Origin of the sequence: Vibrio alfacsensis (assembly GCF_019670485.1) — a bacterium.
GTDB lineage: Bacteria > Pseudomonadota > Gammaproteobacteria > Enterobacterales > Vibrionaceae > Vibrio > Vibrio alfacsensis.
The window spans coordinates 2,133,848-2,191,518 of sequence record NZ_AP024165.1 but is presented as its reverse complement, the minus strand read 5'-3'; the positions used below and the strand labels follow the sequence as shown (position 1 = coordinate 2,191,518).

Here is a 57,671-nt window from a genome sequence, read left to right as displayed (position 1 = left end):
GTGCAGAGCGCGACCACCGCACAAGCGGTCGCGATCATGAAAGCGCATGAAGCTAAGTTGGCTCAAGCCAAAACGAAGCCACTACAACCTAAACCAAAAGCGGAACAACCGAAGCCAGTTGTCTCGCCTCCTAAGCCGGTTGTTTCAGCTCCTAAGCCTGAAACTCCAACTCAGACTGTCGTTAAACCGCAAGCGAAACCTGAAGCGAAATCTCTAGATAGCTTAAGTGCACCTGCTGAGACAGTTAAGCCGATTCCGGTGGCTAATACCTCTCCAGAGGGGCAAAAACAGGTCTCGGCTCTTAAAGACAAACTCGAAGTATCACAAAGTGAAATGGAGTCTTTAGAAGAAAAGAATCACCGTTTACGTTTGATGCTGTCTGAAGTTCAGAATGAAGTTGAGAGTCTAAAGAACGAACTGAATGATGAAGAGCGCATTCGTACCGAAGTCGAGAAACTGCTTGAGGAAGAAAGGCAGCGCATCGCAGAGCAACAGCGCTTGCAGCCAAGCACCATGGACAAAATCTTGTCAAATGGATGGCTTGTCGGTCTTGCGGCCCTGATTCCAGGCGCGTTGTTCGCCTTGCTCATTGTCATGTTGATGGGCCGTCGTAATAGCGCGAAAGAAGAAGAGGCGCAAGCGCAAGCTGAACAAGCATCGCAAAGCCTAGACCCTATGGCGGCGCCAATAGGTTTAGCGGCTGCGGAAGAGCTAGAAGAAGAGCTTAGCCTAGATGACGACTTATTCGGTGATGATGAGACAGAGAACCTGTTCGACCAAGAAGAGGAACAAAAACAAGACGATGTCTTTGGCAATCTTGATGATGAAGATCTTGATTTCAACCTTGAAGGGGATGATGGCGATGACCCATTCGCAAGTATTGATGATGACGGCGATTTAGACGTTGGTTTTGATGAGTTTGATTCATCAAGCAATGGTATAAAAGTTAATGGTGATGAAAAAGCACTCGGTCTCGAAGAGATGGAACGTGCGCTTGATGAAGCGTCACCAGAACTAGACATTGAACTTGGCGGCGAAGATTCAGACTTTGATTTGTCTGACGAAGACGAAGACGATGACCCATTTGCCGATTTGTTATCGGGTGATGATGCGAAAGAATCACTTGAAAACGACACGGTTGATCAAGCCATGCTTGATGATTTGTTTGCTGAGTATGCGACGGAAGACCTCGATCTGGATGTTGAGGGTCAATCTTCCTCAACAGAATCATTTGAGCAAACCGCTTCTTTGGATGACGCTTCAGATGACGACATCGATAAATTGCTGGCTGAATACCAACCATCAGAAAGCTCAGAATCTGATGATGATGTGTTTGAAGAGTTGGCATCGCTATCAGGCCTATCGGATACGGACTCAAGCGAAGAAGATGAGTCTGCTCTACTGGATGAGTTGCTCGGTGAAGACGATGGCGCGTCTCTAGATGGATTGGATCCGTTAGAAGAGCTAGAAGATATTTCAGGCTTGAATGAAGAACCGTCCATTGATGAAGACAGCACAGAGTTACTTGATGAGTTGATCGGCTTTGATGATGAAGATTCATCAGACGACGACTTTGATCCACTGAATGAATTAGAGAAGCTGTCTGGTTTTGAAAGTGACGATGAACTGGAAGACATCGACGAAGACAGTGTTGACTTATTAGACGAACTTCTGAGCAACGATTCTTCCGAAGAAACGCAAAGCGAAACCGACGGAGGCGTCGATCCTTTTGATGACTTGATTCGTGAAGATGATGAGCCTAAGCAATCAGAACAATTAGAACAGTCAGAACAACCTGAACAAACAGTAAATTCACTAAGCGATGATGAACTCCTTGCATCACTCGGTTTTGACAACCCAGAGTCAACAACGGAAGTAGAAGAAGCGCAAAAATCACCACCTCAATCTCCAGGAGGGGCTGAAACTTCGGCGGATCTTGAAGATGAAAAAGCGGCGCTTGGTCTAGATTCAGGTTTGGATATTGATGCGCTGTTAAGCGACAACCAACCGGTGATAGATGAGCAATCTGAGATTGATGAGCAAGCGCAGGAAGAGCTGCCAAGAGCAGGCACTGAGCAACCAGACCCGGACGCTAGTGATTCTGAGCGAGAACTTGAATCTGATTTTGAACCAGAGTTTGAACCAGAGCCTGATGCGTCTTTAGCGCCAAGCGAAGACGACCTTGTCGAAAACGTTGATGTATCGGATGCTCAGCCAGAAGAGGTTACTGAATCACCTCAAGTTGAAGATGAAGCGGAGACAAAACCTGAGGTTGCACAAGAGCCTGTATTTACTCCGACGCCAAATACGGTTGAAAATGAATTTGGTATCCCTCAAGAAGAAGATTGGTTAATCGATGAGATTGAGCCTGAGAGTAAAATCGAACAAGAGCCAATTGCGGCAAGCTCGAACGAATCGAAGCCGACTGAGGATGAAGCGTTTGATTTCGATGAGCTGAATTTACCAGAGTTCACCGAAGACGATGCTCGCGCATCAATGTCTGAAGAACCTGCGCTTGCGACGTCTGAAATAGCAGAGCCTCAAGCACCAGTTGAAAGCGCAGCAGACGAAGATGAGTTCGATCTTGAAAGCTTGGATTTACCAGAGTTCACCGAAGATGATGCACGCGCATCAATGTCTGAAGAACCTGCGCTTGCGGCGTCTGAAATAGCAGAGCCTCAAGTTCCAGTTGAAAGCGCAGTAGACGAAGATGAGTTCGATCTTGAAAGCTTAGATTTACCAGAGTTCACCGAAGATGATGCTCGCGCATCAATGGCGGATGAGCCTGCGCTTGCGGCGTCTGAAATGGCAGAGCCTCTAGCACCGGTTGAAAGCGCAGCAGACGAAGACGAGTTCGATCTTGAAGACTGGGATCTACCAGAGTTCAGTGAAGAAGATGCGCTTGCTTCAATGGCGGAAGAGCCAGCGCTAGCCGCTTCAGAAAGGGCTGAACCTCAAGCGCAAGTTGACAGCGCAGCAGACGAAGACGAGTTCGATCTTGAAGATTGGGATCTACCAGAGTTCAATGAAGAGGATGCGTTAGCCTCCCTCACTGACCAAGATGTAAAGGCAGAAGCAGAAGAACCTTTGACTGCGGCAGAGCCACTCATGAGCTCTCAACCTGTTATTCAAGCTGATAACGATCATGACGCGTTGTTTGACATGTTTGCTCAACATGAAGCGTTTAGTGCAGAGGTTGATTCTAAACTAACGAATGACGACGCAGACGCAACCTTGAGTGACTTCGAAGAGTCGGCAATGGCAAATCTTTTATCAGAGGATGCTGAGTCGGAAGTTTTCGAAGGTAAGCTAGACAGCGATACGATCGCCAGTGCGGGTATGGATTTTGAAGCTATGCTCGATGTTGGTGATGACTGGGATGGCTTCAAATTACCGTCCAGTAATGCAGTATCGGCAGAAGAGATTCCGGAAGATCAGCGAGATGTGTGGGGCTCTGCCGAAGCGTTAGCACAACCACAGATCGCGCAAGAAAACTGGGCAGAACAAGATGATCTTACCGACTTTGATCCAAAGAAAAATCAGTTCATGACCATTGATGAGCTAATGGCTCAAGTGGATCAAGATAGTGGGGATTTTGAAGAGCAAGATCTTAAACTTGATGTTGGTCTAAATGAATTTCCTGATGTGATTGGGGATATCGGTGACTTTGATGTTGATAACAATGCTGAAGCCGCAGGTAAGCTGGACTTAGCAAAGATCTACCTTGAAATGAATGATCCGCAAGGTGCGATTAAGTTGTTAGAAGAGGCCATTGTCTACGGTGAAGATGATATTCGACGAGAAGCTAAGCGCCTCATCGATTCCATCCACGGTCGATAAATAAAAAATGGGCAGCAAATGTTGCCCATTTTTGTATCTGTCATGTCAGTCATATGGGCTGAAACTAGCAACGAGAGGTGACTTAGGTATATACTTCCCGCCCCATTTTAGAGTCCGAAGGTTAAAATGAGAATCGCATTAGGTATCGAGTATAACGGTACAAACTACTTTGGCTGGCAGCGCCAACGAGAAGTGAAAAGCGTCCAAGAAGAGCTCGAGAAAGCCCTCTCTATCGTAGCGAATCATCCAGTAGAAGTTCAGTGCGCAGGTCGTACAGATGCTGGAGTGCATGGCACAGGTCAGGTTGTCCACTTTGACACAAACGTGAGTCGAAAAATGGTGGCTTGGACCATGGGCGCTAATGCCAATATGCCGAGTGACATTGCAGTGCGTTGGGCCGCAGAAGTTTCGGATGATTTCCATGCTCGATTCTCAGCGACAGCGCGCCGTTACCGCTACATCATTTTCAATCACGCATTACGTCCTGGCATCTTAAATTCAGGTGTCAGCCACTATCATGGTGAGTTGGATGAGAAAAAAATGCATGAAGCAGGGCAGTACCTGCTCGGTGAAAATGACTTCAGCTCGTTCCGTGCGGCACATTGCCAATCATTGAGTCCATTTCGCAATATGATGCATTTAAACGTGACTCGACATGGTGATTATGTGGTGATTGATATCAAGGCGAATGCTTTTGTTCACCATATGGTACGTAACATTACGGGTAGCTTGATTAAAGTGGGGCGTGGTGAAGAAAAACCTGAGTGGATTAAGCAACTGCTTGATGCGAAAAATCGTACGTTAGCAGGCGCAACCGCAAAAGCCGAGGGCTTGTATTTGGTTGATGTCGACTACCCAGAAGAATTTGGATTACCACAAGTGCCGATCGGTCCGCTATTTTTACCAGATAATTTGAACTAAGTTTGCGACTTTGTTTCAAAATATCGGTACGTTAGGCGTAATTAATAGAAAAACAATGCGTTGTGAGTGGTAGCAAAAATAGGTACAACCAGTTTTTTATCTACAGTCGCAGCAAGATATGTTTTAATCCATCTGTAATATTCCGAATTTATCTCTTTCGCAATGAAGCGGAAGAATTGAAAGAAAAGGTCTTCCATGAGTTGGCTTGAAAAGATTTTAGAAAAAAGCAACCTTGTTAGTTCACGCAAAGCTTCTATTCCTGAAGGCGTGTGGACGAAATGTACCTCTTGTGAGCAGGTTCTATACCATGCAGAACTAGAGCGTAACCTAGAAGTTTGTCCGAAGTGTAATCATCACATGCGCATGAAAGCGCGTCGTCGTCTGGAAACATTCTTAGACGAGGGTGATCGTGTTGAGCTTGGTACAGAGTTTGAACCGCAAGATAAACTTAAATTCAAAGATTCAAAGCGTTACAAAGAGCGTATTTCTGCTGCACAAAAGAGCAGTGGAGAGAAAGATGCCTTAGTGGTCATGCAAGGTGAATTGCTTGGTATGCCGCTAGTCGCGTGTGCGTTTGAATTCTCATTTATGGGCGGTTCAATGGGTTCAGTTGTCGGTGCTCGCTTTGTTAAAGCGGTTGAAGCGGCAATTGAAAACAACTGCGCGCTTGTTTGTTTTTCAGCAAGTGGTGGCGCTCGTATGCAAGAGGCTTTGATGTCTCTAATGCAAATGGCGAAAACCAGTGCAGCACTTGAACGATTATCAGAAAAAGGCCTGCCATTTATTTCTGTACTGACTGACCCAACTATGGGTGGTGTATCAGCGAGTTTGGCGATGTTGGGTGACATCAATATTGGTGAACCTAAAGCGCTGATCGGCTTTGCTGGTCGCCGTGTTATCGAGCAGACAGTACGTGAAGATCTTCCGGAAGGCTTCCAACGCAGTGAGTTTCTGCTAGAGCACGGTGCGATTGATATGATTGTTGACCGTCGTGAAATGCGTCAACGTGTCGGTGGTTTAGTGGCTAAACTAACTAACCACAAGTCTCCAATGGTGGTCTCGGTTAACGAATCTCCAAATGAAGAACCATATTCTGTACCAGAAGCGGACGAAAAAGGGTAAAGTAGCAACTAACATAAAACCAAAGAAATTAATGGTTAAAGTTAGATGACCCAAAACTCTATTCCTCAAGCCACATCCTCTCTAGCGATGTGGCTTGATTATTTAACAAATCTCCACACTTCAGCAATCGACCTTGGCTTAGACCGCGTTCAAGCGGTAGCACAAAAGGCGAACCTCACCAAACCAGCTCCTACTGTGATTACTGTTGCCGGCACCAATGGTAAGGGCTCAACATGTGCGTTAATGGAAGCGATTCTACTCGATGCAGGCTACTCAGTCGGTGTTTACAGTTCTCCACACCTAATTCGATACAACGAGCGTGTTCGCATTAACGGTGTAGACGCTGAAGACAAGAAACACTGTGAAGCATTCGACTATGTTGAGCAGCAACGCGGCGAAATCAGTCTTAGCTTGTTTGAATTCGGCACACTTGCTGCACTTCGTATTTTCCAAGTTGAGAACGTCGATGTAGTTCTGTTAGAAGTTGGCCTAGGGGGGCGTTTAGATGCGACCAACGTGGTGGATCACGATGTCTCAGTGATTACGAGCTTGGCTATCGACCATGTTGACTGGCTAGGTGACGACATCAATGTCATTGGTTTTGAAAAAGCCGGTATTTACCGTGCAGGCAAGCCAGCTATATGTGGTCAGCCAATGCCGCCAGCAACCGTTGCTGCGCATGCAGATGACATCAAAGCGGAATTCTTCCAAGTCGGCATTCAGTTCGATTACCAATTGACAGAGAAAGGTTGGAAGTGGAGCAGTGGTGCATTTGATTTAGCGGATCTGCCGGTTCCGGCTCTTCCATTGCCTAACGCTGCAACCGCATTGATGGCATTAGGGGCGTCAGAATTGCAAATCACTGACATTAACATTGTTAATGGCTTGAATAATGCTCGCCTAGCTGGCCGAATGCAGGTATTGCAAACGGGGCCAGAAATTGTGCTTGATGTGGCACATAACCCACACTCAGCAGAGTATCTTGTTGAGAGAGTGAAACATCAATACAAGGATAAGAATATCCATGTCGTGGTGGCGATGTTGCACGACAAAGACATTAAGGCGACGATTGAAGCACTAACCCCAATCGCAACGCAATGGTACCCTGCATCGCTTACAGGCCCGCGTGCCGCAACAGCCGATGAGTTGTGCCAGCATTTACCTCAGGGACAAATTCAGTTCCAAACACCAGTAGACGCATTTGAGGCGGCGACAAATAACGCAGCGAAAGATGATGTCATTTTAGTGGTTGGTTCTTTCCATACTGTCGGTGAGGTATTGGAGCATTGGCAATCAAATAATGAGTAATCAAAGGTAATTTGATGGCAAGTAAATTCCAAAGTCGTTTAGTCGGCACCATCATCTTGGTCGCAGTGGGGGTCATTGTGCTCCCCGATGTTCTAGATGGTAAGAAACTGCACTATAAAGAAGAATTTGCCAGCATTCCTATCAAACCTGAGCTTGATAGTGATGTGGAAAATTTTGAAATACTAGAACCGGTGGAGGACGATATCACTCTGCCAGAGTCTCCGGTCTCTGCGACAGTAGATGAATCAGAAGATTCGACTATTGCTGTTTCTGACTCAAAGCCGGAAGTATCCACTCAGCCAAAAGAAGCAAGCCAACCTGAACAAGTGGAAGTGGCTGTTCGTCCGGTTGAAGAAAAAAATCAATATGAAGATTCGGCCTGGATCATTCAGTTGATGGCATTGAAAAACCATGAGAATGCAGTTGCATTAGTAGAGGATTTACAGAAGCGTGGCTATCAAGCTCATGTGAAAAAAGAAAATACTTTTACTCGAGTAATTGTTGGTCCTGATGTGTCAAAAAGTAAACTTGAACGACAGGTCAAGGAATTACAAAAAATTACAGGCTCAAAAGGTCAATTGCTTAAATTTAAGCCATTAAATCCATAAGAAAACGTTTGCGTCAGCATTTTTTCTGTTAAAATGCGCGCCAACTTAAGATGAAGAAAACATGAATTGGTTAGATTTTGTCATTTTAGGTGTGATCGGATTTTCAGCTCTGATCAGTTTAGTTCGCGGTTTTGCTAAAGAAGCTTTGTCTTTGGTGATTTGGTTCGGAGCATTTTTTATCTCCAGTAATTACTACGCCAAATTGGCGGTGTATTTTACCAACATCGAAGATGACATGTTTCGAAACGGAGCCGCAATTGCGGCGTTATTCGTCGCAACCTTAGTGGTTGGTGCAGTGGTGAATTACGTCATTGGTCAACTGGTACAAAAAACAGGGCTATCTGGTACTGACCGAATTCTCGGTGTTGTGTTTGGTGGTTTACGCGGAGTACTGATTGTTTCTGCGTTGCTGTTTTTTATGGATGCGTTTACTGCATTCCCAAGCTCGGATTGGTGGAAAGAATCACAGTTGGTCCCTGAGTTCAGCCGTATCATTGCCCCATTCTTCGAGCACTTACAAGCAACATCAAGTTTTTTGTCTGGCACTATTAAGTAGTGCCAGCTACTGTCGAAAATCGAGGATCAGGACATGTGTGGTATTGTTGGAATCGTGGGCACAACGCCTGTAAACCAGTCTATTTATGACGCGTTAACGGTGTTACAGCATCGTGGCCAAGATGCCGCTGGTATTTGTACCATAGAAAGCAATCGTTTCCGTCTGCGTAAGGCGAACGGTTTGGTGAAAGATGTGTTCGAAGCAAGACACATGCAACGCTTACAGGGTGAGGTTGGCATTGGTCATGTTCGTTACCCAACTGCAGGCAGTTCAAGTGCCTCTGAAGCTCAACCTTTCTACGTAAACTCTCCTTTCGGTATTACTTTAGCTCATAACGGCAACCTGACTAACGCGAATGAAGTTCGTCAGAAACTGTTTGAAAAAGATCGTCGTCATATCAACACCACCTCAGACTCTGAAGTGCTTTTAAACGTACTTGCACATGAGATCGATACGGTAAAGGGCAATGTGACGGCTGATGACGTTTTCCGCGCTGTCACGAACGTACACCGTACAATCCGCGGCGCTTATGCAGTAGCGGCAATGATCATTGGCCATGGCATGATTGCTTTCCGCGACCCACACGGTATTCGTCCTTTATGCTTAGGTAAGCGTGAAGTAAACGGTAAAACAGAATATATGGTCGCGTCAGAATCAGTCGCATTGGATGCGGTTGGCTTCGACTTTGTTCGCGATGTTGCGCCAGGTGAAGCGATTTACGCAACGTTCGATGGCAAGTTATTTACGAAACAGTGTGGTGACAATCCAAAACTGAACCCATGTATTTTCGAATTCGTTTATTTTGCCCGTCCAGATTCGTTTATCGATAAGATTTCCGTTTACAGCGCACGTGTAGAGATGGGTAAAAAGCTTGGTGAACGTATTCGTGAAGATTATGCAGATTTAGATATCGACGTGGTTATTCCTATTCCAGAAACGTCGTGCGACATTGCGCTGCAAATTGCTCAAGCTATTGATAAACCATACCGCCAAGGTTTCGTGAAAAACCGTTATGTAGGCCGTACCTTTATCATGCCGGGTCAGCAACAGCGTAAGAAATCAGTTCGTCGTAAACTGAATGCCATTCGCTCTGAATTTAAAGGCAAGAATGTACTGCTTGTTGATGATTCAATTGTGCGCGGAACAACATCTGAACAGATCATCGAGATGGCTCGCGATTCAGGTGCAAACAAAGTGTTCATGGTTTCAGCTGCACCAGAAGTTCGCTTCCCGAACGTTTATGGTATTGATATGCCAAGCGCCACTGAACTTATTGCTCATGGCCGTGATAACGACAGCATTTGTAAACAAATTGGCGCAGATGCGCTGATTTATCAACGTCTTGATGATCTTGTTGAAGCTGTTGGCCTTGGTAACCAAGACATCAGTCAATTCGATACCTCAGTATTTAATGGTGAATATGTTACGGGGGATATTGACCAGCAATACCTCGATTTCCTTGACGGTCTGCGTAATGATGACGCGAAGACGCAAGCTGAAATTCAGCAAGATCTTGCTAATTTAGAGCTGCACAACGAAGGCGCTTAAATAGCCCTTTATCCAAGGCATTAAAAAACCAGAGCTTCAAAGGCTCTGGTTTTTTGTTTCTATTCGTTTATGTTTTTCAGCTTAGTGAATGTTGTAAGCGATCACGAAATCAATAAATAGACGCACTTTTTCTGGTAAGTGATCTTTGTGGTTGTAAAGCATGTAGATGTCGCGCGGGTTTGCACTCCAATCTGGAAGAATACGCACTAAATCACCACTTTCAATGAACTCCTTGATCATTACATCCGGCATTAACGTGATGCCTAAACCCTCAGAACATGAACTGCGAACCACATTCAGAGCGTTTGCTTGGAAACGGCCTCGCTCTACATTCACGACAGATTCCCCCTTGCTATTGATGAGTGTCCACTTAATGAGAGGGTATCCTTTAAGTAAAGAGTGATTGGACAACTCTTCTGCATGATTTGGTGCAGGGTTAGTGGCTAAGTAATCAGGGCTCGCGACCAAAATATCTTTCACTTCACCAATCTTACGTGCAATCAGACTTGAATCACGCTGTGGACCAACTCGGAAAATAACATCCCATTCCGTTGGGTCTAACTGGTCTGCATTACTTTCTGTTGTTAGCTCGATGTTGATGTCCGGGTATTGCTGCATAAAGCTATTAAACATCGGCATCATCATGCGCTTGGTAAGATTGTATGGTGCGGAAATTTTGATTTTTCCTGATGCGCCGCGGCAATCATCGGTAATTTCTTCGGCAGCAGAAGTCAATCTTTGCAAAAGTGGGGAGCACTCATGATAAAAACGTTCGCCAGCTTCTGTAAGAGAAAGTTTACGCGCATGGCGGTTCAGCAGCCTTAAGTTTACTGAGTCTTCAAGCGCTTGAATGCGTCGAGTGATCGTCGCCACAGGAATCATGGTTTTACGCGAAGTTGCGGTATAGCTCCCATTTTCGACGACTAATCGAAATAGGTTTAAATCATCTAATTTCATATTTCCAGACACACTCAGTTACCGTTTTGGCTAATTTATAACTAACTTTGCAATCAAAGGTTGCGTTAAGTCAACATGTTGCATTATTTGAACACACTACCCCTTAGTGAGTAAACACTGTTTAATAATCGAATATTTGTATATATGCTAATAACAAGCTACTTTTTAAGGCAAGGTGAAAGGGCCTGATGTCTTGCTGCATAGCGATCTGTAAGATGTGAATAAAATAAGAATAAGAACTTCAATTTTGTTTTTTGACTGAGCTTTGTGAGGTAAAAGGTATGCTTAAAACTCACAGTCAAACGGCAATGGTCTCGGCGCAGGAAGTGGTTCATCACAAACTGATAATGTTAGTTGACGATGATCCAGTATTTCGTGGAGTGACTGGTGCCTATCTGGGCAGCCAAGGATATAGCCTTGTAGAAGCTGAGAATGGTTTGGAGGCGCTTAAGTTATTAAGAGAGTACCAACCAGACTTAGTGATATGTGACTTGTCCATGCCTGTCTTAGACGGAATAGAGTTTGTTGAGGAAGTGAGCCTCGAATATCCATCTATGCCATTAATTGTTGTGTCCGGAACGGATGAAATGTCTGACGTTGCAAAAGCGCTACGGTTTGGCATTAAAGATTTTTTGGCAAAACCTATTATAAACTACGACCACTTGTCTAAAGCGATAGACAATACGCTTGAAGACAGTGATTGCCATTTTTCAGAACAACGTGATTTTGCCAGTCAATGGTTCCGTGTTGATGATGGTGGAGAAATGCCTGATGAGCAAGAACTCTACTGGCATTTAGAGTACTTACAGCAAAACCCTAATGCAGCTAGAGATTTACTGCATGCGTTGTTGCCTGAGAAAGACACATCTCAAGGCGACTGGAAGTGCTCTTATCGCCTATTACAATCGACAGATGTGATGCCACTTGTCTTTGATTACCGCTGGTTAATGAACGGACAGTTTGTTTTTTATTTAGTAGATTCAGCTTCACTAGAACATGAGGGTGTGGCGTCGACATTGTTGGTGCGAGCTTTATTTGATGATTACCTCAGAAATCTTAGTAACTTTAGTGCGGACCTCAAAGATTTAGCGGGAATTGTAGAGAAAGGTATTCAGTGCTCGAATGGAACGGGGGCTGTCAACGCGCTGTTTGGTGTCGCCGATTTAGCTTCCTCATCGGTATCAATCTTACCTGCTGGGCTAGATAGCCAGTGGTCAGATGGGCATGATAACCAGCACATTGCAGCTGGGAATCGACTAGGAAATGGCAGTATGAAGAACTTTATTACCCGAGATTTGCCGATTGATGTCACAGGACAACTGACGATAGGGTGCTTAGGTTCATCGAGTTTTAGCTTGAATATTGTTCGTAAAAGTCGGCTAGCGTAATATTTACTCACAAATTAAAAAAAGCAGCGCGTTTTCGCTGCTTTTTTGTATGAAAATAATGCTACCGGGATCGCTTTAGAATAATAACCTTACTTTGAGTTGGTGTTTAGAACACATAGTTTACTGTACACTCGATTTTCAACAATAAAGACTCATTTTTGCAACTATACATTAACTCTGAATGGGTTGATGTTGGGGCAGTGAGGGAAGTACAGTCAACAAGTGAGAAGAAGCATCATGGCAGACAAAGATTTTAAAGAGCCTTATAATATTTTTTACTTTTTGGGTTTCATTGCAGTTCTTTTAATTCCAACTTTACCTGCAACGTTAACCTGGTTTCGCGTAATGAACAGTTACGCAGGTTTTTAATCGCGTGTTTGTTTCTTGGAGTCCACCATTCGTATTAAGCGTTATTTCTTCAATGTTGCTGGTGGACTTTGTTTAATTCTTGGCGTTTTGGGTATCGCCCTTCCACTCCTACCAACCACTCCTTTTATTCTTTTAGCTAGTGCATGCTTTATGCGAGGCAGCCCTGCATTTCACAGTTGGCTTCATGAGCACAAAACATTTGGTCCAATACTAAAAAATTGGCATAACAATCGTGCCGTCACCCGTAAAGTAAAACAGCGTGGTGCCGTATTCATCGTGCTTAGTTTCTGCCTTTCTATTGTTGTTGTGCCTCTTCTTTGGGTGAAAATTGCACTTTTAGTGATGCTAATCGTTTTACTAAGTTGGTTTATACGCTTACCTGTGATTGAGTTGGTTGCTGACCGAGAAGAAAATCACTAAGATTGTAGAGAATAGTGTGCCCACTCTTCGAGTGGGCGTTTGTATTTTCAGCGCTTGTGACATTTATGAAAGTAAATCCATAGCGGTGAAAACCTATTGTTTGTTGCCCTCGTGATGTTGCGATAAGAATAGAGGGTGATAGACCAATCTAAGTAAATCGGTATTATGACTACAGAAACAATCTCACTGATCAAATCTAGCATCCAAAGCATTCAAGATTACCCAAAACCGGGCATTCTATTTCGTGATGTAACGAGCCTTTTAGAAGACGCAAAAGCGTATCAAGCAACGATTAACCTATTGGTTGAGCGTTACAAAGACATGGGCTTTACAAAAGTGGTTGGTACAGAAGCTCGTGGTTTCTTATTTGGTGCTCCGTTAGCGCTTGAACTCGGTGTAGGCTTTGTTCCTGTGCGTAAACCAGGCAAGTTACCACGTCCTACTATCGCGCAGTCTTACGAGCTTGAGTATGGCGTTGATACACTAGAAATTCATACTGATGCTATCGTTGAAGGTGATAAAGTGCTTGTTGTTGATGATTTGCTAGCGACAGGTGGCACAATCGAAGCGACAACAAAACTGATCCGTCAACTTGGCGGTGAAGTAGAGCATGCGGCGTTCGTGATTAACCTACCAGAAATTGGTGGTGACAAGCGTTTAGAAGCGCTAGGCCTGAACGTATACAGCATTTGCGAGTTTGAAGGACACTAATACATTCAATGAGTTATTTAGCTTTAGCGCGAAAATGGCGTCCTAACAAATTTGAACAAGTCGTAGGCCAGCGTCATGTCCTTACTGCTTTAGAAAATGCGTTAGCGCAAAATCGCTTACACCATGCGTACCTATTTAGCGGTACTAGAGGCGTTGGTAAAACGTCGATTGGCCGCTTATTTGCAAAAGGTCTGAACTGTGAAACGGGGATAACAGCTAGCCCATGTGGTGAGTGTGATACTTGCCGTGAGATTGATGAGGGTCGCTTTGTCGACTTGTTAGAGATCGATGCTGCATCTCGTACTAAAGTTGAAGATACTCGTGAACTATTAGATAACGTTCAGTACAAACCCGCTCGCGGGCGCTTTAAAGTGTACCTCATTGATGAGGTGCACATGCTGTCGCGTCATTCTTTCAATGCGTTGTTAAAAACCTTGGAAGAGCCGCCGGAGTATGTGAAGTTCTTGTTGGCAACAACGGATCCACAAAAGCTGCCAGTGACAATTTTGTCTCGCTGTCTGCAATTCCATCTAAAACCAATCAGTGTTGATGATATTCATCAGCAACTTGATCATATTTTGGAAAAAGAGCAAGTCTCTGCGGATGCGAGAGCGCTCGGCATGATTTCTCATGCAGCCGATGGCAGTATGCGTGATGCTTTGAGCTTAACCGATCAAGCGATTGCTTTGGGTAACGGGTCGATTCAAACCGACATTGTTAGTCACATGCTCGGGACGATTGATACAGACCAAGCTATTCATTTGCTTGAATCGATCAGCAGTAAGCAACCTCAACAAGCAATGGATAAGATCCAACAACTTGCTTCGAATGGTGTTGAGTGGGATGGTTTGCTTCAGCAAATCGCTACCCAATTACATCGCGTGGCAATGTATCAGGCACTGCCATCGACGTTGGATCAAGCTCAACCTGACGCAGAAAAAATTGAATTATTGAGTAGAGCGCTGACACCTCAAGATGTGCAGCTTTACTATCAAATTGCTCTAAAAGGCCGTGAAGACTTAACCTTGTCGCCAAATGGCCGTGTCGGCATGGAAATGATCGTATTGCGTATGATGGCATTCCGTCCCGCGACGAACACTCATGCGAATATTATTTCGACGGCTTCACCGTCTCAATCCGTTCCGGCTCATGGGGCAAATCAAGTAAGAGAAGTGTCGCAGCCAACGCCACAAGCATCATCTTCGCATGCCCAAATGCAACCTTTACAGGATTCGCAACGAGCGAGGGGCGATGCTTCTAACATGGCAGCATCATCACTTCCTCCCGCTGCGAACCCACAAGTTCCCCCGATGCCTGATGCCTCGCACTATTCGTCGGAATACCAGCCTGGACATGATGTGGCACCGGCACAGTATGATATTGCGCCTCCAGTGGGTGGAAGCTCTACGTCCGTAGAACATGCGCCTCAGCAGCCTCAGGCAGCGTCTGAAGCACCTGTACGCACTGGCTTAGGCGGACTTCGTCATCAGCTTCGCTCCCAACGGCAGGGACAGCTACAAGCGACAAACCAAAGTGGTGGCCCAAAAAAGTCTAGAACGACATCTGCAAGTAAAGACTCGGTTATTGACCGTGTAGCGCAACTTCATGGCAATTCTGCGCAGGTGTCGTCTAAAGCTATCCCTCAAGCTGAAAAGCAAAAAATTGAGGATGAAGCATACCGTTGGCGCCCTAGTAAGCCAGTAGAAAAAAAAGCCAAAACAGAACTGACACCGACACAGCTCAAGCAAGCTTTAGAGCATGAAAAAACGCCAGAGATGGCGCAAAAATTGGTTGATGAATCTCTCGAGAAGAGCGAATGGGCGAAGTTGATTAGCCAAATGGAGACACCAAAATTGGTGGAACAATTGGCTCTAAACTCGCACTTTGACAAAACAGGCTCGAGTGTTTCGCTACAATTAAGAAGTAGCCAAGCACATTTAAATACTGACAGAGCGCAAAGTGAATTGCTGAGTGCGCTGAATACAGTGTTAGGTGAAGATTGCCACCTAAGTGTCGATATAAGTGAAAATGGTGAAACGCCTTTAGAGCTTAGAGATAGGCTCTATCAAGAGAAATTACAACAAGCTCTCAACAGTTTAGAAAACGATCCACATGTTCAATTTATTGAACGTCGATTCGCCGCAGAGCTTGATAAAGATAGTGTACGTCCTATCTAAAAATTGAACGGAGTGGGGTTGAAAATGTCTATTGATAGCCCCATTTACAGATGCAACACCTAATGAAACCAGAGAGATAAACATGTTTGGTAAAGGCGGTATGGGCAACCTAATGAAGCAAGCCCAGCAAATGCAAGAACGCATGCAAAAGCTTCAAGAAGAAATCGCGAATATGGAAGTAACCGGCGAGTCTGGTGCTGGTCTAGTTAAAGTAACGATCACTGGTAGCCACAGCGTGCGTCGTGTTGACATCGATGAAAGTCTGATGGAAGACGACAAAGAGATGCTAGAAGATCTGATCGCTGCTGCGTTCAATGATGCTGCTCGTCGCGTTGAAGAGACACAAAAAGAGAAAATGGCTTCTGTTACTGGCGGTATGCAATTACCACCAGGCATGAAAATGCCATTCTAATCTGCTGAACTCTAATTAAGCGGATTTTAAATGCGTACCAGCCATATGCTGGAACAATTGATGGAGGCCTTACGTTGTCTACCTGGGGTTGGCCCCAAGTCGGCACAGCGTATGGCCTTTCATTTGTTACAGCGTGATAGAAAAGGCGGTCTGCAACTTGCAGATGTGCTGAGCCAAGCCATGACGGAAATCGGTCATTGTAACGAATGCCGAACTTTCACTGAGGAAGACGTCTGCCACATTTGTGCCAACCCAAAACGCCAAGAAAACGGCCAGATTTGTGTGGTAGAAAGCCCGGCGGACATTGCGGCAGTAGAAGCTACTGGACAATATTCTGGTCGATACTTTGCGCTTATGGGGCATTTGTCGCCGCTAGATGGCATCGGTCCAAGTGATATTGGGCTTGATGTATTGGATTATCGTCTTCGTCGTGGTGATGTTACGGAAGTGATTCTTGCCACCAATCCAACGGTTGAGGGTGAAGCAACGGCACACTATATCGCTGAACTGTGCAGAGAACATCAAGTTGAGGCGAGTCGCATTGCCCATGGTGTTCCTGTTGGTGGTGAGTTGGAGCTTGTTGATGGGACGACGTTGTCTCATTCACTACTGGGTCGACATAAGATTTAATAAAAGCCGCTTTTGTAAAGCGGCTTTTTTATGCGAGAACGTTAGTCGTTTGATTCGCCTGCGAGAAGATTTTTGTAAATCAGCGCGCCGAGAATACCACCCACGATTGGTGCAACCCAGAATAACCAAAGTTGAGAGACCGCCCAATCACCAACAAATACAGCAACACCCGTACTACGTGCAGGGTTAACTGATGTATTGGTTACAGGGATGCTGATTAAGTGGATGAGAGTTAAACATAAGCCAATCGCGATAGGTGCAAACCCTTGAGGTGCGCGTTTATCTGTCGCCCCCATAATGACGATTAGAAACATCATCGTCATGATAATTTCTGCTACGAGTGCTGCTGTTAAAGAGTATTGACCAGGAGAGTGCTCACCATAACCATTCGCAGCGAAACCTGAGCCAACCACATCAAAACCAGCTTGCCCGGTCGCGATGACGTAAAGAATACCACCTGCGATGATGCCTCCGATCACTTGTGCGATGATGTAAGGCACGACATCTTTGGTATCAAAACGACCACCGGCCCATAAGCCGACAGTAACAGCAGGGTTCAAGTGGCACCCAGAAATATGACCGATTGCGAATGCCATCGTTAAGACGGTTAAACCAAAAGCAAGAGAGACACCGAGTAGACCGATACCTAAATCTGGAAAACCTGCTGCCAAAACCGCACTACCACAGCCACCAAGCACCAACCAAAACGTGCCAAATAACTCTGCCATATACTTATTCATATTGTTTCCTATATTCGGGATGAGATTACCCGCTGAACATAGTTGAGAATTGTCAGCTGCGTGTGAGTGGAGATAGGAAAGTTGGATGAAAACAGTGATATTGAATTGGTTGTTTCATAATTGAGACGTATTTAAAGGTATATAGAACGCAGATAAGCGGTCTACTATCTCATCAACTTAACTGAAGAATTAGGTCATTTGTTCTAGTTCGGTAATATTCGTCAGTGCTTCTTGATTGCTTTTGCCACATACGACAGAGCATGGCTTAAAGTCATGACACACTTTTGGGCGCTCTGGATTACCAAAGAGTTTGCATAGATTATCGTCATTCAATTGAATACAACGTTCACCTGCAGGTTTGCCATTTGGCATCCCAGGAATAGGAGAGGAAATACTCGGTGCGATACAGCACGCCCCACAACCCAATCGACAATCCATCATAAAACCCTCGCAAAAAATAAGGGGGCATTATGGCGATTTCTGACTGGATTGGAAGCGTTATCTATCTAAGTCTTGTCAGCTCAGTCAAGCTTAGACCTATGCAGATATTCAGCAAAACTTGAACTTTTTCTGCCAGAGGGGTATAAAACGCACCCAATCCCACATCGTAATAAGTAGTAAACGTAATGAGTACTCCATTTTGGCAAAGTAAATCGTTGGAACACATGACAGAAGAGGAATGGGAATCTCTCTGCGATGGTTGCGGTAAATGTTGTCTACATAAACTGATGGATGAAGATACGGATGAGATTTATTACACCAATGTGGCTTGCAGTTGGCTAAATAGTAAAACGTGTTCATGCAAAGATTACCCGAACCGTTTCACATCGGGTGAAGAGTGCACCAAGTTAACTCGAGAAGATATTGAAGACTTTACGTGGCTACCTCATACCTGTGCGTATCGTTTACTGGCAGAAAAGCAGCCTCTGCCAGAATGGCATCCTTTGATCACCGGTTCGAAGTCAGCAATGCATGCTGCGGGTGAAAGTGTGCGAAACAAAGTGGTGTATGAGATTGATGTGGTGAACTGGGAAGACCACATTTTGAATCACCCAAATCGTCAGTAGCTAAAAACGAGAACGTTAAAACGGAAATGTTAAAACAGTGATTCAAACAATAAGCCTTTCAACGGTACCTAAGGTCATTTACAGGTCGCGATGTGAAAGGCTTATTTGTATTGATTTCTTTAGCGCCGTCGGCTAACCCCGAATAAATCGGTTATAAACAAACAGAAGAACGAAAGCACCTAATGTCGCAGTGACGATACTGCCGATATTCACGCCATCAGCACCGCCTAGACCAACAAAACTGCCCAAAAATCCACCGACAAACGCTCCTAAAATTCCGAGCACCATCGTAGCTATCCATCCGCCACCATCGTTACCAGGCATGAGCCATTTTGCTAATGCGCCGGCAATCAGTCCCAAAATAATCCAAGATAAAAACCCCATAAATACTCCTTTTCAATGATTCTTACGCTATCAATCATAGTTCATATCTAACTATTTATTTGAAACAATAATTAACTGATAACCAATAATTAACTGATAACCATAGCAATATAGCCAAGGATAAGAACCAGTACCGATGTTAATGCATAGGGCACAGGGTAGCCAATGGCAGGCATATCACTATGGCTTGCATCTTGGGCTCCTTTCATTGCTGGTGTGCTATTTCTTCCTCCAGCACAAGCGCCCGCAAGAATTGCTGGGTTCATTTTCCTAAAATACAAGCCATAGAGCCAAGCAAGAAGAGGTGGCACCAGTGCTGCTGTGACCCCTAATATTGCAATTTTAATGACGATGATGCCTTGAAAAGAGGCCAGAATTTTTGGTCCTACGGTCGCGGCTAATACAGCAACAAATAGGTTTAGCCCAATGTCTTGTAAAAAACTTCGCGCGCCCTCGCTCATAGGGCCCCCAAGCGTTGGATTACGAGTTCTAAGGAAAGAGAAAATAATACCAGTGAGCATACAACCCGCAGAGGTACCTAACGCAAAAGGAATGCCGGCTATGGTTACGCTAAGATGGCCAAATAGATACCCTATTAGCAGTGAGAACGCTAAATAAAATGTCTCTGTGATGGTGCTCTCGACGATGGGAACGCTATTTAAATTGGACGCGGTTTGTTCGACACACCATTGAGAACCAGCGACACGGATAACGTCACCAACTTCTACTTTTGTTTGTGGCATCAAAGGTTGTTGGTGTCCTTGTCGAAAAAGGGCTTTAAAATAAACGCCAAATCCCACTTCTGCATGCAACTCGGCGATGGTTTTTCCTGCATATTTAGACTTGCCAATATGGATGTCGGCGACTTCAATGTCGACGTTGCGTGCTCTTGGCTCATCGACTTCGTTGCCAATATCGGATTCTCCTTCAGAAATGAGTACATGATATTCACCACGCACACCGATGATGTCATTTAGAGCAAGAGTTGGGTTGTCTGATGCATTAATAACTTCATCACCTCTCACCACTTTGAGTACTGCCGCGTCTGGGAACTGTTGGTAAAGTTCTTGTACTGAACGTCCTACCAATTCTTGGTGGGTTACTTGATAGGCGCGAACATCGATGGGTAGAACGCCTACGTCCGAGAATCCAAACGTACTGGGCAATTTTTCATTGTCGTCGCCCGCTGAATATTCTGCTTCTGCCTCTTTTCCTGCCTTGATTGGGTCAATGCCAAAAAGTGAGGGAAGATATTTAATAAATAGAATAATGAGGACGGTAGATAATACATAACTGATCGCGTAGCCTGCTGCGATATTTGCGCTTACATGGTCGACGCTCATGCCCTCTGGTGGGGTGAATGCACCTGAATTGATTGCGGATTGAGCCACGCCCATTACTGCCGTCACAGTATAGCTACCTGAAATGATTCCAGCCGCATACCCGGGTTCAAGCCCCATTAGCTTGGCACCGATGACGACAATAGCAAAATTGCTGAATACGACAATTAAACCGATAACAACAAAGTCAAATCCGCCTCGAGCGAGACCAGAAAAGAATTGTGGGCCAACTTTCATGCCTATCGCATACATGAACATCATAAGGAAAATGTCTGAAACTAAGCCTGGCTCTTCAATCTTCAAACCGTAAACGGAGAAGGAAGTGAGTGCCAATGCGACCCCGACGACGAGTGTTCCTGCTGTTGTCCCTAAACTCACGCCTTTAACGCTAAGGCGACCTAAAGGATACCCAATCGCAAGTGAAAGGAAGAGAAAGACAAAGGGATTTTCTGACAAGTAACTAAAAATAAAAGACATACGGTTACCCTGTTGCTCTGAGGGAGAAAGAGCAAGGTACTTCCTCATCCTTTGCTCTCTAAATAGCATCAATCAGTATTATTTATCCATACAGTCAATATGAGCTTGGAGTTATACAAAACTAGATCTATGTATACCTAGATCTATGCAAACCTAGATGCACATGGACTTAGATAAATACAAACTGGTATGACGCTGGATTACCCATGATTAAAGTTAGAGGACTCATCTTCATTACTACCGTTAACGACAGGATGCTTGTCGAAGAAATCCACACAGTGTTTTAAATCAGAAATCAATAAATCGGCCATGTCGCGACTGAATCCGTGACGAACTAGGATACGCATTATGACGAGATCTTCCCTTTCTGCAGGCATTGCATAGGCGGCGATTTGCCAACCACGAGAGCGAATACGATCTGATAGATCGTAGAGATTGAAGCCAGGTTTTGTGTCATCCTTTAAGGACCAGCTTAGGGCAGGTATGCCTCCATGGCCGTTGTAGATGATTTTAAACATACCCATTTTTTCTATCTCTTCTGCGAGGTAATGAGCAGTTTCATAGCAAGCTTGATGAACTTTTCGATATCCCTCTTTGCCCAAACGAAGGAAGTTATAATACTGAGCAACGATTTGCCCCCCAGGGCGAGAGAAGTTAAGAGCGAAAGTTGGCATGTTACCGCCCAAGTAGTTCACGTTAAATATCAGGTCTTTATGTAATGCATCGGCATCACGCCATACCACCCAACCTACTCCGAGAGGGGCAAGCCCGAACTTATGACCGGAGGCATTGATCGATTTAACACGTGGTAATCGGAAATCCCACTCTAAATCGGGGTCACAAAAAGGAGCCAAGAAAGCACCGCTAGCTCCGTCAACGTGAATTGGGATATCTAAGCCAGTTTGTTCTTCCAGTTTGTCTAGCGCTTCATGCACCGCTTTTACAGGCTCATACTGACAAGTAAAAGTTACGCCTAAGGTAGGCACGACGCCAATAGTGTTCTCATCACATCGTTTTATGACTTCTTCCGGCGTCATGATTAAACGGTCGCCTTGCATCGGTATTTCGCGAAGTTCAATATCCCAATATCGTGCAAATTTGTGCCAGCATACTTGAACCGGTCCACATATTAGGTTTGGTCGATCAGTGGGTTTGCCGAGCTGTTTCATTTTTTCTCGCCATGCCCATTTTAAGGCCATTCCTCCTAGCATTGCTGCTTCACTTGATCCTGTTGTTGAGCATCCCATTGGGTTTTCGGCCTCAGGGGCATGCCAAAGGTCAGCGAGCATATGAACACATCTAGACTCTAGCTCAGCAGTTTGTGGGTACTCATCTTTATCGATCATATTTTTATCGATGCATTCATTCATGAGTTGATGAACCTCATCTTCTACCCAAGTTTGGCAAAATGTAGCTAGGTTTTGTCGTGAGTTTCCATCAAGCATTAACTCATCATGGACGACCTGATAAGCGTGATTCGGGGAGTGCTCATTTTCGGGAATGCGATACTTAGGCATGACGACAGATAAATCTTTTGAAGAGTAAACATCATCGATGATTGAGCCGCGTATGGCTGATTTTTTGTGCAGAGGCATATGCATTTCCTTCGCGTTTGGTATTTTGTGATTGAGTGCCTAGCAAGAATAAATTGCTCAATATTCCCAAATGAGCTCAAATATTGTGACCTCATATTTTTAAGTCATAAGGGTCCATTTACTGTAGTAAAGTTTATTAATTACTGCTGTGTTGGTTCATATATTAAGTACGTCTATTTCGAGAGTGGGATACAAAGGCCTAGGTAAATAGAGGTGTTGGCGCAAGTTTGACAGTTTAATTACGAATTACCGCCCAGCGTGCTTATTGATGTAGTAAACTCTAGGCATATGTTTTCACTGCCTAATAGGCGAGTTTTAACTCGGTGACCGTCTCTTGTGAGGTAAATATGACCTATCGACATTCTTTTACACCGCGTTCTTGTGCGGCCGCATTTTTCAGTTTTTTGCTTGCTTGTGTTCTGAGTTTTGGGCCTATTACGATTCATGCAACAGAGGCGAATAGTGAACAACAAACCTCTCTTGCAGAGCGGACGATTGATAATATTAATCAAGATATTTTGGATTTGTCTGCCACGCTTAAACAAGCCACTGGAGATGAGCGAGACGCTTTGCAATTGCAGCTTTTTCAGAAAAATGAAGAACTGAGAAATCGCCTTTCAGCGGCAATAAACAACAAATCCATTCCCAACGAAAAGCTCATTGCACTCGTTAGAACGCAGCAAAAATATTCAGATGGTTCATTTGCTTATTTAGATGATCGTGTCAAAGTGCTAAATGAAAAAATCAACACAGCTAAAGAACAAGATAAGCTCTCTCTAGTGAATGTTTACCGCGAGCTTCAACAGTACTTAGATGTTAGTTTCGAAGCCGGTTCACAGAACTTAATTTGGCTGAAAGAACTGGGTGTTCAAGACAATGAAGCTGAGGAAGTATTTAAAGATAGCGTTGATAAGCGCATGCGTTTGCTGTCGGCTTCTATTGAGTATCTAAACCAGCAAAAAGAGTTTATTGGCGCACAAATATCGTCAAGCCCTGAGTCAGAAAAAACGGCGTTGCAGTTGAATGAACTGATCCTCAAGCAAAGGTTGGATATTGCGACGAACAGTTTACGTTCTTTGATTTCGATAGGGGATGGGTTAGGGCTAGAGACCTCAGAATACAAACGCCAGATCTTTGAAGTAACGGGTAGTATCACGCATGATTTGCTCAATGCCAAAGTGGTGCTGTCTATTCTCACTCACTGGTCTAGTTCCGCAGGGGATTGGTTTGCAGAGAATGCCGCACAACATGTATTCCAGCTCTTTGTTTTTGCCTTAATTCTTTTGATCGCACGAGCGCTCTCGAAACTGACACGAAAAGTGGTGAGTAAAGCCGTCGCATCTAAGAATTTAAAACTGTCCCATCTAATGCAAGATTTCTTTATTTCGATGTCTGGCAAGGCAGTATGGGTGATTGGTATCATGGTCGGCCTGTCTCAGATAGGCTTGAACCTCGCGCCTATCCTGACCGGTTTCGGTATTGCTGGTGTGATCATTGGTTTTGCATTGCAAGACACGCTATCAAACTTTGCGGCAGGCATGATGTTGTTGATTTATCGCCCGTTTGATGTTGGCGATTTCGTTTACGCGGGTGGCGTAGATGGTAAAGTAAGCCACATGAGTTTGGTGAACACCACAATTCGAACTTTCGACAACCAGATCATTATGGTGCCAAACAGTAAGATTTGGGGCGATGTGATTAAGAACGTCACACATGAGCGTATTCGTCGAGTCGATATGGTTTTTGGTATTGGCTATGCTGACGATCTGTTGAAAGCTGAATCTGTGCTAAATGACATCATCACTTCCCATCCTGCGGTTCTTCGTTCTCCTGAGCCAATGATCAAAGTACATACATTGAATACATCGTCGGTCGATTTTATTGTCCGACCTTGGGTAAAAACGGATGATTATTGGGATGTTTACTGGGACGTGACCAAAGAAGTGAAATTGCGCTTTGATCGTGAGGGGATCTCGATACCTTTCCCTCAACAAGATGTTCACTTGCACATGGTGAGCAATGATAAGCAAGATGCATAGTGCTGCTTAACTGATGGGGCTCCCATCGGTTAACTTTATTCAATGAGTCAGTCCGCTTTGGAATACCAAAGCGGACTTTTTGCATGGGGGCTTGGGAAAGTGTTTAAAACCGTTTACCTAAGCTCACTTGTAAGCCATCATAACGGTCGTAGAAGTCGTCAAACCCCATCTCTGCAACGTTGTAGATGTATTCAGCTCGTAGCCAAATGTCTTTGCTCATATCCCAATGTATGCCTGCACCAAGGTTAAACAGCGCTCCAGAGTCATCCGTTACTTTTTGAACATCAGGTACGTACATTTCAGCTTGAGTACCCAATGCAGTGACTCGGCCAAATAGGGACAGAGGCGTATCACCTAGATTATCGCTGGTCATCACTGCCGACATACCCGCTTGATAATAATGCAAGTCCAGGTCAAGGTTTGCTGGGCCATTTTTCAGCTCACTCTGTGAATAGCGTAATACCCCTTCAAAAGCGAGGTACTGGTTTACGTGATAACCCCAGCCAACGGTGAGATGAGGTGTTGACCAATCGCTATCTCGATCCGTGCCAAAGTCTGGCGTATCAAACCCAACATTACCTGTGCCCAAATAGAAATAAGATTGATGAGTTTGCTCTTGTGCTGCGAATACTGGCATGGCCACTGACAATGCGGACAATAATAGGATGGCGTTTTTCATAACTTAGCGGTAACCTTTAAGAAAGACTATTTTTAGAATTAGTATTAAATTAATCAATAAGATAACTGGCTATCATAATATCAGTCTTTTGGGTGAGTGCGTGATTTAAGGGGGGAATTTGCTCTGTTTGCACAAATTTTCTGTTTCATTCTGTTGTGCGTAGTCCGCTGCTCTAAGCACTGAGGTGCATGGTTAGTTCAATAAAAGGAAAGTAAAGTGGCTGAATTTAAATACAAAAATCTAACGCAAGAAGAGCAAGATAAGCTAGACGCTGCAACATTTCGTCGTCTACTGGCACACTTAGATGCTAACAAAGACGTGCAAAATATCGACCTAATGATTCTTGCTGGATTCTGTCGCAACTGTTTTAGTAAATGGTATAAAGCAGAAGCAGAAGATCGTGGTATGGACATTGGCATTGATGACGCTCGTGAGCGCGTATACGGTATGACTTATGATGAATGGAAGCAGAACCATCAGCCTGAAGCTACACCAGAGCAGCTTGCCGCATTTGAAGCGCGTCAAAAGAAGTAATACCAATAATAGTGAATAGTGAATAGTGAATAGTGAATAGTGAATAGTGAATAGTGAATAGTGAATCACTAGTCGTAAATAACGGGTCATCCTAGTTTGTCATCATGCTTGATAACGTCGTTTTAACGCCGGTTAGTATCATTCTGCATCAAATACAAAACAGCCCGCTTGCTTGCGGGCTGTTGCTTCTCTAGCGTGTACGTTTTACTCAGTAACCGGGCCGCAGCATGCTGGCTCGACACAGCCTTTTGCTTGAATGATTTCAAGTTGAGTCAAGTACGGCTGAATATCACCAATGTTTGTTTTTACCCATTCAGCGTCGTAATACGTATCTAGGTAACGCTCACCTGAGTCACATAGTAGAGTCACGATAGAGCCATTTTCGCCGCGTTGTTTCATTTCGCATGCAAGTTGAAGAACGCCGTAAAGGTTAGTACCCGTAGATGCGCCAACCTTGCGACCAATGAGTCCCGACACCCAATGCGCTGTTGCGACACTTGCTGCATCCGGGATTTTGCGCATTTCGTCAACAACGCCAGCAATGAAGCTAGGCTCAACGCGTGGACGGCCAATGCCTTCGATTTTACTTCCGTTCTCACCTCGAATGTTCGGATTACCTGACTGGAAAGAGTCAAAGAATACGGAGTTATCAGGGTCAACGACACACAGTTTTGTATCGTATTTTTGGTAACGGATAAAGCGTCCGATGGTTGCAGATGTGCCACCTGTACCAGGGCTCATTACCACCCAACTTGGGATAGGGTGATCTTCTAGTTTCATTTGGCTGAAGATGGAGTTAGCGATGTTGTTGTTACCACGCCAGTCTGTCGCGCGCTCTGCGTAGGTAAATTGATCCATGTAGTGACCGTTAAGTTCTTCTGCGAGACGGCGAGACTCATCATAGATTTGGTCTGAACGATCAACAAGGTGTGCTTTACCGCCATAGAATTCGATCTGCTCAATCTTTTTACGAGCAGTGCTCTTTGGCATAACCGCAATAAAAGGTAAACCAAGAAGGCGTGCGAAGTAAGCCTCAGAAACGGCAGTGCTGCCTGATGAAGCTTCGATAACCGTTGTCTCAGGACCAACCCAACCATTACAAATCGCGTAAAGGAATAGTGAGCGTGCTAATCGGTGCTTCAATGAACCCGTTGGGTGCGTACTTTCATCTTTCAGATAGATATCAATACCTTCTAAAGATGGAAGATCGAGTTTGAATAGGTGAGTATCGGCAGAACGTTGGAAGTCAGCTTCAATTTTACGGACTGCGTTATTGATCCAGTTGTGGTCTGTGCACATAACATGGCTCCTTGGAAATTTGTAGGGTATTTTTTTGTCTATAAGGCTAATCTACCTATAAACTTAGAGAAAAACTTTGCTAATATTGCTTTGTTATTCACCAATAGTAGAAGATTTTTCTCCTAAATGCGGAAATTCTAGGAATGAGCTTAGATAAATTAGATAGGCAGTTACTTTCTTTACTCCAAACCGATGCTACTTTGTCTTTGAATGACTTAGCTGAACGCATCAATTTGACCACCACACCATGCTGGAAACGCCTTAAAAAGCTAGAAGATGAGGGATATATTGAAAAGCGAGTGGCATTGCTCAACGCAGAAAAACTCGATCTGTCTTTTATTGCTTTTGTGCAATTGAAAACCAGCGATCACTCAGAGGATTGGTACCATCACTTTGTTACGACAGTGAGTGATTTTCCAGAGGTGATGGAGTTTTATCGTATGGCGGGGGAATACGACTATATGATGAAAGTGTTGGTTCGGGATATGAAGCGTTTTGATGAATTTTATAAACGCTTAGTGAATAGCGTGAGAGGCTTATCTAATGTGACCTCTACCTTTGCGATGGAGCCGATTAAGTACACAACAGAACTGCCTATTAGTTTTTAATAGGACGGGATTGAAGAGCGATATCAAAGGTGTAAAGAGGGATAATAAGGGAGTGAAGACGCTCCCTTACTTATTCATCACGCGGACTATTGTATCACGTAGACTAACGCATCATGTTGGTTTTTACATCACTTGGAGCAGTACCATCGTATGCCGTTTATTTGGTAAAACGCATAACACCTTCTTGCACAGCTGTGGCGACAAGGTGACCTTGTTGGTTGTAAATTTCGCCACGCACCAAGCCTCTGGTATTACTCGCTGTTGGGCTTTCGATCACGTAGAGAAGCCATTCATCCATTCTAAATGGGCGATGGAACCAAATGGAGTGATCGATCGTTGCGACTTGGAAGTTTGGTGTCATTAGTGATACTTCATGGGGGAATAGCGCTGTCACTAAAAAACCCCAGTCTGAAGCATAACCAAGCAAATATTGGTGAATCAATTGGTTCTCTGGCATATCACCATTGGCACGTATCCAAAGGTACTGTTTTGCTTCTGCTTTTTTTGGATTGAGAGGGTTAATGATATTGACTGGCCGTGTCTCAATCGGCTTTTCACCACAAACAGTTTTGCGAAGTTTCTCAGGCAAATACTCGGCAATGTGGCTTGCGAGTTCGGTTTCTGATGGGAAGTTTTCTGGTCCGGGAATGTCAGGCATTGTATTTTGGTGATCAAAGCCCGGCGCTTCACCATGATACGATGCCGTAAGATAGAAGATCGGACGGCCATTTTGGATGGCTTTAACGCGTCGAGTACTAAAACTGCGGCCATCTCTTAAATTCTCAACATCATAAATGATAGGCTTTTCAGGATCACCAGGGTAAAGAAAGTAGCTGTGAAAAGAATGGACAGTACGTGTTTCCTCGACGGTATATCGTGCTGCTGATAATGCTTGCCCAATCACCTGACCGCCATAAACTTGAGGTAAACCTAGGTTCTCGCTTTGTCCACGGAACAAGCCTTCTTCTAATTTTTCGAGTTGTAATAGGCTAAGTAATTCTCGTAGTGGTTTACTCATGATGTTTCCTCACCGTTGTGACTTTAGTTGCTTCAATTATGAAACAAATTCAATTGTTTGATAATTTCTAACTTAGTTAAACTATTGTCAAATAAAACCATTTCATGCAGACAGTTTAATAAACAATCTCTATACTTAGCGCGAATTGATACATGCTATGAGGCTAATATGAAAAAAACGCTACTACTTGTTACTTCTTTATTGTTTGGTGCAGCGCTTGTGGGTTGTCAATCATCTCAAGTGACTGAAGTCGAATCCGCGGAGGCATCAATGAATACAATTACAGGTACAGTGGCATACCGAGAGCGCATTGCATTACCTCCCCATGCCGTTGTAACCGTTGCGCTAGAAGACGTGTCTTTAGCTGATGCTCCAGCAAAAGTGCTAGCAAAACAGACATTCGAAACTGCAGGTAAGCAAGTGCCTTTTGCATTTGAATTAAGCTACGACAGCAATGATATCAAACCAAATCATCGTTACAGCTTACGCGCTCGTATTGAAGTTGATGGCAAACTGCGTTTTATTAATGATACTAGCATTCCAGTGATTACTGATCCTGAGCAAACACATGAAGCGAATATCCGCCTAGTGGGTACGCGATAATTGTTACCAATGCAGAACTACAAATGGCAGCTTAAGGCTGCCATTTGTACTTTCTGAGAGATACTTTCCCAATTTCAGACACTTCAACGCCCTCAGCTTCGAGCTTGCGTTTCTGCCGTTGAAGATCCTCACCTTTTAGAGAAATTTTACCCTGACTATTAATGACACGAAACCAAGGTAACTGACTTCCCTCTGGTAAGTTACCGAGGGCTTTCCCTACATGTCGAGCATAGCCTGGGTAGCTTGCTAACTTTGCAATTTCCCCATAAGTACTCACTTTCCCTTTTGGAATTTGGTGAATTACAGCAAAGATTTGCATTAAAAATTGGTCCATACTCAAAGTATCCACTGTGATTTACCAAGGAATGGTAATATACATGGCTTGTACTTTTCTATTGGATATTGCTCCTTAACATCACATGCTACTCATCATTTTATTTGGCACTGTCGCCTTTTTTTGAGTAGGTTGTTGATTATCTGAATAATTGTAAAGTACAAATAGGAGTTTGAGCTTAGCTCAAAGCAAAACCCACTCAATCGCCGTTTCTATTTCGTTTTATATGCGGTTGGGTTACCAAGTCGGTTGGGGAAGCCAGGAGGCATTATGATTTTTTCGACACTTCAATTTTTGGTTACCACATTACTAGCGGTCGTTTGTGCTCGCGCGATCAGTCTAAGTGATGGGGATATTCCCGTTCTCGCATTAATGATTCCTGCGTTATGGATCCTGCCTCAAGGTGGGTTAGCGGGATTATTATTGCTTGGTGCAATGACAGTTTATGGGCTCACACTGTCGACACAGCCTATCGCACTTTCGATTGGTATATTGATTCTTTTTCCACTTCTCATGGTCGTGTTTTCTCGACGCAGCTCTTTCGGTGTATTGCTCACCGCAGGCTTAATTGTTGTCACGCTTCAAATTGGCATTATGGTGACACAACAAGCGGATAAGTTGGGCGGATCGGCATGGTTAACCATAGTTCAAACGGTCTCTGTGATTCTCATGTGGTGGGCCGCGACGCAATGGAAGCCATCTTCGAAACATGGCTGGTGGTCGTTGTTGTTACTGTTACCTCTCTGGTTGGCCGATTTGCCTTATGCGGTACTTATCGCACTTAGCATTACTGGAATATTGGCCTCAATGGAAATACTGACCCGGATAAAAAATCCAATGCGTTGGGGGAAACTATTGTGTTGGACTCTGCCAACGGTAGGCTTTGCCGTGTTAGTCGTCAGCCCTAATATTGAAGTGCCGAACCCGGTTTTTGTTGTTTGGTTATGCTTGCTAGGCACTGCTTGGATGACAGACTACATTCTTCGTAGTAACGATGAGCAAGCGGAACTTTGACAATGAGTTGTTGATATATCATTGAATAGTGACAGAAGCGACACTCTATTGATTTAGTTATGCATTAGAGATAGTAATGCTATATGGTTAATTATTCATAATAAAAAATTGCTTACAATAATAATTATACGTCACCGCCTATATAATTAGTTAGGTCAATGTGTCAGAGGGTGTTGGGTTATCTGGGCGCTGCCTCTATCTGTGCTTAGACCCGTTTCCAAACTGTTATGTAGGTAGGCAAGTATTAGAAATGTCTATCATGGTTAAAGTTGTGCGAAGTTTGTTGTTTTTGGCTTGCTTGTTTTTCGGTTTTTGCGTTAAAGCAGAAGTAACAACGCTCAGTGCTTATAAAGTAGCAACAGAAGCAGACGATGTTGTTACAAGAGTACTGTTTGATGCGGTTGCCAAAGAATTTGGCATTCACATCGAATATGTTACTTATTCGAATTTTGACGCGATTCTTGAAGCGGTCGCAAAGGGTGAAGCCGATTTTGCTGGCAATATCACCTACACAGATGTGAGGGCAGAGCGCTTTAGTTACTCTAGACCAACCAACATAGAATATACCTACCTTTATGCTTTCAGTGATCTCTCGTTGCGTGACGCTTCCGTTATTGGCGTTCCGCACGGCACTATTTATTCAGATCTTATTGCAGAGAATTATCCATATATCACGTTAATCGCTTATCAAGGTCATGAAGAAGCCGTCGCACTAATGCGAGCGAGGCGAGTCGATGGTGTTGTCGATGCAATCAATCAGCTAAAACCAATGTTGCTTGAGGGATTTGATGCGACACTACTTAATGATCACATATCCATTAAACCGGTGTCGATTGTGAGTCGAAAAGGGACTCATATTGATGAGTTAGATAAGTTTTCCTCTTTTATTCATAGTGAAAAAGTTCAAAAGTTGTTGCGACAAGAAATTACGCAATATCAATTCGAATTGCGTCAAACGGCATTACGAGAATCGATCAAAACACTCCCTTTTGATTTGGATAAGCCGATCACAATTAAGTTTGAGCCACTTTACCCTTATGTTGTTTATCAACCAGATGGTTCAGTTAACGGACTTACCGCAGATGTCGTGTTGAGAAGCTGCGATATATTGGCGCTGAATTGTCAGGTGATCAGTAAACCTGACGAAAGTTGGGAGTCAATGTACCAAGAGTTTATCAAAGGTGATTTTGACGTTCTTGCTCCATTTACGATTAGTCAAAAACGCCAACACTTTAGCCACTTTCCACAGCCTCATTATTCTCCAGCAGCGGTTATGGTGAAAAGACTGGGGTATAAAACCAATGTTTATTCCCATGTTTCGCAATTGATTTCTGAGCGTATTGGTGTCGTTAAAGACGACTTTTTTGATCAGATGCTAACCAGAATGTTACCGCTTAAAGACATTCATCGTTACCCATCCCAGACTGAGCTCCTCGATGCCATGCTCGCAAAAGAGGTGGACTATATTCCGATGGATACGGCGATGCTGAATCATTTATTGCGCCAAAGTGAGCTGATCCCAATAGAGCAGGACAACGCGATAGGTGAGTTTTATCATTCTCAATTGTCCATTGGTTTGGTGGACAATGAACGAGGCGGATTATTGGCACCGTACTTTAGCCGTGCGATTTCAATGTTGGATTTAGAAAAAATCATTGCTACGTATGATTTACGGCCAGATTGGCGAACCGCGTTGGAATATGAAATACGGTTAGCTAATCAGACACAAGTGTTGTTTTTTTCCGTGCTGGTTGTGGCAGTTGGAATCTCCTTGTATCTCTATCGACAGTCAAATACAGACAATCTGACGGGGTTAAGGAACCGACGAGCATTGCAAGTTAAGTATCGTAATGGCTTTTCTAAAGACTTGACCATACTTTATTTAGATATCAATAAGTTTAAGAAAATCAATGATACTTATGGTCATCAATCAGGGGATGAAGTGCTAAAACTTATCGCTGCAAAAATACGTCGGGTATGGGATGGAACAGGTTATCGGATTGGTGGTGATGAGTTTATTCTCCTCGGGTATCCATCAGACGAGCAGTTAACATTGGCATTGAAAGAGTTACGCAAGTTGGGTGCTAAAGATGGCCTCGTTGGTGATGTCAGTAAGGTATCTATCTCGGTTGGCGTGTCTAGACAGCGGGAACGCTTTGTTAGTTTGGAGAAAGGCTTGCACTTAGCGGACGCCGATATGTACAACAGCAAAATGAGATCAAAGCCAGTGGACACCAAGCAGGCAACAGCATGCGAGGCGGTAGGGAAGTAATTGAATGACTTTTGTTCAAACAGAAGTGAAAACAACAAATTCATCGTTTTAGCACTTGCAATCTATGGGGGGATACTGAATAATCCAACCATCATTTGAGACAAGCTCTCAAAACAGAATTATGGGGCTCTGGTCCTCTCGCAACAATAGCTCGTGAACTCGGTCAGGTCCGGAAGGAAGCAGCCGCAGCGGGTGACTTGTGTGCCGGGATGTGGCTGGGGTCCCACCCTTTGAAAGCCTCGCTATGACAGCGAGGCTTTTTCGTTTCACGCATTTCTTTCTGTTACTTTTACTTTATTCTATAATTTGGCGCTCTTCTTTGTTTACATGCCATTTTCACCTGGGATATTTTCATGATTTCAAAAAACCAATTAAAACTGCTTCGTGCTTTGGGTCAAAAGAAGCAGCGTAAAGCGCATGGCTTATTTCTGGTTCAGGGTGAAAAGAACGTACTGGAGCTGGCAAACAGTTCGCTTATCGTAAAACACATCTTTGCTACGGACGAGTTTTTAGATCAGTATCGTCAAGAGCTAAACGGATTCGAATGCATTGAAGCGTCACTTGATGACTTAACTAAAGCCAGTACGTTGGTCAGTAACAATGCAGCTATTGCTGTGGTTGAAATCCCGAATGTAAAAGTACCACAGGCAAAAGGAATGATGATTGCGCTGGATGGCGTGTCTGACCCAGGTAACTTGGGCACAATCATCCGCGTTGCGGATTGGTATGGCATTAAGCATATTGTTGCGAGTACGGATTGTGCTGACCCATACAACCCAAAAACCATCAGTGCCACTATGGGTAGTTTTGGTCGTGTTCAAGTTAGTCTGGTGGATCTGCCAAGCTATTTAGAAGACGCGAATTTGCCAGTATATGGCGCATTCCTTGAGGGTGTGAGTGTACATAAAACAGAATTTTCTGCAGAGGGTATTTTGTTAATGGGCAGTGAGTCTCACGGCGTGCGTGAAGCGGCATCAAAGTTTGTGACCGATAAGATTACTATTCCAGCATTTGGCGGTGCAGAGTCACTGAACGTAGCAATGGCGACAGGTATCATTCTGGATAACATGCGTCGTCAACACAGCTAAGTGAATCCGCGAATTTCAAATACAAAAAAAGCGTAATGACTCAGATTATTTCAAATTGAGGCTCATTACGCTTTTTTCGTTTTAATGCGCTTATTTTTCTAACATGTCCAACTTGTTTGGCACGCCATTCCACTTTTCCGCTTCATCCATCGCAGGCTTCACTTCGGTCTGTACTGGCCAGATTTCCGCAAGCTCCGCGTTGAGCTCTTTGTAGATCGCTTGATCTTCTGGTAGCTCGTCTTCTTGGAAGATGGCAGCTGCAGCACATTCATCCACACACAAGCCACAATCGATGCATTCAATTGGGTTGATTACCATAAAGTTTGGGCCTTCATGGAAGGCATCTGCAGGGCATACCGCGACACAGTCGGTGTACTTACATTGGATACAGTTATCGGTTACGACAAATGCCATGATAATCCGCTCTTAAGTTAGTCAAAATTGAAGAATGGGGATAATACTCGTCCCAAAGTAAAATTCAACATTCGAGGTGTGAAATCGGCCAAGCAACTTGGATTTAGTATGACAGACAAATCAATTTCTCGTAAAATGCGCGCCATTGTGAGCTGAACCCTATTATTTCTCAAATATGATGAGAGAGCGTATGGTTTGGCTAAGACACCTACTACATCGAGACATCACATGATTCGTATTAATGAAATTAAGCTTCCTCTTGATCATGAGGAAGGCGCGCTACTTGACGCGATTACTAACAAACTTGGCATTGCTGCCGAGAAAGTTATCTCTTTTAACGTCTTTAGACGCGGCTACGATGCTCGTAAGAAAACCAATATTCACCTGATTTATACGCTAGACATCATTGTTGAAGGTGATGAAGAAGCGTTGCTAGCAAAATTTGAAAAAGATCCGCACGTTCGCCAAACGCCAGATATGGAATACAAGTTTGTCGCGAAAGCGCCAGAGAATCTAACTGAGCGCCCAGTAGTGATCGGTTTTGGTCCTTGTGGTCTGTTTGCGGGCTTGGTTTTGGCTCAAATGGGCTTCAACCCAATCATTGTTGAACGTGGTAAAGAAGTGCGTGAGCGTACCAAAGACACATTTGGCTTTTGGCGTAAGCGCACACTCAACCCAGAATCAAACGTACAGTTTGGTGAGGGCGGCGCAGGTACATTCTCTGACGGTAAGCTTTACAGCCAAGTGAAAGATCCAAACTTCTATGGTCGCAAAGTGATCACTGAGTTTGTCGCGGCTGGTGCACCAGAAGAAATTTTATATGTAAGTAAGCCGCACATCGGTACCTTTAAACTGGTTACTATGATTGAGAAGATGCGCGCAAAAATCATCGAGCTAGGTGGGGAAATCCGCTTTAGTACGCGCGTAGATGATCTTCATATGGAAGATGGTCAAATTACAGGCGTAACGCTATCAAACGGTGAAGAAATCAAATCTCGTCACGTAGTGCTAGCGGTAGGTCACAGTGCTCGTGATACGTTTGAAATGCTGCATGAGCGCGGTGTTTACATGGAAGCAAAACCGTTCTCTGTTGGTTTCCGTATCGAGCACAAGCAAGCGATGATCGATGAGGCACGTTTTGGTAAAAATGCAGGTCACCCAATTCTTGGCGCGGCGGACTACAAGCTGGTTCACCATTGTAAGAATGGCCGCACGGTTTACAGCTTCTGTATGTGCCCAGGTGGTACTGTGGTAGCGGCAACGTCTGAAGAGGGTCGCGTAGTAACCAATGGTATGAGCCAATACTCACGTGCAGAGCGCAACGCGAACAGTGCAATCGTTGTGGGTATTTCTCCGGAAGTGGACTACCCAGGCGATCCACTAGCAGGTATCCGTTTCCAGCGTGAATTGGAATCAGGCGCTTACATGCTAGGCGGTGAGAACTACGACGCACCAGCACAGAAAATTGGTGACTTCCTGAAAGGTCGCGATCCAAGTGCACTTGGTGATGTGGAGCCATCATTTACTCCAGGCATCAAACTGACTGACCTGTCAAAAGCGCTACCAGCATTTGCTATCGAAGCGATTCGTGAAGCAATTCCTGCATTCGATCGCAAGATTAAAGGTTTCGCATCGGAAGATGGTCTTTTAACTGGTGTTGAGACGCGTACGTCTTCGCCAGTTTGTATCAAGCGTGGTAAAGATTTCCAAAGTGTTAACCTAAAAGGTTTCTTCCCAGCGGGTGAGGGTGCGGGTTACGCTGGTGGTATCCTATCAGCAGGTATTGATGGCATTAAAGTGGCGGAAGCTGTTGCTCGTGACATCGTTGAAGCGATGCAAAATGCATAATTTCTTTGCGTAATGATACGTCGAAAGCCAGCCAAATTTGAGGCTGGCTTTTTGATTTCGGCTGCATAGCTAGTTGATCATTTGTCGTTGTGATTAAATTGGGGCAACCGTTATCAGATATATGTTCAAATCTCTTCTTCCCCTTTGCCTCCAAAGAAAAACCTCGCTTTTTTACTAAATAATTATGCAATTACATATTTATTGTGTTGCCTTATGGATTCGTTGTGATGGCGATTAATAGGCACAATCTATAAATAAAATTGCCAATTTCCATTTAGTAAAATCAAGAAATTAGACGACACTTATCCTAAAGGCAGCTAAAACGTGCCGATAAGGAGATAAGCATGCACTCACTAAAAGTAAAAGATTACATGACATTACAAGCTGTGACCTTTACACCAAATCAGTCATTGACTGCTGCACTCGACAAGGTGATGCAAAGTGTAACGCTCGGTGGTCCAGTTATTGATGAAAATGAGAAAGTGATTGGATTCCTTTCAGAACAAGATCTTTTAGATAAACTTGTCAAAGCCAGTTACCATTGTCAGGATACGCATACCGTGCAAGAGTGTATGCACGATGATGTATTGTCTGTCTCTCCTGAAATGTCGATCATTGAATTGGCTGATATGATGCAAATAGGTAAGCCGAAGATGTATCCAGTCGTGGACGACAAAGAGAAACTTGTTGGCGTAATCACGCGTCGTGATGTGCTGCGTGCTATTGGTAAAACGCTCAACGAGTGCTTTAAGCACCCTGTTTAATCCCCCAAAATTAAGATATTTGATGAAAGGCGCTTCGGCGTCTTTTTGTTGTTGAGGAAAAATATGTCCACGCAAGACGCGAAGTTTGTTCAAGGTTCTACGATGCGCCACATCTTAGTGATGTCTGGAGCAGGCTCTGTCGGCTTAATGGCTCTGTTTGTTGTTGATCTGCTCGATATGCTGTTCATCAGTATGTTAGGGCAAGTAGAACTTGCCGCTGCCGTTGGGTTTGCAGGCACGTTGATTTTTTTCTCAACATCCGCCTCGATCGGCACGTCGATAGCGATGGGGGCACTTGTCTCGAAAGCGATTGGTGCGAAAGATTTTGAACGTGCGAGATTTATGAGTGGCAGCATTATGCTGGTTGCTTTTATGATCAGCTTAATTATCACGGTAAGTATGTTTGTCCATATCCCCGAACTTTTATCTGCCATTGGTGCGGAAGGGGTCGCGGCAGAGCGCGCGGAAGCTTACCTGAATATTCTTCTTCCGAGTGCGCCGATCCTTGCGTTGGGTATGTCGGCTGGTGCTGGTTTGCGTGCTGCGGGGGATGCGAAGCGCTCCATGTGGGCAACATTGGCGGGTGGGATAGTTAATGCCATTCTCGATCCTTTGTTTATTTTTGTCTTCAAATGGAATGTGGAAGGGGCAGCCGCGGCATCCGTCATTGCACGATTTACGGTTTTAGCTTTTTCACTGTACCCACTGGTTAAAGTGCACAACCTCGTCTCTTTCCCGAACTTCACTATCATTAGAAGTAACTTAAAAACCATTTTGGCGATTGCTGTGCCGGCGATCATTACCAATACCGCGACCCCAATAGGCAACGCCATTGTCACCACTCATATCGCACAATTTGGTGAGAACTTTGTGGCAGGCTTTGCCGTGATTGGCCGTTTGACGCCGGTTTGTTTCGCGGTCATCTTTGCGTTATCCGGTGCCGTAGGGCCTATTATTGGACAGAACTTTGGTGCAGAGCGGATGGATCGTGTGAAGCGAACCTTAGGCGACTCTTTACTGGTTACGACGATATATACGTTAGGCGTGTGCGTCTTGTTGTATCTTCTTCAAGATTACATTGTGGCGATGTTCAGTTTAACCGGTGATGCGGCGATCATCGTTTCAGCGTTTTGCACATACGTAGCCATATCCTTTGTGTTTAATGGCACTCTGTTTGTGGCGAATACCTCTTTCAATAACTTAGGCAAGCCACTGTATTCAACGGCACTTAATCTTGGAAAAGCAACCTTAGGTACACTACCTTTCGTTTACTTTGGTTCGCAATGGTTTGGGGCGTTGGGGGTTCTATATGGACAAGCAGTTGGCACCATTATATTTGGATTGCTGTCTTTGTTTGTTCTAAACAAACATATCAAAGACTTGATGCAAAACTTTGGTGAGGAAGCGATTGATGATGATCCTGCCATCACATGTGTTAACTCTCAGCCATTTTGCTCTCATGATGCCGTGTTGATTGAAGATGTTGTAACTGTACTCGAAGACGAAAAAACATAAATTACCCATATTGTATATAAATACGCTTGACCTTGGAGCTAACTCTAAGGTTTATCCTTAGTAGTAGATAAAGACTTATCACCAATAAGGAAAGTGAATTATGTGTACGAAACATCAAGGCTGCCAATCTGGCAAAATCAAATCTGCGGTGGCGGTAGGTGCAAATGACGCTTGCTGCGCACCGGTGAAACCAACACTTAACATTACTCAAGCAAGCGTGATTTCGTCAGAGGAGTCTTGCTGTAGCAGTGGAGGTTGTAGTACGGATCCTGCTGAAGAAGAAGGCCCTGCCGAACCCCTCGAGTCTACCGTTCGTAATAGCTGGTTAGTTTCTGGCATGGATTGTCCTGCCTGTGCGCAGAAGCTAGAAAAAGCAATCGGTTCTGTTGATGGTGTCATCAACGCTAAAGTGCTCTTCGCGACAGAAAAGCTTGTGGTGGATTTTGATAACCGCGCACTGGCTTCTGTAATTGAACAAATCGCGCAACAAACGGGTTTCCCACTCACTTCTACCGATGCACCTCGTCCAAAAGTGGAAAAGAAAGGTTGGTTAGGCATTGTTAAAGACAATGTTCAAATTCTGTCAATTGCCGGTGCAATGGCGTTTGCCGGCGTCATCTCTGATTTCAATCCAACACTAAGCACTTGGCTCTTTACGTTAACTTGTTTGCTTGGTTTGTATCCGGTTGCCATGAAAGCGGTTAGGCTCGCTCGCAGCGGAACCCCGTTTGCAATAGAAACATTAATGAGTGTTGCAGCGTTAGGTGCACTTTATCTTGGTGAAACAGCAGAAGCGGCGATGGTGCTATTGCTTTTCCTTATTGGTGAAAAGTTGGAAGCATATGCCTCATCTCGCGCTCGCAGTGGTGTCCAAGCTCTGATGGATCTCGTTCCAGAGAATACAACGCTGATCGTAGATGGTAACCGTCAAGAGGTACCAGCGTCACAGCTTCAACCGGGTGATGTTATTGAAGTTGCGCCTGGTGGTCGAATGCCTGCAGATGGATTATTGATGACCCTTGCTGCGAGTTTTGATGAAAGTGCTCTGACAGGAGAATCGCTTCCGGTTGAACATAGTGAAGGCGGAAGAATCATGGCCGGCGCTGTGGTTGTCGATAAAGTTGTGCAAGTTAAGGTGACATCTCGTCAAGGTGAAAATGCGATTGACCGTATTTTGCATTTGATTGAAGAAGCAGAATCACGCAAAGCACCGCTTGAACGCTTCCTCGATAAGTTCAGCCGTTGGTACACACCATTGATGATGCTTGTTTCTCTATTAGTCATCATTACACCGCCATTGTTGTTTGCTCAACCTTGGGAAACATGGGTATACCGTGGTTTAGCGTTATTGTTGATCGCATGTCCATGTGCTTTGGTTATCTCTACGCCTGCAGCGATCACCTCTGGCTTAGCGGCGGCGGCAAAGCGAGGCGCACTGATCAAAGGTGGTGCGGCACTAGAGTTGCTTGGTCGTGTGGAATCGGTCGCTTTTGATAAAACAGGTACACTGACACAAGGCAAACCACAAGTGACTGACGTGGTGCCGTTTGATGTGACGGAAGAACAACTACTGAGCTTGACCGCCTCGATAGAGATTGGCTCAAGCCACCCTTTGGCAATTTCTCTGGTGAATAAAGCACAAGGGCAGGGAATCATGATTCCGGAGGCCGATGATAAAACCGCTCAGGTTGGCGCGGGTGTAACAGGAGTGGTCGATGGTAGGTTGGTTCAAGTTATTGCACCGTCAAAAGCCGATTTCCCTCTGCCATCTGTGATTGAGAAGCAAGTCGTGGAGTTGGAAGATCAAGGAAAAACGGTGGTCATCGCCCGTTATGACGAACAAGTGATTGGTTTGATTGCGTGGCAAGATACCCTCCGTCAAGATGCTCAGCAAGCGGTAGCAGCACTGAAAAAGCTGGGAATCTCATCAGTGATGTTAACCGGAGATAATCCAAGAAGCGCAGAAGCGATCGCAAGCCAAATTGGGTTGGATTATAAAGCAAGCTTGTTGCCAGCAGACAAAGTACATTACGTTGAAAAAATCTCTGCTCAGCATACCGTTGCAATGGTCGGAGATGGCATTAACGATGCGCCGGCAATGAAAGCATCCAGCATTGGTATTGCGATGGGTGGTGGTACTGATGTTGCACTGGAAACAGCAGATGCAGCGCTTACTCATAACCGTTTGATTGAGCTTGCAGCAATGATTGAGCTATCGCGTGCGACTTTAAACAACATTCGTCAAAACGTTGCATTAGCGCTCGGCTTGAAAGGCGTGTTCTTAGTGACGAGTTTACTTGGTATTACTGGCCTTTGGGTCGCAGTACTCGCCGACAGTGGCGCAACCGCACTGGTTACGTTGAATGCTTTGAGATTGCTTCGTTTTGAATCTAAGCAAGTAAAATAGCAAGATAAGCCCTTTAATAATTAGCCTGAGGTTTAGATGCTTCAGGCTTTTTTGTAACCGCTAAACAAAAAATATCTTTGTTGAATGTTTCGTTTGGTAAATCACTCATTCTTATGCAACGAAGTGATTCCTCTCCTAACAAAGTGTGATGTAAACCGTTTTTATTTGAAAGTGTAGATTTATTACATTGTTTCATTGTGACTGTGATCACTCAATGTTGAGGAAAGGTTCGCTACAGTGCTTCTGTACCCAACAACTTATTAATGAGCTTATTGTTTACAAAATAGGCCACAACAAGGAGCGACTTATGTCTCAAGCTGTATTCCATTTAGGTGTTACTGAAGCGGATCTTAATGGTGCAACGCTAGCCATCATTCCAGGCGATCCAGCACGCGTACAAAAAATCGCAGAAGAAATGGAAAATCCAGTATTTCTAGCAAGTCACCGCGAATATACGCTTTACCGTGCAGAGCTAGATGGTAAACCTGTTGTGGTTTGTTCTACAGGTATCGGTGGCCCATCAACGTCTATCGCAGTGGAAGAACTCGCGCAACTAGGTGTTCGCACTTTCCTACGTGTCGGAACAACGGGCGCAATCCAGCCGCATGTTAATGTCGGTGACATGATCGTGACCACAGGTTCTGTTCGCCTAGACGGTGCGAGCTTGCACTTTGCTCCTATGGAGTTCCCAGCAGTAGCAGACTTCGAAATTGCAACCGCAATGAAAGCGGCAGTTGAAGAATCTGGTGCAACTGTCCATATGGGTGTGACGGCTTCAAGTGATACTTTCTACCCAGGTCAAGAGCGTTACGACACGTTCTCCGGCCGTGTGGTTAAGCGTTTCCAAGGCTCTATGCAAGAGTGGCAAGACATGGGCGTTCTGAACTTTGAAATGGAGTCAGCAACATTGCTAACCATGTGTGCAAGTTCAGGCCTTAAAGCAGGTTGTGTGGCGGGTGTAATCATCAACCGTACACAAAAAGAGATTCCAGATCATTCAACGCTGAAAGAAACGGAAGCTCGCTCAATTAAGGTTGTAGTTGAAGCGGCTCGTAAGATGCTTTAATAACCGTAAGATGTTTTAATAACAAAGGTTAGTTGACATTTAAACAAACGGGAAAGGTCAGAGGTTCGCCTCTGGCTTTTGCTATCTGCCGGTTTTGCTTGAGTGTCAGAGAAACTAAATCTGCCCCAATAGAAAAGCAGCTCGAGGCTGCTTTTTTGATCGGATATTGACAATTAGATTTCGTCAGAACCACCAGCGGCTTTAAACCAAGCACTTAGGTGTGTTTTGAGATCTTTTAGCTCTTCAGGGCCAATAAGTGCTAACCCTAAGTCCTCGGCGCGAGTGATGTCGTTGTGGCGCAGTGGACGGAAGCTGACGAGCATGGCTCGAGCTTGTAGACCGCCTAGTAAGTCGCGTAATGATTCCAGCTTGTAGAGTGTATCATCGCCATCATCACGCATGCCTTTGGTTTTACATTCAATGATATGAAGTTTGTTGTTCACCACTGTTGCAACGTCAAGCTCATTGCGAACTTCGCTTTCACCGAGTTTGCGATAAACCTGAACGTTTAATGAGCGATCTTGAATGGTCGGCATACTGTCTTGAATTTGTTTCACCGTGCTATGCACCAGTGTTTCAAGCCATTCGCCGTTAGAGAAACGACGAGCGTCCTCATTCGCGAACGTTAAAATACCATTTTCGTAAGTTGCAATTTGTGCCTCTACCAAATCACTCAGAAGCATATTGAGCTCACGGTAGCCTTGCTGCTTTTCAGACAGCTCCACATCAAGCTTCTGTTCTTTACGACAAGTTGTCGCAAGGTAGTTAAGCGTGGCGAGTCCTGGGCCGAGTTCTAATGCATTCGATGCCCATCGTTCACCTAGCTCATAAAGTTTTAGATCTAATTGAGGAGGGAGGTCAACGTGGTGGAATTCACCGCGTGCACCAAAAATGGTGAGGTAATCAGCAATCGTAATGTGGTCTTCAACTTGAGAGTCTTCTTTGCCATCTGGGTATAGCCAACATAACTTATCGCTGTTTGGTTCCACAACAAAGATAGGCCAATGGTAAGTACGGAAAACTTCATAAACTGAGAGTAAGCGATGACGAAGACCACAGCTTGCATTGAGCTTAACTTCTTCGCCGCGGCTGTGTAAATCTTGAGCCAGTGTCTGAATTGATTGTTTGATCAGAGACGTATTGACGACAGAAGGAATCTCAAAAAATTCAGAGGTGATTTGTCGCTGTTCTAATACGGCACTCAGTCGATGGTAGGCGTCTTCTTGGCTCTTGTCACCGATGAATACGATATGAGTACTGATTGTACGATTATCTAAAAGCGGAGTGACCAATCTCACGGGATCTTGGTCGATTATACCAACATGAACAGCCATAAGTTTTCCTTCATATTTGGCTTGCTCGAAAATATAAATGAAAAGGATGAGCAAGCCATAATAACCATATGTAGACAAGGCCATAAAAAAACAAGGGCGACTTGGTAAAAAGTCGCCCTTGTACAGTTGGTTGTATGGATTCTCAGCGTTATCTATTTCAATAACTATAACTTAAATCGATGAACCAATTCGTTTTGCTGATGTGCTAACTGTGTCAATGACTCGCTGGTTTGTGCGATGCTCGACATTGCGTGGTAGCTCTCGTCTGCGATACTGTTGATTTCTTCTATGTTGCGGGCAATATCTGCTGATGTCGCACTTTGCTCTGCCGCCGCATGAGAAATATGCGTACTCATTTGACTAATTTCCAGAATGAGGGCTTGGATTTCCTCCATCGAACTGTTGGCTTTCGAGGCTTGTTCTACAGACATCTCCATATCATTCATACAACTTTGAATCACTTGGTTTGCTGATTGAGAGCTTGATTGTAAGTTACTGATCATAGACTCAATCTCGGTGGTTGATTGGGTCGTTTTAGAGGCCAGAACACGAACTTCATCTGCGACAACCGCAAAACCGCGCCCCTGCTCACCTGCGCGGGCTGCTTCTATTGCCGCGTTGAGCGCAAGTAGATTGGTTTGTTCAGCAATATTACGAATCACGTCAAGAATAGAACCTATCTGGCCACTCATTTTTTGCAGTTCAGATACCGCAGAGACGGATTCATTTAAACGGCTCTCCAATTGATTGATGGTCGAGATATTACTGTTCATCACATTGCGGCCTTGATCCGAAGCCGACTCAACGCGTTGTACCATCTCCAACGAGCTTTGTGCACTTTGCGCGACTTCTTGCACTGAGTTAGACATCTCAGTCATCGCGGTGGCGACACTGGCGGTTTGGGCTCGTTGTGAATTTAGCTTCATTTGTGCAGACGAAGAGGTACTCTCGTTGTTGGATGCAGTGGTGGTTAGGTTTTCTGATGCATCGTTAATTTTCACCAAAATGTCGTGAAGACTGTCGGCAAGTGTATTGATATGGCCACTCACGCGGCTGAATTCATTGTTGTAACGAATATCGATGCGTTGTGTCATATCGCCATTGGCTAAACTTTCTAGTGCTTTCAAAATGCGTGTCAGAGGTTCACGAACGCTGTTTGCTATGTGATAGCCAATCGCAGTGGCAAAAACAACAACGATGACTCCGATAACCATCGCTTTTGTCACCCCCTGAGAATAAATCGTCCCAGCTTCTACCAATGATTCGTTCAATTTGTCAGTCGCCGTCGTGTTGAACTGCTCAAGAATAGTCATTGTCGAATCGACTTTTGCCGCTAAGTTGGCAATGTTGTCATAAAGTGCTGCACGAGCGGCTAAGTAGCTATTGTGTTGGTCCAATACACCACCACGTTGACCAACGTCACGAGTAAACTGCGTAACGGTTTCTCCAAACGCCTTTTTTAACTCTGGAAGTTGAGTCACAAGGCCGTTAAATGCGTAATTTAAATGAGTCACTGCCTTACGGTTTTTAGCGAGCGCTTGCATCACTTGTTCAGGGTTTGTACTGGCGAGCGCATCAGAGGTAATAATTTCTGCGTCATTGAGTTTTATGAAATAACTCTTAGCCATGACTTTGACCGAGATACTTGATTGATCAGCTATGTACTCTTTTAAGCCAACAGACAGCTCGGTATTTAATTGCTGGAATCGACGAGAAGATTTTTGTACTTCTTCTTGGGCAACGAACATCGCTTCGTAATTGTTCATGGCTTCCAGCGCTTCGTTGAAGTAGCTCTGCTCTAGTTCTTTCAATTGAGAGAAAGGTTCAGCAAGAGATGGATAGATCTGGCTCGCCACTTCAAGTTGATTTAGCGTTGCGGCAAATTGTTGCTGAGATTTGGCAAATTCTTGACGCATCTCCTCCATGCGTTGTTTATTCTCAGTGGTTAGAAAGTCTTTAAATGACTTATCGGCAGAAAGAAGCTCTACACTGGTTTGGTTAGATAGTGATACGAGTGGTAAGGATGACTTGGAAACATTCTCGAATTTTCCATGAATGTCATTCATACCTCCCATCATAATGGCAATTGTGACAGCAAATAAGATGATGATCAGAGCAAAGCCTGCATACATCCGTTTAATAACTGAACCCCGCATAAGTGAGCGTCCTCTCCCAAAAAATAGCCAAATAAATAAGAAATAACTTAAAAATTTACAAAATTCTCTGGATTGTATTGAGTTCATTGCGCACGTTTTATGACGCACACGACAAAAAAAGATTCTCTGATTCGCGTTCTGCTGATAGTGTTAAGTGAACACTGTTTTTTATTGAGCTCAATCTTGGCATAGCGCATACTAAGTAGGTAACACACCTATATAAAATGGAGTTCCCATGGCGGAAGAAACAATTTTCAGCAAAATTATTCGAAAAGAGATTCCTGCTGATGTTCTATATCAAGACGATTTAGTTACGGCATTTCGCGATATCAACCCTCGTGCGCCAAGCCACATTCTTATTATTCCAAATAAGCTCATCCCAACATCAAACGATGTAGAGGCGGAAGATGAAGCGATGATGGGACGCTTGTTCACAGTAGCGAAGAAACTTGCTAAGGAAGAGGGCATTGCCGAAGATGGTTATCGCCTTATCATGAACTGTAATGCCCATGGTGGACAAGAGGTTTACCATATCCATATGCACTTGTTGGGCGGTCGTCCTCTTGGGCCAATGGTGTTAAGCTAACTCGCATTTAAATGACGTCTGTCGCACGGCTCAGTACGTAAAAATGCCGTAGCCATGAGGCATAACGTGATTTTGAATGTGAAGTGTGGATGGTTCAATATGCCATCCACTTTTCAGTTTGGTCGAATAACACATTTGTGGAGATAAATGTGAAATATGCTTTGAAGCTATTCGGTTTGATTAGCTGGGCCTTGTTGGCGACAGGGTGTGCGAACTTATCTGCAGGTAGCCTGTTTAGTCATTACAGCGATCAAAACCAAGAAGTGTATCAAGCCGTCGTGGCGGGCAATTATGCGCAAGCTGAGCAATTGCAATCGAGTGATGTCGGCGGTGAAATTCTTGGCAATTTCGAATTAGGCCGTATTTCTTTTCTTGCTCAAGATTATCCCAAAAGTTTGAGTGCATTGGAAAACAGTGATCGAGCTGTACGCAAACAGCAAGATCGAGCGACCATCTCCGTATCAGAAACCGCAACAAGTGTGGGTTCCCTCGCCATTAACGATAACTTAAATGATTACCAACCTGCCGATTATGAACTCGGCTTTTTGCATTTGTATCTTGGCCTGAACTACCTACAGAAAAATGATCTTGAGGGAGCGTTAGTTGAGGTGCGTCGTGCTAACCAAGTACAAGAAGCGGCTAAAAAAGCTAGGGAAAGGGAACTAAAGCAAGCGGAGAAAGATCTTAACAAACAAGGAATGTCGGCTAACTTGGGTAGTGTATTAGCGAACTATCCAGACGCAGGGAAAAAGTTAAGTTCGGTTCAGAATGGTTACTTGTTTTATCTCTCTGGCTTGCTTTATGAAGCATCACGAGATTTGAACAGTGCGTATGTGGATTACCGCCGCGCATTGGCGGTTATGCCAGACAACAAGCAAGTGATTGAAAGTACCATGTACGCCGCGAAAAAATTGGGTATGAACCAAGATTTGCGTATGTTGGAAAAACGTTATGGTAAGGCCCCATCAGCCCTAAGCAAATCACAAGGTCGTGTGATTGTGATAGATGAGCAAGGAGTGGTGGAAGCGTTGCAAGGTTGGCGTATTGACTTACCTATTTATGACAGTCGAGGGAATGGGGCCATTTACTCATTAGCGTTACCTTATTATCCCAAGCGTGGCACACAACGCTTTGGTGATGTTGCTTTGAACGGTAAGAAATTACCATCAAGTACGTTAGTGAATGTGAACGACATGGCACAGAATGATTTAAATGAGCGTTTAACAACCATCATTCTACGTCAAGCCATTCGTGTTTGGGCAAAAGACCGTATTCGTAAAGAAGCGGCACAAGGAGATGACGTTGGAAATCTTATTTTCAACGTATGGAACACATTAACTGAGCAACCTGATACCAGAAGTTGGCAGACCCTACCGGGGACGGTGAAAACCGCTTCAAAAGTGGTGAAACCGGGTCAGCAGAGCCTTAATGTTGGCGATCAGGTGTATCAATTCGAAGTGCTAGCACAGCAAACAACGTTGGTTTGGGTCTCTCGTCAGGGAGCGCATTCAACCGTGTGGCATAAACAACTGGGGAGGTTGTAATGAGAGCGTGGCTTATTGGTTTTGCAATGATGATTGGTTTAGTCGGTTGTGCTGACAACACCGCGGGTATTCGAATCGATGGTCAAACCCAGAACGTGTTTTTTGGTGACAATGTATTGGGTAGCCGTTTACTGATTGACGAGATTAGAACAACGTATGTTGAGGATCGGCCTCGAGGCGTGGTGCAACTCACGAGCAATTACAAAGGCGACCAGCACATTCTTTACCGTTTTTATTGGTACGACAATTCAGGTTTGGAAGTGAACACAAAACCGGGCCCGTGGCGACAAATGACCGTGCGAGGATTTGAACAGGTTACGTTATCTGAGGTAACCGTAAATCCAAATGGCACTCAATTTCGTGTTCAAATCCGTGAAGCACAAGATGATTAACCCACTCTTCGGTGGATACAATTTTTAGCGGTTATGCTGCTTTACCAAGGTGGAAACGCCTTGGAACGACACACAAACTAAGGAACTCTCATGAAGAAAAGTGTTATTGCTCTGTTAGGTCTTGCCGTCATTTTAGGTGGTTGTTCAAACAAAGTCTCTTATGGTGATGCGCAAGCGGTTGAAACGACGACGATTGATTTTGGTTCAACCGACCTACAAAAAATCGCCGGTGAAATGGTCGACAGCATGATGATGTCAGGGTCTGTGGCAGCGATCACCCGTGACCAACGTCCAATTGTGTTTGTTGAGCGCATCAAGAACAAGACAAGTGAACACATTGATACAGAATCGATCACGGATTCAATCTCAACCAAGATGCTGAACTCAGGTAAGTTCCGCTTTGTTGACATGGACCGTGTAGAGTCCGTTCGTGAGCAGTTGAACTTCCAAAATTCAGATCAACTGGTGAATCAAAGCACGGCGATTCAATTCGGTAAAATGGTCGGTGCGCAATACATGCTTTACGGTAACCTTTCAAGCATCGTGAAAAATGCAGGCAGTGACAAAGACGTATACTACAAAATGACCATGCGTTTAATGGATTTGGAAACGGGCTTGATTGAATGGGCGGACGAGACAGAAATTCGCAAAGAGCAGTCTAAGAGCCTATTTGGTCTTTAATTGATTTTATTTGGTCTTATGACCTGAGTGGATAAGTCATTTATGATCAGTGTTTCTTGGCAGCAAGCGAAACTCTTAGAGCCGAGTTTAAGCGCGCTGGATGGCTTTTTCGCGTCACCACCAGTGAGAGCTCACGCACTTACTGGTGGATTAACCAATCGCTGCTGGCGATTGGTTTCTTCCGACGGATTAGAGTATGTCTGGCGTCCAACCAGTCAAATATGTGAGGCGTTTGCTATTTCTCGTCATGAGGAGTATCAAGTTCTTACGGCTATCTCACCGCTCAACCTAGGCCCCAAAGCGGTGTTTGTTGATGAGCAAGGGTTATTGGTGGAATGGCTAACAGGGGATACGCCAACGCATTCTGATATCAATATTGATCAAATTCTGGCGGTTGCGGCGTCAATTCATGGCTATCCGTTGACGTCATTAACGCTTGGTACCTTTTCATACTTAGCGAAGGTTGACCACTATTGGTACGGTTTGAACGGCGAATTTTCAGGAACAGAATTTGAAGCCTTGTATCGAAAGTGGCGCTCTGAGCCGCATATTGACTCTATTCCGCTAGCGCTGTGCCATTTTGATTTAGGCAGTTACAACTTAGTTTGCGGCGATAATGAGATAAAAGTGATTGATTGGGAATACGCAGCTATAGCGGATCCGAGACTTGATCTTGCCCTTGTTTTGCAACTGGCAGATGTCTCTATTGAACAAGGTGTCATTCAATATTGCCAAGCTCGCCAAATAGAAGAAGTGACGCTATGGTTGGATGGTGTCTTAGCCTGGATACCAAGGACAAGGATGATGGCAATGTTATGGTATTTGCTTGCCTACAAATTGTGGGGTGATGAACAATACTTACACAGTGCAGACGAGTTTAAAGACCTATTATGTATGGAAGATCACTGTTTTGAGAATCGATGACGTTTTCTCCTTTAACCATAAAGAAATAGTGGTAGTTTAAAGTGAAGTACCAAATATAGGATATAGGGAGAGGTACACATGATTATTTATTTGCATGGTTTTGATAGCACAAGCCCAGGCAATCACGAAAAAGTGCTTCAACTGCAATTCATTGATGATGACGTTCGTTTCATCAATTACAGTACACTTCATCCTAAGCATGATATGCAACACTTATTAAAAGAAGTGTCTAAGGTGATTGACCAATCGGATGATCCAAGCCCGTTGATTTGTGGTGTGGGTTTAGGCGCTTATTGGTCAGAAAGAATTGGATTCCTATGTGGTATTAAGCAAGTCATGTTTAATCCAAATTTGCACCCAGAGAATACCATGGCAGGACGTATTGATCGTCCAGAAGAGTATGAAGACATTGCAACCAAGTGCGTTGAGAAGTTCCGCACTAAGAACCAAGAACGATGCTTAGTGATTTTGTCGAAAGAAGATGAAATTCACGACAATTCGAAAACAGCGGCGGAGTTAGAAGCGCATTACCAAATTATTTGGGATGACACTCAAACGCACAAGTTCAAAAAAATATCCCATCATTTGCAAGCGATGAAAGCGTTCAAGAACGCATAATTTTCATTAAGCAATGCCTTTCTTAACAGCACTTTTCGAAGTGCTGTTTTTGTTTCTATACGCCACTAGATCGTTGAAAGAACGTTTTGCATTCTTACATCTTTGCATCTTTGCATCCCTACATTCTGAAATGATTGAATGGCTTAGTGGGCTATCCTGAGTTGAGGTTATTTAGCTTTTTGTAGCACGAAAACGGTATTGTAGAGCAGACAAAAAGTAACCAATCCGTATCCTTGGTAAGGATTTTTGTTGCCAATAAAGGAATGCCCTATATAATGAACTCAGTAAAAATAATTTGATAAATATCAAAAAAAATTGAGAGCAAGGAAATAACTTGCCCATTTATTGTCTGAGATCGTGTTTTCAGACTATTAGCTGATGAGCGTCTCCAAGTACAGCGTTTCGCTGAACTAAATAGCAAAGCGTAGAGAAAAAGCGCAAAGCAATGGCATCGGCATTTATCCAAAAGTGAACTACCTCTAGAGCCCCAAGAATTCATCGGTTGGGTGCAAAACTTCGCAAGGCGAAAGTGTGCATCGGGCTGACCCCATATATTCATTTTGTAGAGGATAATCATTGTGACACGTATTATCGTTGTTGGTGGTGGTGCAGGTGGCCTTGAGTTGGCAACCAAACTAGGCCGCACTCTTGGTCGTAAGAACCGAGCACAAATTACTTTAGTAGACCGCAAAGCAAGCCATTTGTGGAAACCGTTATTGCATGAAGTTGCCACGGGTTCACTCGATGAGGGGGTGGACGCATTAAGCTATCGTGCGCATGCTAAGAACCACTGCTTTGACTTCCAAATGGGCAGTCTGCAAGATATCGACCGTGAACGTAAAGTGATCGTTTTAAGTGAGCTTACAGACGATCATGGTGAGCTTCTAATGCCAAGACGTGAATTGGAGTACGATATTCTGGTCATGGCGATTGGTTCTACATCTAACGATTTCAACACACCAGGTGTGCGTGATAATTGTATCTTCCTCGATAGCCCAGAGCAGGCGCACCGTTTCCGCAGTGAAATGAACAATGAGTTCTTAAAGCTGCACGCAAAAAATGGTAACGGAACGGTAGACATTGCGATTGTTGGTGCCGGAGCGACTGGCGTTGAGCTTTCTGCAGAGTTACACAATGCGGTCAAAGAGCTAAGAACGTATGGCTTTGGCGATCTCGATTCAAGCAAGCTAAATGTCAGCTTGATTGAAGCGGGTGAGCGCATTCTTCCTGCTTTGCCTCCGCGTATTTCGTCTGCAGCACACCAAGAACTCGTGAAGTTGGGCGTAAATGTCCGCACTGCGACAATGGTAACACAAGCAGAGAAAGACGGTTTGACGACAAAAGATGGCGAGAAGATCCCGGCTCAAATTATGGTTTGGGCTGCCGGTATTAAAGCGCCTGATTTTATCAAAGACATTGCTGGTCTAGAAACTAACCGTATTAACCAGCTCGTGGTGAAAGGCACGTTGCAAACGACACGTGATGACGATATTTTCGTTATCGGTGATTTGGCTCAATGTACTCAGCCGGATGGTTCATTTGTACCACCTCGCGCTCAAGCAGCACACCAAATGGCGAGCCAAGCATTCAGCAATATCGTAGCGAAGTTGAATGGCCGTGAGTTAAAAGAGTACGTGTACAAAGATCATGGTTCTTTGGTTTCACTTAGCCGCTTCTCTACGGTAGGTAGTTTGATGGGTAACCTAACCAAAGGCTCTATGATGGTTGAAGGTCGCATCGCTCGTGTGGTTTATATCTCATTATATCGCATGCACCAAATGGCGCTGCATGGTGTGATTAAGACGAGTCTAATGATGCTGGTTGGCCGAATCAACCGCGTACTTCGTCCAAACCTAAAGCTACACTAATTTTAAAATGGGTTTTTCTATCGCTGGTCTCGTAATATAACGCAGAGTCGGTGATGAAACCCAAAGAGATATAAAGAGAAGCCACCGCATGCCGGTGGTTTTTTTTATTCTAAATCAATCGGCAGCAGTGAATACACCACGCCATCTTTGGTTTTTCCGTGAAAGATAAAACGATTTCTAGCAATCGTCTCTCTTTTCGCTCCGACAGACTCAATTAAAGCTTGGCTTGCGGTATTGTCAGGATCACAAACGATCTCAATTCGCGTTAAACTTAATTGTGCAAAGCAAAACTCAGCCAAAGCTGCGATTGATTCTTGTGCAAATCCATTTCTTTGGTACTTATCTGCAACCCAATACCCAATACTTGCCATGTTGAACGTATGGTATAGCTCATTGACAGCAACCATACCCACGAGATGATGGTTTTCTCGTTCATAGATACCAAACCCAAAAGCCTCGGTTTTTACCCAGTTTAAACGTGTTGCGAGTAAGAAATCTTGCGCATCTTTCAGTGTCACGCTTGGGTTACACCAATCAAGCCATTGATGTAAAGAGGGCGATTGGACGATCAGTGCTTGTAAAGCATGTGCATCTTCTGCGGGAATGAGCTTTAAGGCTAGACGAGGAGTAATGATTTCAAAATCCGGACTCATAAATTGAGATACCTAAATGATCATTTCTCACCCTAATAACTTGAGGTTAAAAGGGCTCGGACGTTAGATATAACAAAGCGCAGCATTTGCTGCGCTTCATGTTAGTGCGAATGATTATTGCACGCGACGAACTTGAATGATCATTCCCATCAATGGGTTGTCTAAGTAGTGAGTTTCACCGCTACGCATACGACGTTTCTGATCGAGTCGGTAACTTTTCAAGAATGTTTCTTCAGTCACCGTTGGGGAAATTTCCGCTAAGTTACCTACTTGGACATTACCATCGACTTCACCAAGTGTTTCTGTTTGTTGGTCAACAGGTTGAGCTTCTATACGAACCTCACGCACACTCGGCTCGCGAATATCCAGTGTGGTTTCTGCAAACAGATAGTGCTGAACATAGATTTGGAATTTTCCATCAAGTTCATAAAGCGGGCCAGTAACTGTTTCTTCGCTATAGCCATCTGTATCTAGTGGTTGCGTACTTCCGTCTTTAGCGCGGCCATCAGAGTAGTAACTGCCTGAATAATCACGGCCTCCGACAAAGCGGAAAATGGGTGCGCTTGCTTTACCGCGATCGCCTTGTCGCCATGCTACGTGTTTTAAAACCTTGAAACCCGCATGATTACTCAATGCTGCTTCTTGTGCATTTAAGCGGAAAGAAGAGCGGGGCAGCAGTGTTACGCCTTTTGAGCTTCGGTAAGACTCACTCTCTAGGCTGCCGACATTGCTCATCTCGATCGTTGGCAGGGTATTTGGCCATGATTCAGTAGTGCTTTCAGGGTCGACTGCTCGTTTGAAAATAATTACTTCAATATCAAATTGACGCGCAGCCCAAGATGGCATTGAGACACAAAGAAGCAATAATGGGATCAGTATTCTCATTCGACTATTAGCTCGTTGGTAATAAATTCTGTTTAAAATCATTCAGTAAGTCTTGGACAAATTGAATGCGTTTACGTCGGTCCGTCAATGGTACGCTAAACTTGAACTTAGTTGGACCTTCCATTGCAAATTTTTGCGGCTGTGACTGCAGGAGTTTAACCAAATACGCTGGGTTTATGTCAGCATCTGGGTAAAACTCGATGAATCCGCCTTTATCATGTGCCTCGATTTTCTTCGCTTTAAGGCACGCGGCACCAATTTTTAGTTCAGAAACGGCAAGCAGGTTTTTCGCTGCATCAGGTAACAAACCAAAACGATCAATCAACTCCACTTTGAGTTCAGATAACCCATCGAAGTCCGTCACACTGGCAATGCGTTTGTACATAGACAGGCGAGTATTAACATCTGGTATATAATCATCTGGCAGCAGTGCTGGAATTCGCATTTCAATCTCTGTCTGCTCACGCAGTAAATCATCCAGTGATGGCTCTTTACCCTCTTTCAACGCTTCAACGGCTTGTTCAAGCATTTCCATATACAGTGTAAAACCAACAGATTGAATTTGACCACTTTGTTCATCACCCAGTAGCTCACCAGCGCCACGGATCTCAAGATCGTGCGTAGCCAGCGTAAAGCCCGCGCCAAGATCTTCGAGTGAAGCGATAGCATCGAGACGTTTGATGGCGTCTTTCGTAATGGCTTTTGGATGAGGGGTCAATAAATATGCATAAGCTTGGTGATGCGAACGCCCAACTCGGCCGCGTAATTGGTGAAGCTGAGCAAGACCAAGATTATCGGCGCGATCCATGATGATGGTGTTAGCAGTCGGAACGTCGATGCCGGTTTCGATGATGGTCGTACAAACCAACAAATTGAAACGTTGGTGGTAGAAGTCGTTCATGATGCGCTCTAGCTCGCGTTCACGCATTTGACCGTGGGCAACCGTGACGCGCGCTTCTGGAACCAGTTTTTGCAGGTCTTCCGCCGCTTTTTCGATGGTCTCGACTTGGTTATGTAGGAAATACACCTGACCACCACGCATGATTTCACGCAGTACCGCTTCACGAATCACGGCGTCTTCACGTTGGCGTACAAATGTCTTGATCGCTAGGCGGCGTGCAGGAGGAGTGGCAATGATCGAAAGATCACGCATGCCGCTCATTGCCATATTCAATGTACGCGGGATCGGTGTGGCAGTCAGCGTGAGAATATCGACATCGGCACGCATTGCTTTCACTTTTTCTTTTTGGCGAACGCCAAAGCGATGCTCTTCATCGACGATTAATAAGCCAAGATCTTTAAACTTGATATCGCTAGAAAGTAATTTGTGAGTGCCCACCACGATGTCGACTTTGCCGTCAGCAACGTCTTGAAGAATCACTTTCTGTTCTTTGGCAGATTTAAAGCGCGATAGGACTTCTACTCGGATTGGCAGATTGGCAAATCGGTCACGGAAGTTTTCAAAGTGCTGCTGAGCAAGCAGGGTCGTGGGCACCAACACCGCCACTTGCTTGCTGTTGTCTGTGGCAACAAAAGCCGCGCGCATGGCCACTTCAGTTTTACCAAAACCGACATCACCACACACGAGACGGTCCATGGCTTTAGCTTGACACATATCAGACAAGACAGCGTTGATTGCCATAGATTGATCATCGGTTTCTTCAAACGGGAACGTCGCTTTAAAGGTAGCGTACTGGCCGCGATCGAGTGCGAATTTATAACCTGGTTTTAACTCACGTTTAGCGTACACATCCAGAAGCTCGGCAGCCACATCGCGGACTTTTTCTGCTGCTTTACGTCGAGCTTTGGCCCATGCTTCCCCGCCTAACTTATGTAGAGGTGCACTTTCTTCTGCTCCACCTGAGTAGCGACTGATTAGGTTTAAAGAGGATACGGGAACATAGAGCTTGGCATCATTTTGATACTCCAACGTCACGTATTCGGTTTTCATGCCGCCAGCTTCGAGGGTTTGGAGGCCAAGATATCGACCGATACCATGATCGATATGTACGACGGGTTGACCAGGTTTGAGTTCGGCAAGATGGCGAATCACGGTGTCGCTGTTGACCGCTTTTTTGTCTTTGCGACGACGTTGGATGACGCGATCACCCAATAAGTCGCTTTCACAGATCAGAGCGAAGCCTAGCTCATCATGAACAAAACCATGTTCTGCCGCGCCGAGGATCAAGCTAAAACGGTCATCAGAACCGAGTGCTTTGTAGAGCGAGTCATGCACTACGGGGCGAACTTTAATTCCTTGCAATAGCTCGGTGAGCGCTTCACGGCGACCCTCTGACTCTACAGAAAAAACAATTTTACCGGTGAATTGCTCGCTAAATTGTCGTAATCGAGCAAGTGGCTCTTTGTTTTGCTGCTGAACACCAAGTTCAGTGAGAGATTGCGCGGCTAGGTTTTCTCGACCCGCACGTTTAACGATTTTCTCTGAACTCAATTGAGCTTGAGGTAACTGTTTGAAGTACGTAAACAGTTCATCTTTCTTTAACCACAATTCATGGGGCGCAAGCAGCGGACGTAATGGGTCGATTTTCTTTTGATCGTAACGGTATTCAACGTCATTTAAGAACGTATCGATTGCTGTTTCAATATCACCATAGGTGATGAGTAAGGAATCATCTGGCAAGTAATCGAATAGGGTTTCAGTATGATCGAAGAAAAGGGGTTGCCAATACTCGATACCGGCAGGCCAAGTTCCTTTTGTCACTTGCATGTAAACAGATTCAGGCTCACGTCTTGCTTCAAATTGAGAGCGCCAACGAGTGCGAAAATCTTCTATTGCGGATTTCGTGGTTGGGAATTCATGAGCAGGTAGCAATTGAATTTGTTCAATGTCTTCAACGGAGCGTTGATTTTCGGGATCAAACGTACGAATGGTATCAATTTCATCATCGAAGAAATCAATGCGGTACGGATCGGAGCTGCCCATTGGGAATAAGTCAAGAATTGAACCGCGGCTTGCGTATTCACCGGGACCAAATACCTGATCAACATGGCGATAGCCGGAGTTTTCTAACTGGACACGCAACTTATCTAATGAAAATTGATCACCTGTTTTGACCATCAAAGTGTGTTGCAGCAAGAAGTCGCGTGGTGATTGACGTTGTAACACCGTACTGACTGGAACAATCGTGACACCGTCGCGTTGATGAGGCAATTGATATAAACGAGCGATACGGTCGGAGATGATTTCTTGATGTGGTGAAAAGTTGTCGTAAGGTAATGTTTCCCAATCTGGAAACAGACTAACAGGCTTATCAGTAAACTGTTCGATTTCGGCTTGCAGTTTTAGCGCGATTTGAGGGTCGGGCACGACAAGTAAAGCGTGGCTTTTATGCTGTTTAGCAAGCTCAGCAATGGCCATCGCTAATGCCGCCCCTGGGAGGTTGCCAAGTTGCTTTTTGTCACCAGAACCTGATGGGTTTGTGACCGATAGAATCGTTGCTTTTGTCATGATAGTTATTTTTTTGTCATGATGGTTATTTGATATTTCGCTCTAATGAACGCTGGCGTAGTAGTTTTTGTTGTTGATATAACGCGGCTTTGATCAGTAAATCTTGGTCGGCTTCTCGGAGCAATTTGTATTTTAAAGTCACCACATATCCTTGCTCTTCTGGCTGACAATCTATTACTTGAGCGTAGCAGTAAATGGCTGCAGCAGGATGGTCTAAGAACAGTTTGACTCGCACCAATTGTTCGGGATTGGCTTCTAGGTGAGTACGATAACTTAATTGACTGGCTCCAAACTGTGTGGTCTGAAAGCGAACGTCGGCGTCATCTTGCTGGGAAAGCATGAAACTTAAAAGCAGATTGAGCTTTGAGTTTTGGGTGTCGAGTAAATTGATGACATGCTTGAGCTCTTTCGTTTGTAGCTCTAAGCGTGCTTTGTCGGCCAGCATATCTAAATGGCTGAATTCGCTTGCAACGATAAATGGTGCTGGGA

General features: G+C 44.5%; 51 protein-coding genes and 1 other RNA gene (2 of these 52 running past the window's edge). 35 read left to right on the top strand and 17 right to left on the bottom strand.

Going from position 1 to position 57,671, the window contains the following annotated elements; translation table 11 throughout:
- From VA249_RS10045 to purF, 7 genes are all read left to right on the top strand, one after another.
- On the top strand, positions 1-3,840 hold the 3' portion of the coding sequence (locus tag VA249_RS10045; RefSeq protein WP_221067897.1) for a FimV/HubP family polar landmark protein. It extends 375 nt beyond the left edge of the window; the window shows 3,840 of its 4,215 coding nt (coding positions 376-4,215); the start codon falls outside the window, past its left edge; its stop codon occupies positions 3,838-3,840.
- A 126-nt stretch (positions 3,841-3,966) separates the two neighbouring features.
- Positions 3,967-4,761: a tRNA pseudouridine(38-40) synthase TruA gene (gene truA, locus VA249_RS10040; RefSeq protein ID WP_128810482.1), complete on the top strand. Its 795-nt coding sequence runs from the start codon at positions 3,967-3,969 to the stop codon at positions 4,759-4,761.
- Between the two features lie 195 nt (positions 4,762-4,956).
- The gene (gene accD, locus VA249_RS10035) at positions 4,957-5,883 is read left to right on the top strand and encodes an acetyl-CoA carboxylase, carboxyltransferase subunit beta (RefSeq protein WP_221067896.1); all 927 of its coding nucleotides are present in this window, start codon (positions 4,957-4,959) and stop codon (positions 5,881-5,883) included.
- A 45-nt stretch (positions 5,884-5,928) separates the two neighbouring features.
- Positions 5,929-7,191 carry a bifunctional tetrahydrofolate synthase/dihydrofolate synthase gene (gene folC, locus VA249_RS10030; protein ID WP_221067895.1) on the top strand — a complete coding sequence of 421 codons (1,263 nt, stop codon included), beginning with the start codon at positions 5,929-5,931 and terminating at the stop codon, positions 7,189-7,191.
- A 14-nt stretch (positions 7,192-7,205) separates the two neighbouring features.
- The gene (locus VA249_RS10025) at positions 7,206-7,799 is read left to right on the top strand and encodes an SPOR domain-containing protein (RefSeq protein ID WP_221067894.1); all 594 of its coding nucleotides are present in this window, start codon (positions 7,206-7,208) and stop codon (positions 7,797-7,799) included.
- Positions 7,800-7,860: 61 nt separating this feature from the next.
- A complete protein-coding gene (locus VA249_RS10020) occupies positions 7,861-8,355 on the top strand; it encodes a CvpA family protein (protein WP_211916234.1) in 495 nt (164 codons plus the stop codon).
- A 33-nt stretch (positions 8,356-8,388) separates the two neighbouring features.
- Positions 8,389-9,903, top strand: coding sequence for an amidophosphoribosyltransferase (purF, locus tag VA249_RS10015; protein ID WP_221067893.1), 1,515 nt, complete (start codon positions 8,389-8,391; stop codon positions 9,901-9,903).
- Between the two features lie 81 nt (positions 9,904-9,984).
- On the opposite strand, the gene VA249_RS10010 is transcribed toward purF, so the two are convergent.
- Positions 9,985-10,860, bottom strand: coding sequence for a LysR family transcriptional regulator (locus VA249_RS10010; protein WP_221069922.1), 876 nt, complete (start codon positions 10,858-10,860; stop codon positions 9,985-9,987).
- 281 nt (positions 10,861-11,141) lie between these two features.
- On the opposite strand from VA249_RS10010, the gene VA249_RS10005 reads away from it, so the two are divergent.
- From VA249_RS10005 to recR, 7 genes are all read left to right on the top strand, one after another.
- On the top strand, positions 11,142-12,248 hold the full coding sequence (locus VA249_RS10005; RefSeq protein WP_221067892.1) for a response regulator: 1,107 nt from the start codon (positions 11,142-11,144) through the stop codon (positions 12,246-12,248).
- A 237-nt stretch (positions 12,249-12,485) separates the two neighbouring features.
- Positions 12,486-12,617, top strand: coding sequence for a hypothetical protein (locus VA249_RS24220; protein ID WP_256997349.1), 132 nt, complete (start codon positions 12,486-12,488; stop codon positions 12,615-12,617).
- Positions 12,618-12,632: 15 nt separating this feature from the next.
- Positions 12,633-13,037, top strand: coding sequence for a YbaN family protein (locus tag VA249_RS10000; protein ID WP_221067891.1), 405 nt, complete (start codon positions 12,633-12,635; stop codon positions 13,035-13,037).
- 165 nt (positions 13,038-13,202) lie between these two features.
- Complete coding sequence (apt, locus tag VA249_RS09995; RefSeq protein WP_128810488.1) at positions 13,203-13,748, top strand: adenine phosphoribosyltransferase; 546 nt, start codon at positions 13,203-13,205, stop codon at positions 13,746-13,748.
- An 8-nt stretch (positions 13,749-13,756) separates the two neighbouring features.
- Positions 13,757-15,925, top strand: a complete 2,169-nt coding sequence (dnaX, locus tag VA249_RS09990; protein WP_221067890.1) for a DNA polymerase III subunit gamma/tau — start codon at positions 13,757-13,759, stop codon at positions 15,923-15,925.
- Positions 15,926-16,007: 82 nt separating this feature from the next.
- On the top strand, positions 16,008-16,337 hold the full coding sequence (locus VA249_RS09985) for a YbaB/EbfC family nucleoid-associated protein (protein ID WP_005460082.1): 330 nt from the start codon (positions 16,008-16,010) through the stop codon (positions 16,335-16,337).
- A gap of 30 nt (positions 16,338-16,367) precedes the next feature.
- Positions 16,368-16,967 (top strand): recombination mediator RecR, encoded by a 600-nt coding sequence (gene recR / locus VA249_RS09980; RefSeq protein WP_128810490.1) that lies wholly within the window; start codon positions 16,368-16,370, stop codon positions 16,965-16,967.
- Positions 16,968-17,008: 41 nt separating this feature from the next.
- Here recR and aqpZ read toward each other — a convergent pair whose 3' ends face one another.
- Together aqpZ and VA249_RS09970 are read right to left on the bottom strand one after the other, a co-directional pair.
- Positions 17,009-17,707, bottom strand: a complete 699-nt coding sequence (aqpZ, locus tag VA249_RS09975; RefSeq protein WP_128810491.1) for an aquaporin Z — start codon at positions 17,705-17,707, stop codon at positions 17,009-17,011.
- Positions 17,708-17,896: 189 nt separating this feature from the next.
- Positions 17,897-18,145 (bottom strand): YkgJ family cysteine cluster protein, encoded by a 249-nt coding sequence (locus tag VA249_RS09970; RefSeq protein ID WP_221069921.1) that lies wholly within the window; start codon positions 18,143-18,145, stop codon positions 17,897-17,899.
- Between the two features lie 188 nt (positions 18,146-18,333).
- Between VA249_RS09970 and VA249_RS09965 the strand changes: the two genes are divergently transcribed.
- Positions 18,334-18,774: a YcgN family cysteine cluster protein gene (locus VA249_RS09965; protein ID WP_128810492.1), complete on the top strand. Its 441-nt coding sequence runs from the start codon at positions 18,334-18,336 to the stop codon at positions 18,772-18,774.
- 132 nt (positions 18,775-18,906) lie between these two features.
- Here the strand turns inward: VA249_RS09965 and VA249_RS09960 are convergent, their stop codons facing one another.
- From VA249_RS09960 to gad, 3 genes are all read right to left on the bottom strand, one after another.
- Complete coding sequence (locus VA249_RS09960) at positions 18,907-19,158, bottom strand: GlsB/YeaQ/YmgE family stress response membrane protein (RefSeq protein WP_128810493.1); 252 nt, start codon at positions 19,156-19,158, stop codon at positions 18,907-18,909.
- Positions 19,159-19,247: 89 nt separating this feature from the next.
- Positions 19,248-20,975 carry an aspartate:alanine exchanger family transporter gene (locus VA249_RS09955; protein WP_221067889.1) on the bottom strand — a complete coding sequence of 576 codons (1,728 nt, stop codon included), beginning with the start codon at positions 20,973-20,975 and terminating at the stop codon, positions 19,248-19,250.
- Positions 20,976-21,175: 200 nt separating this feature from the next.
- The gene (gad, locus tag VA249_RS09950; protein WP_221067888.1) at positions 21,176-22,570 is read right to left on the bottom strand and encodes a glutamate decarboxylase; all 1,395 of its coding nucleotides are present in this window, start codon (positions 22,568-22,570) and stop codon (positions 21,176-21,178) included.
- Positions 22,571-22,917: 347 nt separating this feature from the next.
- On the opposite strand from gad, the gene VA249_RS09945 reads away from it, so the two are divergent.
- Positions 22,918-24,609, top strand: coding sequence for a mechanosensitive ion channel family protein (locus tag VA249_RS09945; protein ID WP_221067887.1), 1,692 nt, complete (start codon positions 22,918-22,920; stop codon positions 24,607-24,609).
- Positions 24,610-24,712: 103 nt separating this feature from the next.
- On the opposite strand, the gene VA249_RS09940 is transcribed toward VA249_RS09945, so the two are convergent.
- A complete protein-coding gene (locus VA249_RS09940) occupies positions 24,713-25,288 on the bottom strand; it encodes a porin family protein (RefSeq protein WP_221067886.1) in 576 nt (191 codons plus the stop codon).
- 216 nt (positions 25,289-25,504) lie between these two features.
- Between VA249_RS09940 and VA249_RS09935 the strand changes: the two genes are divergently transcribed.
- Positions 25,505-25,822, top strand: a complete 318-nt coding sequence (locus tag VA249_RS09935; RefSeq protein ID WP_221067885.1) for a DUF1244 domain-containing protein — start codon at positions 25,505-25,507, stop codon at positions 25,820-25,822.
- Between the two features lie 204 nt (positions 25,823-26,026).
- Here VA249_RS09935 and VA249_RS09930 read toward each other — a convergent pair whose 3' ends face one another.
- Entirely contained in the window at positions 26,027-27,121 is a 1,095-nt protein-coding gene (locus tag VA249_RS09930; RefSeq protein ID WP_221067883.1) for a PLP-dependent cysteine synthase family protein, read from the bottom strand.
- A gap of 143 nt (positions 27,122-27,264) precedes the next feature.
- On the opposite strand from VA249_RS09930, the gene VA249_RS09925 reads away from it, so the two are divergent.
- Positions 27,265-27,729, top strand: coding sequence for an Lrp/AsnC family transcriptional regulator (locus VA249_RS09925; protein ID WP_128810498.1), 465 nt, complete (start codon positions 27,265-27,267; stop codon positions 27,727-27,729).
- Between the two features lie 157 nt (positions 27,730-27,886).
- Here the strand turns inward: VA249_RS09925 and tesB are convergent, their stop codons facing one another.
- Positions 27,887-28,747 carry an acyl-CoA thioesterase II gene (gene tesB / locus VA249_RS09920; protein ID WP_221067882.1) on the bottom strand — a complete coding sequence of 287 codons (861 nt, stop codon included), beginning with the start codon at positions 28,745-28,747 and terminating at the stop codon, positions 27,887-27,889.
- 168 nt (positions 28,748-28,915) lie between these two features.
- On the opposite strand from tesB, the gene VA249_RS09915 reads away from it, so the two are divergent.
- A complete protein-coding gene (locus VA249_RS09915; RefSeq protein ID WP_128810500.1) occupies positions 28,916-29,350 on the top strand; it encodes a YbaY family lipoprotein in 435 nt (144 codons plus the stop codon).
- Between the two features lie 31 nt (positions 29,351-29,381).
- Here VA249_RS09915 and VA249_RS09910 read toward each other — a convergent pair whose 3' ends face one another.
- The gene (locus VA249_RS09910; RefSeq protein WP_221067881.1) at positions 29,382-29,684 is read right to left on the bottom strand and encodes a DNA base-flipping protein; all 303 of its coding nucleotides are present in this window, start codon (positions 29,682-29,684) and stop codon (positions 29,382-29,384) included.
- Positions 29,685-29,954: 270 nt separating this feature from the next.
- Here VA249_RS09910 and VA249_RS09905 point away from each other — a divergent pair, with 270 nt between their 5' ends.
- The 4 genes from VA249_RS09905 (at position 29,955) to VA249_RS09890 (ending at position 34,058) form a co-directional block, all read left to right on the top strand.
- A complete protein-coding gene (locus VA249_RS09905; RefSeq protein ID WP_221067880.1) occupies positions 29,955-30,698 on the top strand; it encodes a VP0952 family biofilm-associated protein in 744 nt (247 codons plus the stop codon).
- 259 nt (positions 30,699-30,957) lie between these two features.
- Complete coding sequence (locus tag VA249_RS09900; protein WP_221069919.1) at positions 30,958-32,970, top strand: GGDEF domain-containing protein; 2,013 nt, start codon at positions 30,958-30,960, stop codon at positions 32,968-32,970.
- A 127-nt stretch (positions 32,971-33,097) separates the two neighbouring features.
- An RNA gene (ffs, locus tag VA249_RS09895) (signal recognition particle sRNA small type) lies at positions 33,098-33,194 on the top strand.
- Between the two features lie 129 nt (positions 33,195-33,323).
- Positions 33,324-34,058, top strand: a complete 735-nt coding sequence (locus tag VA249_RS09890) for an RNA methyltransferase (protein WP_221067871.1) — start codon at positions 33,324-33,326, stop codon at positions 34,056-34,058.
- Positions 34,059-34,148: 90 nt separating this feature from the next.
- Here the strand turns inward: VA249_RS09890 and fdxA are convergent, their stop codons facing one another.
- The gene (fdxA, locus tag VA249_RS09885; protein WP_128810504.1) at positions 34,149-34,472 is read right to left on the bottom strand and encodes a ferredoxin FdxA; all 324 of its coding nucleotides are present in this window, start codon (positions 34,470-34,472) and stop codon (positions 34,149-34,151) included.
- Positions 34,473-34,700: 228 nt separating this feature from the next.
- Between fdxA and VA249_RS09880 the strand changes: the two genes are divergently transcribed.
- The 5 genes from VA249_RS09880 (at position 34,701) to udp (ending at position 42,072) form a co-directional block, all read left to right on the top strand.
- Positions 34,701-36,320 (top strand): NAD(P)/FAD-dependent oxidoreductase, encoded by a 1,620-nt coding sequence (locus VA249_RS09880; RefSeq protein ID WP_221067869.1) that lies wholly within the window; start codon positions 34,701-34,703, stop codon positions 36,318-36,320.
- A 344-nt stretch (positions 36,321-36,664) separates the two neighbouring features.
- On the top strand, positions 36,665-37,084 hold the full coding sequence (locus VA249_RS09875) for a CBS domain-containing protein (protein WP_128810506.1): 420 nt from the start codon (positions 36,665-36,667) through the stop codon (positions 37,082-37,084).
- A gap of 63 nt (positions 37,085-37,147) precedes the next feature.
- The gene (locus tag VA249_RS09870; protein ID WP_221067867.1) at positions 37,148-38,599 is read left to right on the top strand and encodes an MATE family efflux transporter; all 1,452 of its coding nucleotides are present in this window, start codon (positions 37,148-37,150) and stop codon (positions 38,597-38,599) included.
- A 100-nt stretch (positions 38,600-38,699) separates the two neighbouring features.
- The gene (locus tag VA249_RS09865) at positions 38,700-41,006 is read left to right on the top strand and encodes a zinc/cadmium/mercury/lead-transporting ATPase (protein ID WP_221067865.1); all 2,307 of its coding nucleotides are present in this window, start codon (positions 38,700-38,702) and stop codon (positions 41,004-41,006) included.
- Between the two features lie 307 nt (positions 41,007-41,313).
- Positions 41,314-42,072 carry a uridine phosphorylase gene (udp, locus tag VA249_RS09860; protein WP_005437517.1) on the top strand — a complete coding sequence of 253 codons (759 nt, stop codon included), beginning with the start codon at positions 41,314-41,316 and terminating at the stop codon, positions 42,070-42,072.
- A 173-nt stretch (positions 42,073-42,245) separates the two neighbouring features.
- Here udp and VA249_RS09855 read toward each other — a convergent pair whose 3' ends face one another.
- Both VA249_RS09855 and VA249_RS09850 read right to left on the bottom strand, forming a co-directional pair.
- Complete coding sequence (locus VA249_RS09855; protein WP_221067859.1) at positions 42,246-43,406, bottom strand: DUF1887 family protein; 1,161 nt, start codon at positions 43,404-43,406, stop codon at positions 42,246-42,248.
- Positions 43,407-43,570: 164 nt separating this feature from the next.
- The gene (locus tag VA249_RS09850; protein ID WP_221067858.1) at positions 43,571-45,562 is read right to left on the bottom strand and encodes a methyl-accepting chemotaxis protein; all 1,992 of its coding nucleotides are present in this window, start codon (positions 45,560-45,562) and stop codon (positions 43,571-43,573) included.
- Between the two features lie 235 nt (positions 45,563-45,797).
- Between VA249_RS09850 and hinT the strand changes: the two genes are divergently transcribed.
- The 7 genes from hinT to VA249_RS09815 all read left to right on the top strand — a co-directional run bounded on the left by hinT (position 45,798) and on the right by VA249_RS09815 (position 52,175).
- The gene (gene hinT / locus VA249_RS09845; RefSeq protein WP_128810511.1) at positions 45,798-46,148 is read left to right on the top strand and encodes a purine nucleoside phosphoramidase; all 351 of its coding nucleotides are present in this window, start codon (positions 45,798-45,800) and stop codon (positions 46,146-46,148) included.
- 149 nt (positions 46,149-46,297) lie between these two features.
- On the top strand, positions 46,298-47,692 hold the full coding sequence (locus tag VA249_RS09840) for a COG3014 family protein (protein ID WP_221067856.1): 1,395 nt from the start codon (positions 46,298-46,300) through the stop codon (positions 47,690-47,692).
- Positions 47,692-48,084: a YcfL family putative periplasmic lipoprotein gene (locus tag VA249_RS09835; RefSeq protein ID WP_221067855.1), complete on the top strand. Its 393-nt coding sequence runs from the start codon at positions 47,692-47,694 to the stop codon at positions 48,082-48,084. The genes VA249_RS09840 and VA249_RS09835 overlap by 1 nt, the downstream gene beginning before the upstream one ends.
- A 90-nt stretch (positions 48,085-48,174) precedes the next feature.
- Positions 48,175-48,765 carry a penicillin-binding protein activator LpoB gene (gene lpoB, locus VA249_RS09830; RefSeq protein ID WP_128810514.1) on the top strand — a complete coding sequence of 197 codons (591 nt, stop codon included), beginning with the start codon at positions 48,175-48,177 and terminating at the stop codon, positions 48,763-48,765.
- Between the two features lie 42 nt (positions 48,766-48,807).
- Positions 48,808-49,689, top strand: coding sequence for a phosphotransferase (locus VA249_RS09825; protein WP_221067854.1), 882 nt, complete (start codon positions 48,808-48,810; stop codon positions 49,687-49,689).
- Between the two features lie 78 nt (positions 49,690-49,767).
- Complete coding sequence (gene ycfP / locus VA249_RS09820; RefSeq protein ID WP_221067853.1) at positions 49,768-50,307, top strand: alpha/beta hydrolase YcfP; 540 nt, start codon at positions 49,768-49,770, stop codon at positions 50,305-50,307.
- A gap of 578 nt (positions 50,308-50,885) precedes the next feature.
- Positions 50,886-52,175, top strand: a complete 1,290-nt coding sequence (locus VA249_RS09815; RefSeq protein WP_128810517.1) for an NAD(P)/FAD-dependent oxidoreductase — start codon at positions 50,886-50,888, stop codon at positions 52,173-52,175.
- Positions 52,176-52,279: 104 nt separating this feature from the next.
- Here the strand turns inward: VA249_RS09815 and VA249_RS09810 are convergent, their stop codons facing one another.
- The 4 genes from VA249_RS09810 to VA249_RS09795 all read right to left on the bottom strand — a co-directional run.
- Positions 52,280-52,828 (bottom strand): GNAT family N-acetyltransferase, encoded by a 549-nt coding sequence (locus VA249_RS09810; RefSeq protein WP_221067852.1) that lies wholly within the window; start codon positions 52,826-52,828, stop codon positions 52,280-52,282.
- 114 nt (positions 52,829-52,942) lie between these two features.
- Entirely contained in the window at positions 52,943-53,713 is a 771-nt protein-coding gene (locus tag VA249_RS09805; RefSeq protein ID WP_221067850.1) for a peptidoglycan binding protein CsiV, read from the bottom strand.
- A gap of 7 nt (positions 53,714-53,720) precedes the next feature.
- Entirely contained in the window at positions 53,721-57,182 is a 3,462-nt protein-coding gene (gene mfd, locus VA249_RS09800; RefSeq protein ID WP_221067849.1) for a transcription-repair coupling factor, read from the bottom strand.
- Positions 57,183-57,207: 25 nt separating this feature from the next.
- Positions 57,208-57,671, bottom strand: partial view of a PilZ domain-containing protein gene (locus tag VA249_RS09795; protein ID WP_221067847.1) — the 3' portion only. It continues 106 nt past the right edge of the window; only the last 464 of its 570 coding nucleotides appear in the window; its start codon lies off the right edge, out of view; the stop codon is at positions 57,208-57,210.

Excerpts from the sequence above, each read along its gene's own strand:
- tesB (WP_221067882.1), bottom strand. The coding sequence starts at position 28,747 with ATGAGTAAACCACTACGAGAATTACTTAGCCTATTACAACTCGAAAAA.
- udp (WP_005437517.1), top strand. The coding sequence starts at position 41,314 with ATGTCTCAAGCTGTATTCCATTTAGGTGTTACTGAAGCGGATCTTAAT.
- VA249_RS09890 (WP_221067871.1), top strand. The coding sequence starts at position 33,324 with ATGATTTCAAAAAACCAATTAAAACTGCTTCGTGCTTTGGGTCAAAAG.
- fdxA (WP_128810504.1), bottom strand. The coding sequence starts at position 34,472 with ATGGCATTTGTCGTAACCGATAACTGTATCCAATGTAAGTACACCGAC.
- accD (WP_221067896.1), top strand. The coding sequence starts at position 4,957 with ATGAGTTGGCTTGAAAAGATTTTAGAAAAAAGCAACCTTGTTAGTTCA.
- hinT (WP_128810511.1), top strand. The coding sequence starts at position 45,798 with ATGGCGGAAGAAACAATTTTCAGCAAAATTATTCGAAAAGAGATTCCT.
- VA249_RS09825 (WP_221067854.1), top strand. The coding sequence starts at position 48,808 with ATGATCAGTGTTTCTTGGCAGCAAGCGAAACTCTTAGAGCCGAGTTTA.
- VA249_RS10010 (WP_221069922.1), bottom strand. The coding sequence starts at position 10,860 with ATGAAATTAGATGATTTAAACCTATTTCGATTAGTCGTCGAAAATGGG.
- dnaX (WP_221067890.1), top strand. The coding sequence starts at position 13,757 with ATGAGTTATTTAGCTTTAGCGCGAAAATGGCGTCCTAACAAATTTGAA.
- VA249_RS09835 (WP_221067855.1), top strand. The coding sequence starts at position 47,692 with ATGAGAGCGTGGCTTATTGGTTTTGCAATGATGATTGGTTTAGTCGGT.
- mfd (WP_221067849.1), bottom strand. The coding sequence starts at position 57,182 with ATGACAAAAGCAACGATTCTATCGGTCACAAACCCATCAGGTTCTGGT.
- VA249_RS09955 (WP_221067889.1), bottom strand. The coding sequence starts at position 20,975 with ATGTCTTTTATTTTTAGTTACTTGTCAGAAAATCCCTTTGTCTTTCTC.
- folC (WP_221067895.1), top strand. The coding sequence starts at position 5,929 with ATGACCCAAAACTCTATTCCTCAAGCCACATCCTCTCTAGCGATGTGG.
- VA249_RS09945 (WP_221067887.1), top strand. The coding sequence starts at position 22,918 with ATGACCTATCGACATTCTTTTACACCGCGTTCTTGTGCGGCCGCATTT.
- VA249_RS09910 (WP_221067881.1), bottom strand. The coding sequence starts at position 29,684 with ATGGACCAATTTTTAATGCAAATCTTTGCTGTAATTCACCAAATTCCA.
- VA249_RS09925 (WP_128810498.1), top strand. The coding sequence starts at position 27,265 with ATGAGCTTAGATAAATTAGATAGGCAGTTACTTTCTTTACTCCAAACC.
- VA249_RS09905 (WP_221067880.1), top strand. The coding sequence starts at position 29,955 with ATGATTTTTTCGACACTTCAATTTTTGGTTACCACATTACTAGCGGTC.
- gad (WP_221067888.1), bottom strand. The coding sequence starts at position 22,570 with ATGCCTCTGCACAAAAAATCAGCCATACGCGGCTCAATCATCGATGAT.
- recR (WP_128810490.1), top strand. The coding sequence starts at position 16,368 with ATGCGTACCAGCCATATGCTGGAACAATTGATGGAGGCCTTACGTTGT.
- VA249_RS09985 (WP_005460082.1), top strand. The coding sequence starts at position 16,008 with ATGTTTGGTAAAGGCGGTATGGGCAACCTAATGAAGCAAGCCCAGCAA.
- lpoB (WP_128810514.1), top strand. The coding sequence starts at position 48,175 with ATGAAGAAAAGTGTTATTGCTCTGTTAGGTCTTGCCGTCATTTTAGGT.
- VA249_RS09900 (WP_221069919.1), top strand. The coding sequence starts at position 30,958 with ATGGTTAAAGTTGTGCGAAGTTTGTTGTTTTTGGCTTGCTTGTTTTTC.
- VA249_RS09880 (WP_221067869.1), top strand. The coding sequence starts at position 34,701 with ATGATTCGTATTAATGAAATTAAGCTTCCTCTTGATCATGAGGAAGGC.
- VA249_RS09940 (WP_221067886.1), bottom strand. The coding sequence starts at position 25,288 with ATGAAAAACGCCATCCTATTATTGTCCGCATTGTCAGTGGCCATGCCA.
- VA249_RS09875 (WP_128810506.1), top strand. The coding sequence starts at position 36,665 with ATGCACTCACTAAAAGTAAAAGATTACATGACATTACAAGCTGTGACC.
- VA249_RS09965 (WP_128810492.1), top strand. The coding sequence starts at position 18,334 with ATGAGTACTCCATTTTGGCAAAGTAAATCGTTGGAACACATGACAGAA.
- VA249_RS10025 (WP_221067894.1), top strand. The coding sequence starts at position 7,206 with ATGGCAAGTAAATTCCAAAGTCGTTTAGTCGGCACCATCATCTTGGTC.
- VA249_RS24220 (WP_256997349.1), top strand. The coding sequence starts at position 12,486 with ATGGCAGACAAAGATTTTAAAGAGCCTTATAATATTTTTTACTTTTTG.
- purF (WP_221067893.1), top strand. The coding sequence starts at position 8,389 with ATGTGTGGTATTGTTGGAATCGTGGGCACAACGCCTGTAAACCAGTCT.
- VA249_RS09805 (WP_221067850.1), bottom strand. The coding sequence starts at position 53,713 with ATGAGAATACTGATCCCATTATTGCTTCTTTGTGTCTCAATGCCATCT.
- VA249_RS10020 (WP_211916234.1), top strand. The coding sequence starts at position 7,861 with ATGAATTGGTTAGATTTTGTCATTTTAGGTGTGATCGGATTTTCAGCT.
- VA249_RS09870 (WP_221067867.1), top strand. The coding sequence starts at position 37,148 with ATGTCCACGCAAGACGCGAAGTTTGTTCAAGGTTCTACGATGCGCCAC.
- VA249_RS09960 (WP_128810493.1), bottom strand. The coding sequence starts at position 19,158 with ATGGGGTTTTTATCTTGGATTATTTTGGGACTGATTGCCGGCGCATTA.
- VA249_RS09865 (WP_221067865.1), top strand. The coding sequence starts at position 38,700 with ATGTGTACGAAACATCAAGGCTGCCAATCTGGCAAAATCAAATCTGCG.
- apt (WP_128810488.1), top strand. The coding sequence starts at position 13,203 with ATGACTACAGAAACAATCTCACTGATCAAATCTAGCATCCAAAGCATT.
- VA249_RS10005 (WP_221067892.1), top strand. The coding sequence starts at position 11,142 with ATGCTTAAAACTCACAGTCAAACGGCAATGGTCTCGGCGCAGGAAGTG.
- aqpZ (WP_128810491.1), bottom strand. The coding sequence starts at position 17,707 with ATGAATAAGTATATGGCAGAGTTATTTGGCACGTTTTGGTTGGTGCTT.
- ycfP (WP_221067853.1), top strand. The coding sequence starts at position 49,768 with ATGATTATTTATTTGCATGGTTTTGATAGCACAAGCCCAGGCAATCAC.
- truA (WP_128810482.1), top strand. The coding sequence starts at position 3,967 with ATGAGAATCGCATTAGGTATCGAGTATAACGGTACAAACTACTTTGGC.
- VA249_RS09915 (WP_128810500.1), top strand. The coding sequence starts at position 28,916 with ATGAAAAAAACGCTACTACTTGTTACTTCTTTATTGTTTGGTGCAGCG.
- VA249_RS09855 (WP_221067859.1), bottom strand. The coding sequence starts at position 43,406 with ATGGCTGTTCATGTTGGTATAATCGACCAAGATCCCGTGAGATTGGTC.
- VA249_RS09850 (WP_221067858.1), bottom strand. The coding sequence starts at position 45,562 with ATGCGGGGTTCAGTTATTAAACGGATGTATGCAGGCTTTGCTCTGATC.
- VA249_RS09930 (WP_221067883.1), bottom strand. The coding sequence starts at position 27,121 with ATGTGCACAGACCACAACTGGATCAATAACGCAGTCCGTAAAATTGAA.
- VA249_RS09810 (WP_221067852.1), bottom strand. The coding sequence starts at position 52,828 with ATGAGTCCGGATTTTGAAATCATTACTCCTCGTCTAGCCTTAAAGCTC.
- VA249_RS09970 (WP_221069921.1), bottom strand. The coding sequence starts at position 18,145 with ATGGATTGTCGATTGGGTTGTGGGGCGTGCTGTATCGCACCGAGTATT.